Genomic DNA, 53969 nt, shown 5'->3' with positions numbered 1-53969 from the left:
GGACAGCTTAATGGTGAAGAGCCAATTAAGTCGGTTGTAGAAAAAGATTCAAAAGAATCTGAAAACATTCAAATATCTGATTTTCTACTTGGCGCTGTTATGAGTGCGTTTCAAGGTGATGCATCATCACCCGCAAAGCTCAAAGTCGCAGAAAAAATAGCAAAGCATCTTGGCTGGGACTCTCTGGGGCATGACACCAAACCGCATGAAAGAAAATTCAATATTTGGTATTTCCATGACCCAACTAAAGGCCCGAGAGAAGTTGAAACTAAAGATGTTACGTTAAAATATGCATTGCCAAAACGCACCTAACAAGGCAGTAACCCCGGTACTCCACGCTTGGCATTTTTGCCAAGATTTCATTCGGGTTAGTTTGGCGTTATACGTTCATTAAGGATTGGAAGAAAATGTCGGATTTATCTGAGATTATTAATTTGTATGGTGGTATACCTGCGATAGTGGCTACTTTAAATATTGCCGCATATACAGTCTATTTGATGTACAAAAAAAATGAATTACAAAAACAAAAAGACATCGAAGTTAACGATATTAAAGTTAAGTTGGATAAGACACTTTCTAAAATTGCTCATGTTGATCAAAGTCGTTTTGATAAAGAGTTTCAAATTTATCAAGAAATTTGGGAGTCACTTACCCACCTAAATATGGAAGCAGAAAAGCTTAAATATATTTTAAAGTTTGGTGATAATCAGGAAGAAAAAGATGAGAAGATTTTAGAATTTTTCAACTCGAACCTTTTAACGTCATCAGTTATTCATAAACATACGCCTTTTTATCCTGAAGAAATACACTCTATTACCACTAATATTCTTTCTGAACTCCAAAATTATGCAGAGAATGTTTCAAGGATTAGAGAAGATGAAAGTGAAAAGCTATTAAGTTGGGCATCTGATCATAATCGTGTATATGCGAAACAGCATTACAATGAATTAGAAAAAGCAATAAAAAAGCGATTAGACACATTGTCTACTGCTGCCAAGAACATATAATAAGTTAATCATATGGACACTATGGATAAAAGGCGCGGGGTGAATTAGCGATACTTTTCCATCTAAGCTAATCGTGCTTAGGAAAATGCTTCAATACGTTGTAGGTACAATCATTGACCCGCTGCTACATGCTAGCGATTCATCTGCGTTGTGCTGTGCAAGCTTCTAAATCATGGATAATTTAGTAGAGCCTATAGGGATATATTTACGGCGACTTGCGAAAGCTCAATGCAGCTGAATGGCGCTTGATTGCCATATTTCCGCTTAACCTCGAATTGTTAGTTAGGCTACCTCATACCGGTCCCAAAGCGAGTTAACGACTACCATGGGCTTGCTAGCTATTCATCCGAATTATGCTGTGCAAGCTGCTAATTCATGGCGGATTTAGCAGGTCCTATAGGGATATATTCACGGTGACTTGCAAAAGCTCAAGGCAGCGGAGTTGAGCTTGATTGCTATATATCCCTAGGTACTAGCAGTATCAGCGCATATGCCGACAGCAGCTCATTGGAACCACTGATGTTCTATCTTATCAAAGCTGATCAGCCTAATAGACCTAGAGGCTTACAACACACACCATATCTTAAGCTGGCTCTGCGATGCAGTTCATACACTTCACAACCTAGCATTGGCTCGGTTCTGTTGAGCACTGCGCCAAAACGCTCATGGTAGTCTTCATTGATTTGTTTGGCACTGATTAGCGGTACTTCAATACTGACATCTACACGACCTTTACGGATCAAAGCAGGATCTAGACTCTTAAGATGGTTTGTGGTCATGACGACAAGACAGTCTTCAAGAGGAATAACGCCGTCTAGCGCGTTAAGTACGCCAGCTAAGGTCAGTGGTGGATTATCAACGTTACTCTCTGCAGCGCGTGATACTGTAGCTTTTACACAATCACAGTCTTCGATTAATAACATAGCTCCAGGCGGTATCTTTCTAATCGCCTTATGAACAGTGACATCGTTTACAGTAGAAAGATTAAGTATGTATAGATCGCGATCATACTCAACGGCTAAGGCTCTCGCTATACCCGTCTTACCTGTACCGGTTTGCCCATGTAACAGCAGGGTTAGCTTACTGACAACCGATTTATCTCTACTGGCAAAGTCACCAACTTCACGCTGTAACTCCTGCTTAAAGCCGCTATCTAACACGAGTTCTTTAAAACCCGATGATCTTAATGTGCCATAGCGACACCACTCAGCTTCCTCGAAAATATTAACTTTCGGTGCAGTAGATATATCTCCACGAGCACCTTCTAAAAAGCTATATAGTTTATCTTTCGACCACCAAGGTACAGCTACCGTAATCGTATCGTAAGCCACAGTGCTCGCTACCTTAGACCGAGTAGCCAGCATGAAGCAACCATCGTATTTAAACACATGCATGCCGTAACCAATGGACTTAACACTGATAAGACCGTCGTAACTCGCACTATAGTCAAAATAGACAGCTTCAGAGATAGAGCGTGAAAACAGCGGAACGGTAGTGTTACTTATTAAAAAGGACAGCTTATTAAATATCTCTGTGCGTGCTTGCTGGCTGTCGTCGATAGTCAGCCGAATGAACAGCAGGCTGCTGACCCAGCCTAATATTTTCGAGGGGATATCTTTTAATATATAGGCCACAAGTCCGGTTAACGTTAATGTCAGTACTCCGACAATTACAGCTGTCAACAAAGGGTCACCGTTGGTGAGTGTCGTTATTTGCAGTAATAACTCGTTCATTTGGTTACTTCTCTTATAAATGCCTAATGGACGTCTTAGAGAATACTACCAACATAGTTGAGGATACTAGCAAGGTATCCTCAGTATGTGCGCTATAGCACGTGGTTAAAGCGTAATGTATGGGGGGAGTAAGCTTTTATCGAGTGCTGGATAATTGTACTCTCTAACGGAGTATCGAAACGACTGTGACCATTGAAAGCAGGGTGAAAGATGACGAAGTTATCAAGTAATTTAACGACAGGTATGGATACCAAACAGGCCGTTAATAAGGGGTTTTTTGTTGAGATTATTTGGCCGGCTGTGCCAAATACAGAATGTGGTATTCGCTCAAGTTGGTGCTTTTTTGAACTATTTATTAAGTAAAAAAAAGCGCTCCATTCGGAGCGCCAATCACAAACAACTTGTTAATTGCTTACTTTGAAACACTAGGCCTCTAAGCACTATCCATCTATACGTTAGTCTTCAAGATAGTTAAGGATCCCCATGGCGGCGTCACGGCCTTCGGCAATGGCGGTAACCACAAGATCTGAACCGCGAACCATATCGCCGCCGGCAAACACTTTAGGGTTGCTGGTTTGGAATGGGTTGTCGGCAACCTTTGGCGCTTTGACTAAACCCCAGTCATTGAGCTCAATGTTGTAATCGCCTAACCATTTTGCTGGGCTTGGCTGGAAACCAAAGGCGATAATAATCGCGTCGGCGTCCAATACTTGCTCGCTGCCAGCAATAGGCTGTGGACGACGGCGACCGCTATCATCGGCTTCGGCTAACTCTGTTTCGATACACTCGATACCAACGACTTTGCCGTCAACCGTTTTGATCTCACTGGGTTGGCGGTTAAACAGAAACTCAACCCCTTCTTCGCGGGCATTTTGTACTTCGCGGCGTGAACCGGGCATGTTCTCTTCGTCACGGCGATATGCACAAGTGACTTGAGTGGCGCCTTGACGTACGGCGGTACGAACACAATCCATGGCGGTATCACCACCACCTAGAACCACTACACGCTTTCCTTCAAGGCTTAGGTATGGATTATCAACACATTCGGTGCCCATCACATTGTGGGTATTACCGATAAGGTAAGGCAGCGCTTGATGTACACCTGTCGCATCTTCGCCAACGAGGTTGGCTTTCATCGCGGTGTAGGTGCCCATGCCTAAAAAGACTGCGTCGTAGTTTTCTATTAGCTCTTTAAAGTCGACATCTTTGCCAACCGTAACGCCAAGCTTAAATTCTATCCCCATGCCCTCGAGCACGTTGCGGCGAATTTGCATCACCTCTTTGTCGAGCTTAAATGATGGAATACCGTAGGTCAGCAGGCCACCAATCTGTACGTTCTTGTCATAAACAACAGCCTGAACACCGTTGCGAGCCAAGATATCGGCGCAGCCAAGACCTGCAGGTCCAGCGCCAATAATTGCCACTCGCTCTTTGCGGGCGGTCACTTTTGACATGTCAGGACGCCAGCCTTGGGATATGGCGGTATCGGTGATGTACTTTTCGACGTTACCAATAGTGACCGCACCAAACTCTTCGTTAAGGGTACAAGCCCCTTCACAGAGTCTATCTTGTGGGCAAACTCGGCCACAGATCTCAGGCAGAGTATTGGTCTCGTGGACTAGGTCCGCCGCTTCCATAATGCGGCCCTGTTTGGCGAGTTGCAGCCAGTTAGGGATGTAGTTATGCAGTGGACACTTCCACTCACAATATGGGTTACCGCAGTCTAAACAGCGGTCTGCTTGCTCTTTTACCTGTGGTTGGGCAAAGGACTGGTAAATTTCAATAAACTGCGTAGCACGCTGTTTGGCTGCGTGTTTAGTTGGGTCTTTGCGCCCAACTTCAATAAACTGGAAATCATTGCTCATTATTCATTACCCCGCTCTGACTGCTAGTGCAGGTTCTGGTTGCGCTAACTTTAATAGATCGTCAACTGCAACATTCTTAGGCTTCACCAAAATGAAGCAATCTAGCCAGTTTTCGAAATCATTTAAGATCATCTTGGCATGTTCGCTGTTGGTCTCTTTAACATGCTGCTCAATCAATTCACGCAGATGTTGCTGTTGAATTGGCGATTGTACTTTGTGAGTGTCGACCATCTCAGTGTTAACGCGGCGGTTAAAGTGACCAAATTGATCGAAGATATAGGCAAAGCCACCGGTCATACCTGCGCCGAAGTTAACCCCTGTTTGACCAAGTACCACTACGATGCCGCCGGTCATGTATTCACAGCCGTTATCACCTAGGCCTTCTACGACAGCAATTGCGCCGGAGTTACGCACAGCGAAACGTTCGCCTGCTTGACCCGATGCAAACAACTTACCGCCAGATGCACCGTACAAACAGGTGTTACCTAAAATGGTTGAACGTTCGGTTTTGAAGGGGCTGCCCAGTGGCGGATAAACTGAAATCTTACCGCCTGACATACCCTTACCGACGTAATCGTTGGCATCACCGCAAAGCATCAGCTCAAGACCAGGAGCGTTCCACACGCCGAAGCTTTGACCTGCACTGCCATTAAACTTAAGCGTAACAGGAGCTTTAGCGCCGTCGCGTCCTACATGAGTGGCAATATAACCAGACAAGCTGGCACCTACTGAACGGTCAGTATTGTTAATATTAAATATTTCACAAATAGGTACGCCTGCGAGTACCGCTTCTTTACAGTCTTCAACTAGGCGTTGATTGAGCACGCCTTGATCTGATGGCGGATTAGTCTCGCGCCAAGTGACTGCAGAGGTTGCAGGTACTTCAGGTTTATACAGAATTGGCGCTAAATCGAGTGCTTGCTGTTTAGCGGTTTCGCCATCAATCGCGCTTAACCAATCGCTACGGCCAACAAGTTGCTCAAATTCGGTGACACCAAGATCAGCCATGTATTCACGGATCTCTTGCGCGACAAACTCGAAGTAAGTCATCACTCGCTCTGGTAGACCGTGGTAGTGCTCATTACGCAGTTGTTTATTTTGGGTTGCGACACCAGTAGCACAGTTGTTTAGGTGACAGATACGCAGGTATTTACAACCTAGTGCAATCATCGGCACAGTACCGAAACCAAAGCTTTCGGCGCCAAGTAGCGCGGCTTTAATCACATCTTTACCGGTTTTTAAGCCGCCATCGACTTGCAGGCGGATCTTATGGCGCAGGCCATTGGCAACCAGAGATTGATGCACTTCAGCTAAACCTAACTCCCATGGGCTACCAGCATACTTAACTGAGGTAATTGGGCTTGCGCCTGTACCGCCGTCATAGCCTGAAATGGTGATCATATCGGCGTAGGCTTTAGCAACACCGGTAGCAATGGTACCGACACCAGGCTCTGATACCAGCTTGACTGAAATCAGCGCCTTAGGGTTAATCTGTTTTAAGTCGAAAATTAGCTGAGCTAAATCTTCGATTGAGTAAATATCATGGTGCGGCGGCGGTGAAATAAGTGTGACACCTGGGCGAGCATTACGCAGCGCGGCAATCTCAACGCTCACTTTATCACCTGGAAGTTGTCCACCTTCGCCAGGTTTCGCACCTTGCGCCACTTTAATTTGCAGTACTTCGGCATTGACCAAGTAATGCGCGGTGACGCCAAAGCGACCTGAGGCTATCTGCTTAATCGCTGAGTTACCTTCGGTGTTAAAACGGCGTGGATCTTCTCCGCCTTCACCTGAGTTTGAGCGGCCGCCTAAACGGTTCATGGCTACAGCGAGTGCTTCGTGCGCTTCAGGGCTTAATGCACCAATACTCATGGCTGCGCTGTCAAAGCGAGTGTAAAGGGTTTTAGCGGCTTCAACGTCTTTAACATCGATAGCAGATAAGTCACCTTCGACCTTAATTAAATCACGCAGGGTCGCAATAGGGCGGTCATCAACCAACTCTGTAAAGCGTTTGTAGTTTACGTAGTCTTGATCACGCAGGCTGGCTTGCAAAGTGTTAACCACATCAGGGTTAAAGCAGTGGTATTCGCCACCTTCAACGTACTTAAGGAGTCCACCTTGGGAAAGCTGTTGATGCGCTCTAAAGGCATTCTTATGTAACAACTGCTGATCTTTCTCTATCAGCTCAAAATTAGCCCCCTGAATGCGACTAATCACGCCGTTAAAGCAAAGGTCAACCACTTCGTCAGCTAAACCTACGGCTTCAAACTGCTGACTACAACGGTAAGATGCCACGGTACTAATGCCCATTTTAGACATGATCTTACGCAGGCCTTTATCGATACCTTGACGGAAGTTAAGCATCAAGTCGCGGGTGTTCTCTACGCCGTTGCGCTGGGCAAGATCTGAAATGCACTCATACACCAAGTAGGGGTAGATGGCGGTCGCGCCAAAGCCAAGTAGCACCGCAAAATGGTGCGGATCTCTTGCCGAGGCCGTTTCTACAATAATGTTGGTGTCGCAGCGCAGGCTCTTAGTGACCAAAATCTGTTGTACTGCGCCCACGGCCATTGCCGCTGGAATAACCTGTTTAGATTTAGCGGTAGCTCGGTCTGACAGAATAAGTAACGTTGTACCTGTTCGTGCTAGACGCTCCGCTTCGTCACAAATACGCTTAACAGCGGCTTCAAGCCCCTCTTCTAAGTCGTAGTTTAGGTCGACAGTGTTCGCGCGATAGTAGGTGCTATCCAATGCCATTAGCTGATTAAAATCGCTAAAGAGTAGCACTGGTGAGTTGAACATCACGCGGTATGCATGACCGGTTGTTTCGTTAAATAGGTTTTGCTCACGACCGGCACAGGTGGTTAGTGACATCACGTGTTTTTCACGCAATGGATCGATAGGCGGGTTGGTGACTTGAGCAAACTTTTGGCGGAAGTAGTCATAGATGGTGCGTGACTTTTTAGACAGCACTGCCATTGGCGTATCGTCGCCCATTGAGCCTGTAGCTTCTTCACCTTTTTGCGCCAGTACCCAAATGACCTGTTCTAACTCTTCACGTGAATAGCCAAAATGCTTTTGGTACTGCAACAGTTGATCATCGTTAAACTCGCGTTTGCCTTGATCGTTAGGACCGAAGTCTTCCGCTGGTTTTAATATCTTGCTGTTTTTAGCCATCCACTCTTTGTATGGGTGGCGGCGTTTTAGATCGTTATCGATTTCAAACGACGAGTATAGCTGACCGTTTAAGGTATCAAGTACGAGTAGTTCACCGGGGCCAACGCGACCTTTTTCTATCACTTCATCGGGAGCGTAGTCCCATATACCGACTTCTGAGGCGAGCGTTAAAATGCGATCTTTAGTGATCACATATCGTGATGGACGCAGGCCGTTACGATCAACGGCACAAGCAGCGTGACGACCATTGGTCATTACGATGCCTGCAGGGCCGTCCCAAGGTTCCATGTGCATGGAGTTGAAATCGTAAAACGCTTTAAGCTCGGGATCCATCTCTGGATTACTTTGCCATGCTGGTGGAATAAGCAAACGCATGGCTCGGTAAAGGTCCATACCGCCAGCCAACAGCATCTCTAACATATTGTCGAGTGATGATGAGTCAGAACCGGTTTCATTGACGAAAGGCGCAGCTTGTTGCAAGTCAGGTAACAGCGGTGCATGAAACTTATAAGCACGAGCTTTAGCCCATTGTCGGTTACCGGTAATGGTGTTGATCTCACCGTTATGGGCTAAATATCTAAACGGTTGTGCCAACGGCCACTTAGGTGAGGTGTTGGTTGAGAAACGCTGGTGGAATAAGCAGATAGCACTTTGTAGACGAATATCTGCCAGATCGCTATAAAAAGCGGGCAGGTCAGCGGGCATCATCAAGCCTTTATAGACGATAACTTGTCCTGATAGGCTGGCAATATAGAAATCTTTGTCATGACTTAGCTGCTGCTCTACACGGCGTCTTGCCATATATAAGCGGCGCTCAAGATCTTTTTCGCGCCAACCAATAGGCGCATTAATTAAGACTTGTACAATTTGAGGTTGGCTCGCCTTGCCAATAGGACCTAGTACGTTGGCATTAACGGGCACATCACGCCAGCCAGCGACACTTAAGGTCTCTTTTTGTAACTCTTGCTCTAGCAGGTGCTTGGTTTGTGATGCTAGCTCTTCATCTTGGCTAAGAAAAAGCATACCGACAGCAAAACGACGACTTAAGTGCCAGTCATTTTCAGCTGCAATAGCTTTAAAAAATTCAGTCGGTAGTTGCATTAATAATCCGCAACCATCACCTGTGCGTCCATCTGCGGCAATACCACCACGGTGTTTCATGCGGTCCAATCCGTGAATCGCGGTACGTACTATACGGTGACTCGCTTCACCGTCCATTTGAGCTATAAGCCCAAACCCACAATTGTCCCGTTCAAAACTTGGATGATATAAGCTCATTGGTATACTCCTAACCTCAACTGACTACAACACGGGAGATAACGCAAAAATATTCTATAGATATTCACCCGAATCAATCAAATTAACCTTAAGTGTGCTAAAGGTCAAACCAATTTATTGCATAACATTTAAGCATTGCTAGCTAATTCATACGCTTGTATTACTAGGTTTACCTTTACGTAAACTGTAAAATGTTGCCTATAACCTTATGAATAAAAAGAATTTTAAATTACACGTCTGAAGTCGTTTACCAATTTGTAACAAGTGCAGTGATTATTGTCGATTTCAAGAAAGTGATTTTTATTGCAAATACAGTGAAATGATAGTCACTTTCATTGTTGACTACTTATGCAGAAGCGACTGTTACTTATCAAATAATGTTTACCAGATAAAGATGACAGCGAAATTACCGTTATTTGAGCTAGCGCTAATAAATGATTTAAAGAAATGAATAGAATGGCGCAAATTCTTTGGTGGGGTGATTGGCTTTGGGCTTGGATAGTTATGTAAAGACGTTCGGCAGTGTGTGTAAACAGCAGTATGGGGAACGGATCCGTAAGCTGACGATAGATGCTAAGTTTACCTGTCCAAATCGAGATGGCACCCTAGGTAAAGGTGGTTGCACTTATTGTAACGTTGCATCCTTTAGCCACGAACATAAAACTGAACTGTCAATTCAAGATCAGTTAACCCAAGGCCGTGAGCGATTATCGACTAAGCCGTCTAAATACATCGCCTACTTTCAGGCGTATACCAGTACTTATGACGAATACCTTGTATTAAAGCAGAAGTATGATGAAGCGATTCAAGATACCGACATCGTTGGTCTGTGTGTGGGCACTCGGCCAGATTGTGTGCCTGATGAAGTGATTGAACTGTTGGCACAATATCAGCAGCAGGGGCTCGATGTTTGGCTAGAGCTCGGGTTGCAGACCGCGAACAATAAAACACTGAAGAAGATCAATCGTGGTCATGATTTTGAAGTCTATGCGGATACAGTCAAGCGTGCTCGTGAGCGCGGCATTAAAGTCTGCACTCATTTAATATTGGGGTTGCCGGGTGAAGGGCACACTGATTACCTAGCGACACTTCATAAGGTACTGGATGCGGGTGTGGATGGATTAAAGCTACATCCTTTACATATTGTAGAGGGCAGCACCATGGCAAAAGCATGGCGTAACAACAAGATGGACTTGTTAGCGATAGAAGATTATGCCTTTAGTGTTGGTGAGCTAATACGTCACACTCCTGAGGATATAATTTTCCATCGGGTCACCGCTTATGCGAAGAAGCCGATGTTACTGGCTCCTGATTGGTGTGCGTTTCGTTGGGATGGTTTAGTCGCTATTGTTGATGATCTAGCCGCAAAAGGTGGTCAAGGTCACTATTTGAAAACGAACCTTAGTTAAGTGGCGTAAGCAACTTGTGATGCAGTTGGATCTGCACTAGCAAAAATCTCGACATATCGTATAGAGTGATATTTTTTGATTAACGAAAAGTTAAGATAAGGTTAAATTAGCAATGAATTTAACTACATATGACACTAGTTGTTGCACCTAGCATTTTAGCGGGTATTATGTGGTAAAATCGTCTTTTTATTACACGGCAATCATTTTGAGAGGTGCCTAAATGGCAACAGCTGAATTAGAATCAATTTTGGATCTTAATACACTGGAGCAGTACTGCAGTGCAATTGGCGCAGGTACGCTACTTAAAAGTGTCGTATTGTTTGAACAGCTAATGCCTGAATATGTAGGTAACTTAGTTAACGCATATGAAGCAAACGATAAAGATACACTTTGTAGTGAAGCTCATAAATTCAAGGGAGCAGCTGGGTCAGTAGGCCTAAAGCGCATCCAACAGTTTGCGCAACTTCTTCAACATGGCGAAGAAGCTGCTTGGGCTAATGAGCATTCAACTTGGCTAAATGAAATTGTTAACTATGGCTCTAGCGATCTACAAGAGTTAAAGCAATATCTTGAATCTAAAGCATAAGTTCTAATCTAAATATTGAAATAGCGCTGTTTAGTTCACTAAACAGCGCTATTTTTTTGCCTGCTTATCTATCGACCTCTATATAAAGTGTCCTTAATCATTGAGTCGCCATTACTTTATTGCGACTGTTTGCGCCGCCTCACACTCTGCTAGATATTTTCAAGGATGCCTTAAGTAATCTATGGTAAGGTTAAATTGAACTATCCGATAAATAATGTCATTGGTAATCTGCTTTATGAAACATCTTCCGAGTTTAAAAAACCTGTTTTATTTGGTTAATTTACATCAAGAACAAAATTTTAATCGCGCTGCTAAAATCTGTCATGTCAGCCAATCAACGCTTTCTAGTGGTATTCAAAACCTCGAAGAGCAATTAGGTCACCAGCTGATTGAACGCGACCACAAATCTTTTATTTTCACCGCAATTGGTGAAGAGGTGGTGTTACGTTCACGCAAATTACTCACTGATGTGGACGATTTGGTGGAACTGGTTAAGCACCAAGGTGAGCCTATGACGGGCGAAATCCGCTTGGGTTGTATTCCAACTATCGCGCCTTTTCTTCTCAGTCGAGTGGTTCAGCATTGCAAAGAGGTCTATCCAAATCTCACGCTGTTCTTGAAAGAGGACACTACGGATAGGTTGGTGGATGCGCTTGGTAAAGGCGAACTGGACCTGTTGTTATTAGCCTTACCTGTTGATACTAGCGGTTACCACAGTATGAAAGTGGGCATCGACCCGTTCAAAATGGTGGTGCATGAAGATCTTAGCGATGCGATTCATGAGCCCATTGATTATCAGGATCTGCCTGACGAAAGTATCTTTTTACTTCAGGCTGAACACTGTATTACTGGTCATGCTATCAGCGCTTGTCAGTTAGGAGAAAGTACCAAGATTAATCCATTTGCAGCAACGAGTCTGCATACCTTGGTGCAGATGGTTAACTGCAAATTAGGAACCACATTTCTGCCACAAATGGCGATAGATGCAGGGATCTTAAACAATACTGAGCTAACAACTATGGCGCCTCCAGGCGATACGCCATATCGAGATATAGGTCTTGTTTGGCGTCAGACCTCGAGCCGCATTCTGACATTTAGAACGCTAGGCTTAGAGATCCAAAAGCTGCTCGAGCAAGATAAATAGTGGGTTGAATATAAATAATGTAAAAAAGGCCGATACTGTGTATCGGCCTTTTTTACATTTAGGGTTTTTAAAACTCTATGATGGAGCTTTAGGGGTAACGCCAAATACTTCGATTGAGTGCTGTTTTCCCTTTAGCTTGATAGGTCCAAGGCTATTTAGGTTATAGCGCGTATCGGCAAAGTCGAGTCGAGACTTTAAAGAGCCAGAGATCAACATTCTTTGCCCGAGTGGGTTACATTGATCTTGCAGTCTGGCTAAGGTATTGAGTACATCGCTAAAGAAACTAATCTCTTGTTTTTGTACGCCGACAACTGCTGCTACGACTTGGCCACAATGAGCTGCCGCCTTAAATTTAGGCACAAAACCATACTGCTCTTCAAAATACAGCCGTTGCCAGCTTAGCTGCTGTGAGAAGTCATGATAAATATTAAAGCAACGATCTTGTTTGATGCCATCTTTTAACGGCCAGTGTATGAGCACGGCATCGCCCATATAGCGATAGATCTCAGCTTCGTTGTTGGTCACGGTATCTGCCAATAAACTAAAACTATCTTGGATCAAGCGGCTGAAGCGATAATCACCTAAAGACTCTGCATGTGTGGTCGAGGCTACCATATCAAGGTAGAGAAATAAGCGCTGCTCATAGCGTGGTTTATGATACTTACCAAGACCAATGTTAAATAAAACCCGTGGCCCGACGAGTAGTGCCATTTGCTCGATAAATGCTAGGCCCACTCTTACAACAACTAAATACACTATTAACGCTTGGAATGCTGGGCTATACAAGATATGCGCTGTTAGCATTTGCCTTAAGGTTGTCATGTGGTTTTCAATGGCCCACATATTTAGGTACTGCGTGATATACGCGAGGGTCGTTGCCCCAAGTAGAAGAAATAAACCTTTAAATATAACCGAAAATATATAGGGCAGGCGGTTAATCGCGCTGAAGTCAGCAATGAGATTAGACATCCAATGCAGGCTGCCAAAAATAATTCCCATGTAAATTGAAAGCGTCGCTAAATCAGCGGAACCAATGGCCCACTGTGGAAGTTCTGGAGTCTGCGCGTATCTGAAAAATACGAATGCCGCCATGGCTACAGTCCAAGCGAAAATAGCGAAGGCTAACTTCTTCGCTTGTATACGTGCTCTCACGGTTTAAGGGGTATCCAACTACTACTTTTTTACGATGGGCTAGTTTATAGAAAATCACCTTACTATATCCAGTAGTATTTGTGATCTAAGTCAAATGAATGCGAGTTTTGGAGCGAAATTTACTCAAAGTAGCCCAGAAAGGATCTTTTGGGTAAATTGAGTCTTCAAATAAAAACCACGAGGGTTAGTTTGAGACTGTGCGCCATTGTGATCAATACTCTGGGTCAGCACTTGGCTATTGGCTGCTTTAGGTCGTAACTGCAACACCTCACCATGACGGGCGGTAATGCTTTCGACTTTGCCGATAGCAATTAGCTCCATGATCTCTTCCCAGTCTTGCTTTAATAGTGCAGCCTCTTCGAGGGAAGGACGCCATAAAACGGGAGAGCCTATTTGGCGCTCAGTCAATGGGATCTCTCTAGCACCTTGTACGGGGATCCAAAGCACTTGCTGTAATTTGTGGCAAACAACACTGTTTTCCCAAGTTAAACCGAGAATGTTAGTCAATGGAGCGACGGTAACATAGGTCGTTTCGAGGACCTTGCCAACTTGGTTTACTGGAATGGTTTTTAACTCTACGCCTAAATGAATAAAATCAGGTTCTGGTTTTGAACCCGCAAGGGCACCTAGTTCAAGTTCTATTAATTGCCCAACCCAGCCTTTATGGCGTTTTAGATCTTTTGGGATCTCTACTTGATGGTAGTTTGCCAATTGTCCGAGTGTTAGTCCTGCCATGGCTTCAGCACGAGACATGAGCTCTTCGAGAGTATCTGGAGGTAATGTTGATTTTTTCATAGCGAAGATTTTACTTAAGTTTTACCATTTGGCAAATGTGGTTAAAATTTAACCGTTGGTTTTTGCTTGGCGACTATAGCTCTTCGGCAGACTGTAACGTAATGAAAATAAACGGTAAAATGGTTTTACCTATTACGGCTTCATGTAAGTTGTTCAACTTACACCTATAGTTTCCCTGTTTTTCCAACATAGTTATCCACAGATTTACTGGATAACTTCTATTTATCTCGCGACTACTGCAATGAATGTGATCTGTCAATGCTATTTGGTGGCGATTATTTGCTTTTTTTTGGCACTATATACTTGCACTTGTGAATAACATCATTATCAAACCTTGTAAGTTTTACAATTTAAATTGGCTGGTTAAATTGTGGGCTATTATGGCTGATAGCTAGTTTTATGTTAACTTAAAAATATATAAGTTACTGTTTTTAGGTTGTTAATTTACTTTTTTTAATCTGTGCTTTGAATTTGATATTGACGCTGATATTGACGATTTGGAGAGTTTTATTGAGTTTCCAACAGAGATATCCACAGATTCTGTGGATATGATCGCGTTTATAATAATGTACCTGTTGATAAAGTTCAGCTTTTGTTTGATTTATCCAACGAATATGCGAAACAGAGATTTGCTGCGGCGCAAGCTTTATGAAACAATCAATTCATTAATATTTAATAGTTTGGAGTCCATGTGATTGATAGTGACGGCTTTCGCGCAAATGTGGGCATCATTATCTGTAATCGCTCTGGGCAGGTTATGTGGGCTAGAAGATTTGGCCAACATTCCTGGCAATTTCCTCAAGGTGGCGTTGACGAAGGTGAGTCAGCGGAAGAAGCCATGTATCGTGAGTTATACGAAGAAGTAGGATTAAGGCCAGAACACGTGCAAATCCTCGCATCAACACGGTCTTGGCTACGATATAGGTTACCAAAGCGATTGATCAGACAAGATAGTAAACCCGTTTGTATTGGACAAAAACAGAAATGGTTTTTGTTGCAGTTAAAAAGTAGTGAGAACGCCATAGATCTCAATGCGTGTGGTCATCCTGAGTTTGATGATTGGCGCTGGGTCAGCTATTGGTATCCAGTGAGACAGGTGGTTTCATTTAAACGAGATGTCTACCGTAAAGTAATGAAAGAGTTTGCGCCGACAACGTTGCCTTTACAGGTAAAAGAGTCAAACCATAAGAGAAGAGGAATGCGCAGAAATTAGTTAAGAGAGGTTTGCGTTAGTGCTAAAAACACTTAGGGACATCACACAAGTTGTTGCTTCAGCTCGCGATCTTGAATACGCACTGGAGCAACTGGTCACGCAAACAAAACAAGCTATGGCGACAGAGTGTTGCTCTGTCTATGTTTTAGAAGAGCAGCAACTTATCCTATCTGCGACTGATGGATTGGAACCGAGCGCTGTTAATCGAGTTAAATTACCACTGACTCAAGGGTTGGTAGGCTTAGTCGCCCAGCGCGAAGAAGCCGTCAACCTTGCTGATGCATCATCTCATCCGCGTTTTAAGTTAATCCCTGAAGTGTCTGAAGAAGCCTATAATGCGTTTCTCGCCGTGCCTATTGTTTACCAAAAAACAGTGATTGGTGTCATCGTTGTACAGCAAACACGCGCTCGACAATTCAGTGAAGGCGAGGAAGCTTTTTTAATGACCTTGGCTGCACAGCTCGCCATGGCAATTAAAGGTCTTAAGCGTCGCGCACTTGTTAATCACAGCGCGCTGCAGCCCCTTTATTACGAAGGTAAATCGGCATCTAAAGGTATTGCCATCGCTAAAGCATTATTGCTTGGCGGCCAGCTTTCTTTTGCGTTAGAAGAGCGTAAAAGTGCCTGTATGACCCAAGAGGAAGTTCGTCTTAAATTGGCGATGAATCGCTGTAAGGATACTTTAGGTAACTTATCGCAGCGTTTTGATAGGGAAAAAGATGAAGAAGCAGCTTCTATCTTTAGCGCACTATTGTTGTTGCTTGAAAAAGCGAGCTTAGGTGGAGAGTACATTAAGGAAGTGCGTTTAGGTTGGAGTGCTGAAACGGCAGTATGTAGAGTCTCTAAACGTTATATCGCTCATTTTAATGATATGGAAGATCTCTATTTAAAAGAGCGTGCGAGTGATATTAAAGATGTTGGTTTGCGTGTCTTAAGGCAGCTTATTGAACCTGAAAAGATGTTCTTAGAGCCTGAAACGCCGGTTATTTTGATTGTGCGAGAAGCGAGTACAACCTTACTTGCAGAGTTTCCGAGGCAGAAGCTTGCAGGGATTGTGACTGAGCTTGGCGGGGTAAATTCTCATGCCGCTATTTTGGCGCGGGCACTAGGTGTTCCAGCAATAATAGGGGTTAATGGTATTTTGAATGCCAACCTTGATAAGCGCCAAGTGGTTATTAACGCTAATCGAGGCCAACTGTTAGTCGAACCTTCGTCGACTATTTTAGCTGAATATAGAAGCCTAATCGCGGCTGAAAAAGCCTTACAACGCCGCTACGCTGCCGAGTTGCCTTTGTCGACGGTGACGCTTGATGGCCATCGAGTTTATCTTTATATCAATAGTGGCTTAATCAGTAGCATCGACTCGGACACTGGTTGTGATTCAGATGGTATCGGATTGTATCGCACCGAGATCCTGTTTATGTTGAAACAATGCTTCCCTGGAGAGGCTGAGCAATTAGAGGTTTACCGCAAGGTACTAAATGCTGCGAAAGGTAAACCTGTTGTGATGCGCACCTTAGATGTGGGCGGCGACAAGCCGCTCGATTATTTTCCGATTGTTGAAGATAACCCCTTTCTTGGTTGGCGCGGAATTCGGCTGAGCCTAGATCATCCCGAACTTTTTTTAGTGCAGTTACGAGCCATGTTACAAGCGGCTAGGGATAGCGACCAACTGCACGTTTTATTACCGATGGTCAGTAATTTAGAAGAGATCGATCTGTCGCTAGTCTATTTAGAACAAGCCCACCAAGAGCTAACGGCTGAACTTGGCAGAGCAATCTCTATGCCTAAAGTCGGCATCATGATAGAAGTTCCTGTACTGCTATATCAGTTAGATGAAGTTGCCAAGCGGGTCGATTTTGTCTCTGTAGGTTCAAACGACCTCACTCAATATCTGCTGGCTGTTGATCGTAACAATCCGAGCGTCAATGCTCTTTTTGATAGCTTTCACCCAGGTGTGCTAAGAGCGCTTAAATTCGCTATTGAGCGCTGTGACGCTAACCAATTACCTATAAGTGTATGTGGTGAATTCGCAGGCGAACCAGCCGGAGCACTATTACTCGTGGCGATGGGCTATAACCAGCTCAGCATGAACCAAGCGAGCTTATCGCGGATTAACTACCTACTTAGACGCGTATCAAAGCATGAGTTGAGTGCGTTACTGGTTGATGTACTTAAGCTGAGCTCTGGTGAAGAGGTAAAAGCACTGGTGGCTGAATATTGCCAGGAACGGGGCTTAATGGCGTTGCTTAACTAATTTGATAGTCGCTAATTCGCATTAAATCAATTAGCTATTTTCTAACTCTGTCGATTGCTTTAAGCTTTGGGCAATAACAGACAAAATTAAAGGTGTTGGCGTGGAAACTTGGCTGGTTGTTTTTAGCATATGTCTGGTGCTTGGTGCTGTTATTGGTTTTATGGCGGGATTATTAGGCATTGGCGGCGGACTCATTGCGGTGCCCGCGCTATTACATATCTTGCCTAGTGTTGGTATTCCAGCAGAGCATTTACCTCATGTAGCCATTGCAACGTCACTCGCCGCTATTATTCTTACCTCTTTATCTTCTGCACGTGCTCATAACAAGCGTGAAAACATTCCGTGGGAGCTTTTTAGATCCATGTTGCCGGGGTTTGTATTGGGAGCTATTTGCTCAGGCTTTATCTCTGAGCTGATTGAAGCCAGCTTTTTACAGCAGATTTTTGCGGTGTTTGTCATCTTAATGGCCATTCAAATGGCTTTTCCATTTCGTCCTAACAGTAATCGTTCAATGCCTAGCACCGTGAGTTTATTTTTTGCGGCTGTCATCATTGCTATTATTGCGGGCTTGATGGGGATTGGCGGTGGTGTATTGCTTATACCGTTTCTTACTTGGTGTGGATTACAGATGCGTTATGCGATTGGTTTCTCATCAGCGACAGGTTTGCTGATCGCGCTATTTGGTAGTATTGGATATACGTTGGCTGGGTGGAATGTTGCCACGTTACCTGAAGGTACCATCGGCTTTATTTATTTACCTGCATTGGTGGGGATTGCTACCACATCTATACTCATTGCGCCGTTAGGTGCCAAGGCCGCGACGAACTGGCCTACGGCTAAGTTGAAAAAAATATTTGCAGTGTTCCTCGCCTTTGTTGGTTTGAAGCTGGTATTAACATAAAGCTGCAACAACAATAGAGTCATTTTTTTATCATCCTTAAACTGATATCGATACGGTTTAAGTTTTTAATTTTTATAGGTAATAGTAATGAAACAGTATTTAGAACTTTGTCAAAGGATCATTGATGAAGGCACATGGGTTGAGAATAGTCGTACCGGTAAACGCTGCTTGACTGTGATTAATGCTGACTTGGTTTACCACGTAGATAAAAATGAGTTTCCGCTGATCACGACCCGTAAAAGCTTCTGGAAAGCTGCGATTGCTGAAATGCTTGGCTATATCCGCGGTTACGATAACGCTGCTGACTTTCGTAAAATCGGTGCCAAGACATGGGATGCCAATGCAAACGACAACCAAGCTTGGCTGAATAATACGCATCGTAAGGGCGCTGATGATATGGGGCGGGTTTATGGTGTACAGGGCCGTGGTTGGAGTAAGCCTGACGGTGGAACGGTTGACCAATTGCGTAAAATTGTCGATAACCTTTCTAAAGGGATTGATGATAGAGGCGAGATCTTAAGCTTTTATAACCCGGGTGAATTTCATATGGGGTGCCTAAGACCTTGTATGCATACTCATAATTTTTCGTTGTTGGGCGATACTTTACATCTGACTAGTTTCCAGCGATCTTGTGATGTGCCGTTAGGCCTGAACTTTAATCAAGTGCAGGTTTTTACCTTACTAGCTTTAATCGCGCAGATAACTGGTCACAAAGCAGGAACTGCTTATCATAAGATTGTAAATGCCCACATTTATGAAGATCAGCTTGAGCTGATGCAAAACGTGCAATTAAAACGCAGTCCATTTCCATCGCCGCAGTTATCTATTAACCCAGACATCAAGTCGTTAGAAGATTTGGAAACTTGGGTAACAATGGATGACTTTGAAGTGACAGGTTATGAGCATCATGAAGGGATCCGTTACCCTTTCTCAGTGTAAATAGCGCTATTACTGACTCGCTTTGGTCGAAATATTCGAGGCGAGTCTATTTTTAAAAATGCATAGTTAGTCACATATTGCAGCTTGCTTTTGCATGTAAGCAGTCAACTAGGTTATTTTTTAGTTCAAAAAGATAGCTTCACCGCCAATTCTGCGCCATTTAGCTGCACTTGATTCTTTATGTTCGTTTTTGATTGATATTTAGTCATCTCAAGTCCATACTGAATACCTCGGATATTCCGATGTTTAACACTGAAGCAAACGATTATTCAGCTTGAGAGTAATCGGCTACACTCGTTACATTGAGATTTTATGGAGCGTAATATGGAACGGGCAATTAGGAATTTTCTAAGCCAAGAATCAGCAGGTGGCATTCTATTGATGATTGCTGTTGTGCTAGCAATGATTTTAGCGAACTCACCTTTATCAGGAATGTATCAAGGTTTTCTTGAGACTGAGATGCAGGTGCGTGTCGGTAGTTTAGATATTGATAAAACATTGATCCACTGGATTAATGATGGACTAATGGCGCTGTTCTTCATGCTTATTGGTCTAGAAGTTAAACGAGAGCTTTTAGAAGGTGCATTATCAAGTAGAGCACAAGCCTCTTTGCCTACCTTTGCTGCGATTGGCGGCATGTTGTTCCCGGCCGGAGTATATCTACTATTTAACTATTCCGATCCGATAACCCAAGTGGGCTGGGCAATCCCTGCTGCTACGGATATTGCATTTGCTTTAGGTATTATGGCATTACTGGGTAGCCGTGTGCCAGTTGCGTTAAAAGTCTTCTTACTTGCGTTAGCCATTATTGATGATTTGGGCGTCGTGGTGATTATCGCGCTATTTTATAGTACTGATTTATCGACGATTAGCTTGGTGGTTGCCGCTGCGGCAATTGTCGGTTTGATAGGGCTGAATCGAAAAGGTGTTACCGCCCTCGGCCCTTATGGTGTACTCGGTCTAATCCTATGGATTGCCGTGCTTAAGTCTGGCGTGCATGCAACGTTAGCGGGTGTGATTATCGCTTTCTGTATACCGTTACGTGCTAAAGATGGTTCATCGCCATCTGAGAGCTTAGAGCATAGCTTGCATCCTTGGAGCACATTTATCATTTTGCCTATTTTTGCCTTTGCAAACGCAGGTGTTGATTTAAGCGGCATGAGCTTAAGTTCATTGTTATCGCCAGTACCGTTGGGCATTGCGTTAGGTCTTCTAGTCGGTAAGCCATTGGGTATTATGTTATTTAGCTTCATAGCTGTGAAACTTAAGCTTGCTGTATTGCCAGATGGTGTGGGTTGGAAGCAGATTATCCCTGTCTCTGTAATGTGTGGTATCGGTTTCACCATGTCGATGTTTATCTCTTCATTAGCATTTGTGGGAGAAGGTGCGATGTATGGTGACTATGCTCGACTAGGGATCTTGTTAGGCTCAATTGCATCAGCGGTGATTGGTTACTTCTGGTTGTCTAAAGTATTGCCTGAAAAAGGAGAGAAAGCATGAGAATTGCACTAATAGCGTTGGTACTGGGTTTAGGTTTTACTGCGACCGCTTCCGCTTCACAGATTGAAGCGTGTAACTTAGATATCAATGATGCACATTGTCAGAACTATCTAGAAGGTATTGTTGATGGCGCGCTTATGTATAAAGGGGCCGCAGTTGGCGAGCGTTTAGAGTCTAATGATTATGAGTCTCGAGCGTTGAAGTATCGAGGTGGCAAGCGCTTCCAAGAAGCGAATCGTACCTTCTGTCAGAACCGAATTCCTGACCGTGATGCACTGGTATCTGGCTTGGCGGAGGCGTTTAAAGTAGGCAAAATCGAAACCACTGATGACCTTACTACCGCAATGTTCAGTCTAATGGATTGTCAGCGTCTGAAGTAATTTCCTTAAGGGCTAGCACTGGTGCTAGCCCTTTTTATATCAACAACGGCACTTTTAGATGGCAAACCTTAATTATAATCACCTCTATTATTTTTGGATGATCCAAAAAAAAGGCTCAGTGGCTAAAGCGGCTGAGGCGTTATGCTTAACGCCGCAAACCGTGACCGGCCAGATTCGAGTGCTGGAAGGGAGTCTAAAGGGAAGTTTATTCAAGCGTGTTGGCCGGTCTCTTGAGCCTACAGAGCTGGGTGAATTAGTATTTCGGTACGCAGACAAGATGTTTAGCCTAAGCTATGAAATGCTTGATCTGCTTAACTACCAAAAAGATGAAAATATTCTGTTTGAGGTGGGTATTGCTGCAGCACTTTCAAAGGCACTCACTAGCCGCGTGTTATTGTCTGTAGTCCCAAGTGATGGTTCGATGCATTTGGCATGCTATGAGGCAACTCATGAAAGCTTAATGGAGCGACTTCGTGGGCATAAGTTAGATATGATTTTGTCTGACTGTGCCGGTGAAAGCCTCAAGTATCCTGAGATCTTATCTAAACAACTGGGAGAGAGTGGTATTGCTTTCTTCTCGTCAGAAACTTACTCAAAGCCATTTCCTGAGTGCTTAGAGCAAGGAAAGTTACTGATCCCCAGTCGAGGGACATCGTTAGGGCAACAGTTGGTTCGTTGGTTTGACGAGAAAAACCTCAATATCAGTATTCTTGGTGAGTTTGATGACGCAGCGATGATGAAGTCATTTGGTTTTTTTAAGCAGGGGATATTTGTAGCACCGTCTATTTATAAGCAAGATATCTTAGACCGTGGAATGATGTTGCTTGGGGAAACGACCGAGGTTAAAGAGGTTTATCATGTGATGTTTGCTGAACGCATGATCCAGCATCCTGCGGTAAAGCGCCTATTGAATACTGACTTTTCTGAACTCTTTGCCGGTAATGATGTAAAAGTTAAGCAGCTATAATCACATGTTTTGCTAGTAAAGCTCATTTGGGTATACACTAGCGCCACTGTAAAAGATTGGAGTAATAAACTTGTCGGAATCAATGCCAGAACCCATGAAAATCGCAAGAGTAAGGTGGGCTTGTCGTCGAGGCATGTTAGAGCTTGATGTGTTGTTTCAGCCTTTTGTTGAAAAACATTATGAAGCGATGTCGAACACTGACAAAGCGGTTTTTGTTAAGCTGCTTGAATGTGAAGACCCTGAATTGTTTGCTTGGTTTATGGGGCATGAAGTCTGTAAAAATCCTCAATTTGCAGAGATGATAATAAGAGTTCGTGGCCGCCCAGCAGCATAGTTTTAGTCTCTATAGCTCTTTCGGTCAACGGCTTTCGTTGGCCGTTGTGGCTGCCATCTGTTTAACTTCCTTTTTGATCTGGCCTTATTCCGAATCATTAGTCTACCTGGTTAGTAAAGCGCTCATCTTTGCACTATGTTGTGGTTTTTTCGCTTGGCAGTTTTGGCAGCTTAGATATTGGTCTCGTCAGTTCATACTCTCTGCAGATGGCAATGTGCGGTTAAATCAGCAGTGCTTTGTGATCAAGGGAAGGCCGATAGTGACACCTTTTGCGGTAGTTTTTGATATTCAGAGTGGCAGTGAGGAAAAAAGGCTGGTGGTTTGGGCGGACATGTTAAACGACACAAATTACCGTCATCTGTGTCGTTTACTGCTGCTATCTTATCGAAATAGGCTTCACTCAGACAGTTAAAACCAATTACTTAGGTTGTAATATTGTCGGCTTAGGTGATGCTTCTTTCTCAGGGTGATCAATGTTGTAATGCAGCCCGCGACTCTCTTTTCGCTCCATTGCACAGCGAATAATGAGCTCTGCGACTTGCACCAAATTACGTAGCTCTAGCAGGTTATTACTGACTCTAAAGTTACTGTAATATTCTTGGATCTCTTGCTGTAACATCACGCAGCGTCTTAAAGCACGCTCTAAACGTTTATCAGAACGAACAATGCCAACATAATCCCACATAAATAGGCGTAATTCGTGCCAGTTATGGGCGATTACTACCTCTTCATCTGAGTTTGAAACTTGGCTTTCATCCCAAGCTGGCAATGTTCCTGGCATGGGGATTTTACCGAGTTGGCTTTCAATATCTTCTGCAGCAGCTCTAGCAAATACTAAACACTCTAGCAGTGAATTACTGGCTAAACGGTTCGCGCCATGAAGTCCGGTGTATGCAACTTCGCCAATAGCGTACAAGCCATTGAGGTCGGTTTGTCCATGCAGGTCCGTCATGACTCCGCCGCAAGTATAGTGGGCAGCTGGTACGACAGGGATTGGGTCGGTGGTGATATCAATACCGAACTCTAAACAGCGTTTATGAATGGTAGGGAAATGCTTAATGATGAAATCTGCAGGTTTGTGAGTGATATCCAAATAGACACAATCAGAACCTAAACGCTTCATCTCATAATCAATTGCTCTAGCGACGATATCACGAGGTGCCAATTCTGCTCTGTCATCAAACTCTGGCATAAAACGGCTGCCATCAGGGCGACGCAAAAATGCACCTTCTCCCCTGAGTGCTTCGGTCAGCAAAAAGTTACGTGCATCAGCATGATATAGGCAGGTTGGGTGGAATTGATTAAACTCCATATTGGCAACCCGGCAGCCAGAACGCCAAGCCATGGCGATGCCGTCACCTGAAGCAACATCTGGATTGGATGTGTATTGATAAACTTTTGAGCTACCGCCTGTTGCTAACGCTACAAAGCGTGCTTTTACTGTTTCGACTTGCTCTAAATCTCGATTCCAGACATAGGCACCTTGTACACGGTTACCTGGTCTGTCTAACTTACGAGTCGTAATCAGGTCGATAGCATTGTAACGTTCAAGGACTCGGATATTTGGGTGGCGGCTGGCTCGCTCTTGCAGGGTAACTTGTACCTCTTTACCCGTTGCATCCGCAGCGTGCAGTATCCGGCGATGACTATGACCACCTTCACGTGTTAAGTGATAAGGCGCATCTTCAACGCTGCCATCCGCGGTTTCTTCTTTGTCGAAAGCAACGCCGCAATCAATCAGCCATTGCATCGATGCTCGAGCATTTTCGGCAGTAAACTTGACCACAGGCTCGTCACAAAGCCCTGCTCCAGCGACTAATGTATCGGCGACATGGGACTCAATTGTGTCCTCTTCGTCGAAAACTGAGGCTATACCACCCTGAGCGTAATAGGTTGAACCCTCGCTTAAAGGACCTTTGGAAAGTAAAATAACTTTTGATTTTTCAGCGAGATGCAGTGCAAGGGTTAGCCCCGCAGCACCACTACCAATAACCAAAATATCAGATTGGTGTTCAACTACTTGTTTCATCAGGTATCATAGAGTCATCTGGGAATTCGGACTATGTTAAACCAAGATGCTGTTTATGGATACTTATCAAGCTGGCATATTGCTTGTTGGATCTATTTTCGCTTTAAATATTGTGCAGTGCTATTGGCAAACACTGCGGTCCCTAAGCCTGCTTTTATCGTGAAATACAATGCGATGAAACAGGATGATTCAGAGGTTTTTTGTTCTGATTAATTCAACGAGCAAAAAATTGGCGCAGATGAACAGCGTTTTGGTGTGTTATATAAGTATGTTTTCAGGTGATCAGCTTTGCAAAGTTTGTCTCCCCAAAAAAGAAAATGACATATTTGCACATTTTTATAGAACTTTTTTGAAACTCGCTAGTCTACATAAGTGAATATGATTCGAGCGGCTGAGAAATCAGTATTAGATTTAGGAGTAGTCGGCTCGGATGAGTGGACAAATAAGTGATCAACAATTAGTTGAGCGCGTACAGCGTGGCGATAAGAACGCTTTTAACCTTTTAGTGCAAAAATATCAAAACAAGGTCGCGAATCTGATATCGCGTTATGTACGAAATCAGGCCGACGTTGCAGATGTGTCGCAAGAAGCTTTTATAAAAGCATATCGAGCGTTACCGAACTTTAGGGGCGAAAGTGCGTTTTACACGTGGTTGTATCGCATTGCAGTTAATACTGCAAAGAATCATCTGGTCGCACAAGGGCGTAGAGCGCCCGCTAATGATGTCGATGCTGAAGAAGCTGAATACTATGATGGCAGCGATGCGTTAAAGGAGTTTGCATCTCCGGAGCGACTCGTTTTGTCAGAAGAGATTCAAAAGGTCGTTTTCGACACTTTAGACACATTGCCAGAAGAATTGAAGATGGCAATCTCACTAAGAGAACTTGATGGTATGAGTTACGAAGAGATTGCTAATGTCATGGATTGCCCCGTCGGAACTGTAAGATCACGGATCTTCAGAGCACGTGAGGCGATTGATAAAAAGCTTAAGCCGTTGCTAGAACGCTAGCACCCTTGAACAAAGATAGGTGAACAATGGATAAATTAGGTCAGGAATGGGTATCTGCAGCTGTCGATGGTGAACTCGACGAGCAAACGTTAGCTGAGTTAGCAGCTGACGCAGATTCACATGAGCAGTGGCGTGATTATCATATGATTGGTGATGCAATGCGCGGTGAATTACCGCAGACAGTATCTATCGATCTTAGTGCCAGCATCATGGCTGCGATTGATGAAGAGCCTGCGATTATAGCTCCTAAGCAAACCACTGTTAAAGCAGCCACAAAGCCTACTTCAAGTAAAGTTGTGCCACTGTTTAAGCAATTTGGTCAGTATGCTATTGCAGCAACCGTCGCTATGGTTGCCGTGGTTGGTGTACAAAATTATAACCAAGAGACTTTGCTAGACAACTCTCCTTTACCCGTTTTGAACACTAGACCACTTATTGGTAGTGCATCACCGGTAAGCTTGCAGACTGGCGCAGTACAGCAAAATCAGAGCTATACTAACGAACAAGTCGTTGATCAGCGTCGTCGTATTAACTCCTACATTCAAGATCATATGTTACAACAAAGATTGAATAATGGTGTGGTTATAGAGGACAATAGAGAGGTAGATACAATACCTGTCAATCAGTAACAAGGAGTTAGCTTGCGTCTAATCCTACTGGCTATTCTAGCCATGAGTTTTCCTGCGATGGCGCGGGAAGACATGCCCGCCAAAGCTTGGCTTGAAAATATGAGCCAAGCACTGCGCGAACAAGAATTCAAAATATCCCTAATACAAATTCAAGCCGATCATATTCGTCCTTTGGTTTATATCCATGGCAAGGTTCAAGATCAAGAGGTGGCATTTCTAGAGCACCTTAATGGGCCGCCTAAGAATGCGGTTCGAGTTGGTAATACGGTGACCTTTATTGAGCATGACCAACCGGCTTACAGCGTTCACGCAAAACGTATTCAAGGGGTTATTCCTGCAGCCTTCGCTGATGATATCTCTAACCTAGAAGCTGGCTACAAGTTTGTTTTAGGTGGCCGAAGCAGAATAGCAGGACGCCCGGGGCAGTTGGTCCGCATCATTCCAAATGATGATAATCGATATGGTTACCAAGTTTGGCTTGATATGGATACCTTTTTGCCGCTGCGATTCGACATGATTAATAACGATAAGCAATTATTAGAGCAGCTTATGGTGGTCGAATTATTAGTTTTAGAAGAGGTACCCTCTATACTGAAAGAGGCGCATAAGCAGGAATGGCCTGCAGTAATGGCACAATCTGAACGCGCTGTTGGTGAAGATTGGAAGTTTGGCTGGTTACCTGAAGGTTTTAAGGTGCTGGTAAAAGACCAGCATCGATTAATCGGTAGTAAAGAAGCTGTAGAGTACATTGCGATTAGCGATGGCCTTGCGAGCATCTCTGTCTATGTCGCTAAAGCAGGAGACGCGCCGCTTCCAGATGAACTGGTTACCCGTAATGGTTTATCGCTTGCGACAGAACGTGTAGGAAATGCCGAGGTTGTTGCTGTAGGTAAAGTACCTGCGGAAACGTTAAGCCGCATAGCTCAAAGCATTATGTTGCAGTAATAAGGTTTAATACCATGATGGAAGAGGTTGCCAAAGTTGTTGCTAACAGCAACTCTGGCTGGGTCGTTGTAGAAGTAGAGATGAAGAGTGCTTGTAATCACTGTGACAGTAGTGATTCTTGCGGTACCTCTGCCGTTGCTAAAGCCTTTTCATCAAAGGTTCAGCGTTTTTCTATTCAAACTGAACGTGCTTTTGCAACTGGAGAACGCCTGAAGCTCGGTCTTCCTGAAAGCGTTATTTTAAAAGCCGCTATGTTGGTTTATATCCTGCCTCTAGCTGGTTTTTTCATCGGTGCTTATAGTGGTAATTTATTAGCTGTAGGCCTAGATGTGAATCAAGACTTGTTGTCGATTGCCTTTGCGTTAGTTGGTGGTGTCGCTTCTTGGGCGTTAGGAAAGAAATTTGCTAAAGCGTTAGAAGAAAATGCACAACCAATCATTATAAAATCTCTTGGTAAGCCCATAGATATAGCGCAGTAACCGTAGATACTTGGCCTCTGGCATAACTTTCCAATTCAAAAGCATGATAAAAATTGGTATTAAAGCCGCAATCGGGTACAATTCTGCACCTTAAAAATTCTTTTCAACTTCGAGTTAAGTCATCCCAGCATAATGAAGCATATTAGAAACTTTTCAATTATTGCCCATATTGACCACGGCAAATCAACACTCTCAGATCGCCTTATTCATGAATGCGGTGGCTTAACCGATCGCGAAATGGCCGCGCAGGTTCTCGACTCAATGGACATTGAGCGTGAGCGTGGTATTACGATTAAAGCGCAAAGTGTTACTTTGGACTATAAAGCTAATGATGGTGAGACTTACCAACTTAACTTTATTGATACGCCTGGTCACGTCGATTTTTCCTATGAAGTATCACGTTCTTTAGCGGCTTGTGAAGGTGCGCTATTGGTGGTTGACGCGGGCCAAGGTGTCGAAGCGCAAACCCTAGCAAACTGTTATACCGCTCTTGAGATGGACATGGATGTTGTTCCTGTTCTGAACAAAATCGATCTGCCGCAGGCTGATCCTGATCGTGTTGCTGAAGAGATTGAAGATATTGTAGGCATTGAAGCGGCAGATGCTGTACGTTGCTCGGCCAAAACTGGTGTCGGCATTAAAGATGTGCTTGAAGTTATTGTTGAGCAAATTCCATCACCTGAAGGTGATGAAGAAGGGCCGCTGCAGGCGCTAATTATTGACTCTTGGTTTGATAGCTACTTAGGCGTTGTATCTTTAGTGCGTATCAAAAATGGCGTACTAAAGAAGGGCGACAAATTTAAAGTTATGTCTACAGGTCAGGCTCATACTGCTGACCGTGTGGGGATCTTTACCCCGAAACAAACTGATACTCCAGAGTTAAAAACTGGCGAAGTGGGTTTTGTTATCGCGGGTATTAAAGAGATCCACGGCGCACCAGTAGGTGATACGCTGACTCATGCAAAGCATGGCGCACTTGAGCCATTACCAGGTTTTAAGAAAGTGAAACCACAGGTCTACGCGGGTTTATTCCCTATTTCGACTGATGATTACGAAAGCTTCCGTGATGCGCTTAACAAGCTGAGCTTGAATGATGCTTCATTGTTTTTCGAGCCAGAAACATCATCTGCACTTGGTTTTGGTTTCCGTATTGGCTTCTTGGGTCTGCTCCATATGGAGATCATTCAAGAGCGTCTAGAGCGTGAATATAACCTAGAGCTTATTACTACAGCACCTACCGTTGTGTATGAAATCGTCCAGACCAGTGGCGAGACTATTTATGTCGATAACCCATCGGATCTACCTGCGGTTAATAACATCGAAGAGATGCGTGAGCCGATTGTAGAGACTAATATTCTGGTACCAAAAGAATACTTAGGTAACGTTATTACCCTGTGTGTTGAAAAACGTGGTGTACAAACTAACCTGGTTTACCATGGTAACCAAGTCGCATTGACTTACGAATTGCCAATGGCTGAAGTGGTCATGGACTTCTTTGATCGTCTAAAATCAACCAGTCGTGGTTATGCATCGTTAGAGTATAACTTTATCCGCTTTGAACCTGCTGACATGGTACGCCTTGATATTCTTATTAACGGTGACAGAGTCGATGCGTTGGCGATGATCATACATAAAGGATTGATCCGTACTAAAGGTCTAGCACTTGTGAATAAGATGAAAGAGCTTATTCCACGTCAGATGTTTGATATTGCAGTTCAAGCCGCAGTCGGTAGCCAGGTTATTGCGCGCTCATCGATTAAGGCGATGCGTAAAGACGTAACTGCTAAGTGTTACGGCGGTGATGTATCTCGAAAGAAGAAGTTACTGCAGAAGCAAAAAGACGGCAAGAAACGCATGAAGCAAGTGGGTAACGTTGAAGTTCCACAAGAAGCGTTCTTAGCAGTGTTGAAGCTTAACGATTAAGTTAATTCGTTAAGATTTGTTAATATATCGCTAGACTTTGCGCCGCAGTTTGCGGCGCTTTCATTACTGGCGTATAACCATAGGGACATCGGCATTTTAGCCGTTACCCAATTATGTTTGGCAGGAGTTAATTAATAATGGCAGCCTATTTTTCGCTAATTTTAGTTTTGGTTACCTTAGGCAGTGGCCTTGTTTGGATGGCAGATGCGCTGGTATTCGCCCCTAAGCGTCGTGAGAAGTTGGCAATGGCTCAAGCGGCTGAAGCTGGGTTAAGTGAAGAGAATGTTGAAGTGATACTGCGCGAGTCTGCGTTTGTCGAAACTTCAAAGTCTATCTTTCCTGTTATCGCATTTGTGCTTATTTTGCGCTCTTTTATTTATGAGCCTTTTCAAATCCCATCAGGTTCTATGATGCCAACATTGCTCGTTGGTGATTTTATCCTGGTAGAAAAGTTTAGCTACGGGATTAAAGATCCTGTTTGGCGCACGACATTAAAAGAAACCGGTAAACCTGAGCGTGGCGATGTGGCAGTCTTTAAATACCCAGAAAACCCGCAGATTGACTATATCAAGCGTATTGTAGGTTTGCCGGGCGACCGTATTGTATACCGCAATAAGCAGCTTTATATCCAAGCTGCTTGTGCTGAAGGACAGAGTCCTTGCCCAGAGCTAAAAACGGTTGAAAGAGTATCTGTTAACCGTGGCGAGTTTTCGCAAGACGGTACGCCGTTGCTACGTTTTAAAGAGCAAATTGGTGATGTGACTCATGACATCTTAATCAATCCATCACGACCAGATATGATCAACTACTATCACCGCCAAGAGAACGTGCCGTTGACCGAGTTTATCGTGCCAGAAGGTCAATACTTTGCAATGGGTGATAATCGCGATAACAGTACCGATAGCCGCTTTTGGGGCTTTGTGCCTGAGCATAACCTCGTCGGTAAAGCGGTTGCGATTTGGATAAGCTTTGAGTTTGACAGAAAACCGGCTGACTTTTTGCCAGCTTGGATCCCAACAGGGGTGCGTTTTAACCGTGTAGGCGGAATTGTGTAATATGGAACCGATTAAAAATATCCCTAGGCTATGTCGTACATTAGGCTACGAGTTTGCTGAGCAAGCATTATTAGATCAGGCGCTAACACATAGAAGTGCCTCTAATAAGCATAATGAGCGACTCGAGTTTTTGGGTGACTCAATCTTGTCTATTGTAATTTCTGACGCGCTATACCATCAGTTTCCGAAGGCGACTGAAGGTGATTTGAGCCGAATGCGTGCCACATTGGTTTGTGGGAAAATGTTGGCTGAGATAGCCATTGAGTTCAAGCTGGGAGATTATCTAAAGCTTGGGCCTGGTGAATTAAAAAGCGGTGGTTTTAGACGAGAGTCTATATTGGCGGATGCGGTAGAAGCCATCATTGGCGCTATCTACCTTGATTCAGATATCGAGAAATGCCGCAAATTGGTACTCAACTGGTATGCATCGCGCTTGCGAGTGATTGAGCCTATTAACCAGAAAGATCCAAAGACGTTACTTCAAGAGCATTTGCAAAAGTTTAGAAAACCGCTGCCAATCTATAAAGTCGTCCATACTGAAGGGGATGCCCATGAGCAAACCTTCACCGTTGAATGTGTTGTAGAAGACTTGAGACAAGCCGTTGTCGGGGTTGCTAGTTCACGCAGAAAAGCAGAGCAAAGTGCAGCCGCTCAAGTGTTGGAGTTAATTAAGAAATGAGTAACGAAAAAGATTTACCTGAGAGCAATGAACCGAGTCTAGACGACTTACTCGCGCAGATGAATAACCCTTCATCAGCCGTTAAGTACGCGGTAACTTATTGCGGTATGGTGGCGATTGTTGGCCGACCAAACGTCGGTAAATCAACCCTGCTTAACAAATTGTTAGGCCAGAAAATCAGTATTACCTCTAAAAAACCACAGACGACTCGTCACCGTATTATGGGCATACATACTGACGGTCCACGTCAGGTGGTGTTTATCGATACGCCAGGCCTTCACATGGAAGAGAAGCGTGCGATTAACCGATTGATGAACCGTGCCGCTGCTAGTTCATTGGCAGAAGTCAGCTTGGTGATATTTGTGGTTGACGGCATGAACTGGACTGCTGATGACGAAATGGTACTGCGCAAGTTGCAGAGCCGTGATGATGGTCGTAAAACGGTTCTAGCTATCAACAAAGTCGATAACATCAAGGATAAAGAAGCGCTATTTCCCTATCTTGAAGAGTTATCGAAAAAGTTTGAATTTGATGAGATCTTGCCTATCTCTGCAACTCAGGGCACCAATGTTCAACGGATTTTAGATATGTCCGTTGAATCGGTACCTGAGTCACCACATTTCTTCCCTGAAGATTATGTCACTGACCGTTCGCAGAAGTTTATGGCATCAGAAATCGTGCGTGAAAAATTAATGCGCTTTTTGGGCGATGAGCTTCCATACGATTGTACTGTTGAAATTGAGCAGTTCAAGATGATGGAAAATGGCGTCTATCAGATCAATGCGTTAGTACTCGTTGAGCGTGAAACGCAAAAACGCATGGTGATTGGTAATAAGGGAGAGCGCATCAAAAAGATAAGCTCTGCCGCTCGTGTTGATATGGAAGTCTTATTTGATAACAAGATTTTCTTAGAGATGTGGGTAAAGGTTAAATCGGGCTGGGCCGATGATGAGCGTGCACTGCGTAGTTTAGGTTACGGCGAAGAGTAACGATTACGCTCATATCGCTTAATAATGCCTCTTTTTAGCAATAGAAAGGGGCATTTTTGTAAGCGGTTTAAGCTGCTGTATTGGCTATTTGAGCTGCATTGGTATTAGCACTCAATTGGTTTTATGATAGTTACTGTTATTTTTATCAATTTACTAAGCGGAATTAAATAATCATGGAGCGTGGCTACGTTCTTCATACCCGACCCTTTCGTGAATCAAGTGTGCTGGTCAATCTGTTGGTTGATGGCAAAGGGCGCGTTGATGCAGTTGCTCGTCTCGGCAGCAGTAAGAACTCTATTCGCAGTATTGTACAGCCATTTCAGCCGCTCATTTTTCAGCTGCAAGGCAAATCAGATCTTAAGAACTTAAAGCAAGTTGAGGCTGCAAGCCCTGCAGTGCCGCTAACCGGTAATTGCTTGTATTCAGGTCTGTACCTTAACGAACTGCTTATTCGCTGCTTAACTGTACAGCACAGCGCTGAGGAGTTGTTTTTTAACTATCATCAGACGTTGATTGCAATGGCAAAGGAATTTAATCAAAGTCAGTTACGCTATTTTGAGCTGGCGTTGCTACAAGAGTTAGGGACCATGCCGTCGCTAGAGTTTGATCCGTCTGGTGCTGAAATGACGGCCAGCGGCTTTTATCGACTGGAGCTTGAGCATGGTTTTATGCCGGTTATTGCAACGCAATACAATCAGCACAAATTCTTCACCGGCGAGATGCTATTCGCACTTAAAAAACAGGCGCTGGCGGCTGAGCATCTTGTCGAGGCGAAGAAGCTAATGCGGCAACTCTTAGCACCAACATTGGGTGATAAGCCGCTGCACTCGCGTAGTTTGTTTATTAAGAAGAACGCCAGTTCTGCTAAAGTGACGCCAAGAAGCTAACTGAGTTTCACTCAAATAATTCAACGGTATATAGCTGCTCACTCGCTGGCTATACGCTAAATCTCACAGTACAATAGCGGTTTTATAATTTCGTTTAATCAAGGAATACACATGAGCCGGATCCTACTGGGCGTTAACATTGACCACATTGCGACTCTACGCCAAGCTCGCGGAACTAATTATCCCGATCCTGTTCATGCTGCTGCTGTTGCCGAACATGCTGGCGCTGAGGGTATTACCATTCATCTGCGTGAAGATCGTCGCCATATTATCGATAGAGACGTGTATACCTTAGCTAAAACGCTTAAGACACGGATGAACTTTGAGATGGCCGTCACCGAAGAGATGCTTGATATTGCTTGCGAGATTAAGCCTGCTTATGTGTGTTTAGTGCCAGAGAAGCGTGAAGAGCTTACTACTGAAGGTGGTCTTGATGTTGCTGGTCAGCAAGATAAGATTGCAGCCGCTGTAACACGCTTAACCAACGAGGGTATTAAGGTCTCTTTGTTTATCGACGCTGATAAAACACAAATTGATGCTGCCGTAACCGTTGGAGCGCCAGTGATAGAGATCCATACTGGTTGCTATGCAGATGCCGAAACTGATGCTGAAGCTACAGCTGAACTTAACCGTATTAGCACCATGGCGACATATGCTCATGGGAAAGGCCTCGTTGTGAATGCTGGCCACGGTCTGCATTACCATAACGTCAAGCCAATCGCTGCTATTCCTGAGCTGTATGAGCTCAATATTGGCCACGCGATTATCGCCCGCGCCGCGATTGACGGTTTAGCGACAGCGGTACGTGATATGAAACAGTTGATGGTCGAAGGTCGCCGAGGCGAGTAAGCCGCTTGTCAATGTGATTTAAACAGCCGAGCATGGCACTAAGTTATGCTCGGCTTTTGTTTAGTTAAAAAAGGTAATTTATGATTGTTGGTTTGGGTACGGATATTGTCGAGATTGCGCGCATAGAAACTCGAGTTCCTGTGGCTGGCGAGAAGGAGCTACAAACTAATCGTTTGGCTAAAAGAGTGTTAACGCCGTCAGAGCTTGATATTTTTATCAAATCTTCCAATCCTGGTCGTTACTTGGCTAAGCGCTTTGCGGCCAAAGAAGCTGCAGCAAAAGCGCTGGGTACTGGTATTGGCCGCGGTGTGTCATTTCAACATATCGAGATCAGCAATGATGATAATGGAGCACCAAAGATTACTTTTACCGATGGCGCTGCACAAAGGTTAGTGTTGCTCGGCGGTAAGAGCGGTCATGTTTCGATTGCAGATGAAAAACACTACGCTACCGCTACGGTTATTCTTGAAAGCTAGCACTATGAGTTTACATCGGGGCAAAGTAATTAATTTGCGCGTTATGTAAGTGGATTGCAGTGAGCAATTGTTTTAACCATCATCAAACTGTTCAAGAAAGGTCTTAGACGGCATAAAGTATAGGCAACCCGTTTTAGCATCTACGAAGTCTAATAGACGATCATAATTGCCGTATTCATCGGCATGGATCATTTGACTGAGGGACGTTTCAATAATGGTCGGCGTAGCTGCAAAGCCTATAAACATGGTGCCATGTTCCATGGCGTTCCCATAAGGACGATTCTGCCTGAGCATTTTGACTTCCAAACCCTCGACTTCAACTTTACTTTTAGCGTTGTGTGCCCATACAGGCTTTTCTTCGTCGGTTAGTTCGACATTATCCATTTTGGTACGACCAATTACTTGCTCTTGGTATTCTGTGGTCTGTTTGTCCCAGTCTAGCTGCTTGTCAACATAACGTTGAACGTGCAAATAGCTACCGCCTTGATGAAGATCGTTATCTTCTGCTACCAGCACAGCCATGGCGCGTTCTGCACCATTAGGGTTTTCAGTACCATCGACAAAATCAATCATGTCTCGATTATCTAGATACTTGTAGCCTTGGATATCCTCGACGAGTGAGGCTAATTCACTAAAGCTCTTCATTATGTACTTAGCGGCCTGAAAGTTTAGATCGATACGTTCTGACTTAATCATGATAAATACATCACCGGCAGTGGCAGGGAATAGCCGATCACCATCACTCATCTCTTTGAAGGGGTGAAGTTCTGCAGGGGTTGGATAGGAAGGAAATAGTTGTGACCATGCATTGGCTGAGAAACCTATCGAAATATTGAGCCCTGCGGTTAAGTCCTTTTGGTTAATTGATTTTTCAATACCACTTACTGCAGCGATGAAATCGCTAATGGCTTGTTGGTTTATTTGTTGGGTAGTGATGCTGGTTGAGTCTTGTTTGAGGCAAAAAGTGAGATACTCTACGTGTGTCGACGGGTTAGATAAAACGCCTGACTGAGCGCGTTGGCATAGCTGGGTCATATCAAGTATTCCTATAGGACGGTGACAAATAGTAAGGTTGCTTTACTCAGTGTAGAACAATCATTTTGAATGTTAAAACTTCATTTACGACTTAATCAACTCTGATGTTCGAAATCATGTTTTGTGAGTTTTCATTGCGAGCTTCAAGTCAAATGGCGAGTAAGGGGACTGCATTGAATATTTACTCTATTAATCGGTGATAAAATCCATTAGGTTAAGGATAAGTTAAATAACAACTATAATTAGACTGATATAAACATGGAGATATTCCGATGAAATCCGCCGTAGAGCAGCTGTCGACCTATAAAAGTGTGCACTTAAACCCGAGCAATATAAAAACTCATTTCTTTGGCGTGCCGCTGATCATCTGGTCGGCATTTGTAGGCTTCAATCTTATCCCAATCAACTTTGCTGTATTTGATGACCCTGTCATTAGTTTTAACGTGGCGACTGTTTTTGCAGTAGTGGTATTGGGGTATTACTTTATGTTGCATGCAAAATTAGCGTTCGGTCTAACCTTGTTCATTATTCCAGTGCTTTATACCTCTAGCATTGTTGCTCAATATGCTGGTGCCGGCTACCTTGCGATAGCTACTTTTGTTATTGGCTGGGTCATTCAGTTTATCGGTCATAAATATGAAAAGGCAAAACCAGCTTTTGTGGATGACTTGAATCAGTTATTGATCGGCCCGTTCTTTTTGATGGCAGAAGTGTATTTTAAGCTTGGTTTTGAAAAAGAGCTGTTAGCTGAGATTACGCCAATCGCACGCGATAAGCGCCGAGCGCTAGAAGCTGCGAAGAAAGCCAAATAAATGATAATAAAAAACGCTAACCAATTGGTTAGCGTTTTTTATTTAAGCTCTAGGTTGCGCATAGTGTTGAGGCAATACTCGTACCGTTTTCACCATGTTATCGCCTAGCTCTATGACCTCAATGGGGTAGCCTGCAATTCGCATACTGGTTTTGACCGTTGGGATCTCTTCAAGATGTTCCAATATTAAGCCGTTAAGGGTCTTAGGGCCATCAATTGGAAACTGCCAGTCCATCTCTTTATTAAGCTCTCGAATGTTGATGCTTGCTTCAATCAGGAAGCTACCATCTTGTTGTTCGTTAATATCTTCGCTTGGAGTTGTGATCATCGAGGTCGTATAATCGCCGACAATCTCTTCGAGAATATCTTCAAGGGTGACTAAGCCCTGAATATCGCCGTACTCATCAACCACTAGACCAATGCGTTCTTTATTTTGCTGGAAGTTACTCAACTGCACATTCAGTGGCGTGCCTTCAGGGATGAAGTAAAGCTCCTTTACTGCACGTAGAAGCGAAGACTTACTAAATTGTCCTTTAGATTGCAGACGCAGTGCATCGCGCAGGTGAACAAAACCAACTGCGTCATCAACAGTATCGCGGTATAGCAGCACCCGAGTGTGAGGACTTTGAATCACCTGTTTATTAATACTCTTAAACTCGTCATTGATATTAATGGCGTAAAGTTCAGAGCGAGGCACCATCACATCTTCAACAGTGACCTTTTCCAAATCCATAATTGACAGCAGCATCTCTTGGTGACGTCTCGGTATCAATGCTCCTGCTTCGTGTACTACGGTGCGCAACTCTTCTTGGCTTAGTGCATCTGAGGTTTTTGTCGAGCGGATACCAACCATTCGCAGCACAGCAGAAGTAATAAGATTGACCGCTTTTACAAATGGAAGCAGTACTATCAGCAGTAAACGTAAAATGTGGCTAGACGGAAATGCGATACGCTCCGGGTGCAGCGCGGCAAAGGTTTTAGGCGTCACTTCGGCGAAAACCAATACTACCATGGTCAATACACCGGTAGAGATCGCAATCCCCACGTCACCAAATAAGCGCAGGCCGATAATGGTGGCTATGGAGGAGGCGAGGATATTGACCAAGTTGTTACCGATCAGGATAAGTCCAATCAATCTATCAGGACGCTCAAGTAGTTTTGTCGCGCGAATAGCGCCTTTATGGCCGCTTGATGCCAAATGACGTAAACGGTATCTATTTAGGCTCATCATGGCTGTTTCAGACCCTGAGAAATAGGCTGAAAGTAGAATCAAGACGAACAGAACAGATAATAGTACGCCAGTGGATATTTCGTCCAAAAGTTGGAGCTCCGCTGTGGATTAATTAAAACCGTAAAAAATTAGTAATTACAGATATTTCGAAAACATGTCAAGTTTGGCTCAATACTGAATCAATTGAGCCAACTGACGAGAGTGGGATTAGCCGAGGATTAACTCTTTAACAATACGGGCACCGAAGTAGGCAAGTGATAGTAAAACTCCGCCAGTCAAGGTGTATGCAACGGCTGTTCTAATCTTACAACCGACCCAATATTGCTGCGCTAGCATACCTATATACACACACCATGCAAGGATAGACAAAATCGCTTTGTGGCCTTTACCCTCTTCGAACATGTCATCAAGGAATATGAAGCCCGTAGCCAGTGCTAAACTTAATAGGATGACACCGACAATCACTAAGTGATAAAGCTGCTTCTCAACCGTCATTAATGGCGGCATTGCTGACGTCATAATCAGCTTTTTGTTTTTTAGTCGATGTTGAATGATGGCTAATTGGATAGCATAAAGCGCTGCAATCATTAAGGCACTGTATGCCATTAGTGACAATACAACATGTACTAATACGTCTGGGTGGATCTCAAAGTGAGTGATGTATTCTGGTGGAACAAGCCATAAAAGGGCGACGGAGATCACCGAGCAGGCATAAACCACAGGTACCACGACGATAACCTTGAGACGAAACAGCAATATGGTAAAGCTGAAGGTGATAATCCAGTTCACCAAAGAGATGACATTGGTCAGGCTAAAGTTTTGCCCATCACCAGTAAATACCGCTTGTGAAAGGGCGGCTGCATGCAACACAACACCTATAGCTGCAACGCCTGCAACTAATTTCCTGTTTGGTCCATCTGCGTGAAAAAGGCGAGTCGCGACGAGAACCAAAGCAATACTGTAAAAAAACATGGCTGAAGCTGAAAAAATAACCATTGAGTATTAACCTATTGTTGTGAGCTAATTGTTGTATTAGCTTGTTGGCCCTAACCAAAAGTCAAAGCAGACTAAACGCTATCTATATTAACTTGATTCAATCATAAGTTAAATTACTGAATCACAAATCGTAACCCACTAAGTTTCTATTCTAAAGTTCTAGGATTTGAATCACAGAAACTCAGGGGTTAGATTAACATGAGCTTGGGTTATTTGGGCAGTGACATTGGTTGCAAAAATAGGCTGAATCTATGTCTTAGGTCAGTTTTTTCATAAAATGTCGTCGATAGGGCTGCTGTAAGGCAAGTTACTTGGCTCATTGAGTAGCATAATATCTGGGCATCGCTATAATACTGCCCATCAATATCAATTTAAAACGGTAAAGAACTGGATAATGTTTGAGAACTTAACTGACAGATTGTCACGTACGCTGAAGAATATCAGTGGCCGTGGTCGCTTAACGGAAGAAAACGTTAAGGAAACTTTGCGCGAAGTTCGTATGGCCCTGCTTGAGGCTGATGTCGCTTTACCGGTTGTGCGCGAATTTGTTAATAGCGTAAAAGAGCGTGCTGTCGGACAAGAGGTTTCTAAAAGCCTAAGTCCAGGACAAGCGTTTATTAAGATTGTCCAGAGTGAGCTAGAAAATGCGATGGGCGAAGCCAACGAGGCTTTGGATCTATCAGCTCAACCTCCGGCAGTGATTATGATGGCCGGCCTGCAAGGTGCGGGTAAAACCACCAGTGTCGCTAAACTGTCCAAGTTTTTGCGAGAGCGAGAAAAGAAATCGGTATTGGTTGTCAGTGCTGACGTATATCGTCCTGCCGCAATCAAGCAGCTAGAAACTTTAGCTGAAGAAGTTGAAGTAGAATTCTTCCCATCTGATGTCAGCCAAAAGCCGGTTGATATTGCAAAAGCTGCGATTGCACATGCCAAGCTTAAATTCATTGATGTAGTGATTGTCGATACGGCAGGTCGCTTACACGTTGATGAAGCGATGATGGATGAAATTAAAGACCTTCACGCGACAGTAAACCCTGTTGAGACACTGTTCGTGGTTGATGCCATGACAGGTCAAGATGCTGCTAACACTGCTAAAGCCTTTAATGAAGCGCTGCCACTAACGGGTGTTGTACTGACGAAAGTGGATGGTGATGCTCGCGGTGGTGCAGCATTATCGATTCGTAATATTACGGGTAAGCCGATTAAGTTCTTGGGTGTAGGTGAGAAAACCGATGCGCTTGAAGCTTTCCACCCAGACCGTATTGCTTCACGTATTCTTGGTATGGGCGATGTATTATCGCTTATTGAAGAAGTCGAGCGCGGCGTTGACCAAGAAAAGGCGATGAAACTTGCCTCTAAGGTCAAAAAGGGCGGTAGTTTCGACTTAGAAGATTTCCGAGAGCAGCTGCAGCAGATGAAGAACATGGGCGGCATGATGAACATGATTGAGAAGCTGCCTGGTGTTGGTCAATTGCCACCTGAAGCACTTGCTCAAGTTCAAGACGGTAAGATGACCGGACAAATGGAAGCCATTATCAACTCAATGACTCCCGGTGAGCGTCAACGCCCAGACATTATTAAGGGATCACGTAAGCGTCGTATTGCTACGGGGTCAGGTACACAAATTCAAGATGTAAACCGTTTGCTTAAACAGTTTACTCAAATGCAGAAGATGATGAAGAAAATGTCATCTAAAGGCGGCATGAAAAAGATGATGCGTGGTATGAGTGGTATGTTACCACCTGGTATGAAAATGCCGGGCCGCTAGTCTATTATTAATCGTCCTGTACAAAATTTTACAGGCTAGGATGAGTTTTCATTCTAGCCTGTAAATCGTTTTTGGCGTAATAAACGTCGATTACGGTTGCATTCGCCGGTCAGTCAGGTAAAATCTGCCGGCTTTCTATCTGGGGCTCTCCGCGAACACGGAGTTTCAGTTTTTATTTTTGCTTGATAAAAAGCAAATCATTAGAGGATACAAAACGCATGGTTACCATTCGTTTAGCTCGTGGCGGCGCAAAAAAGCGTCCATTTTATAACATCGTTGTTGCTGACAGCCGTAACGCCCGTGACGGTCGTTTCATCGAGCGCGTTGGCTTTTTTAACCCATTAGCTCGTGGCCAAGAAGAAGCATTACGCTTAGATCTTGACCGTGTTGAGCACTGGGTTTCTAACGGTGCTGCTACATCTGACCGTGTAGCAAAATTGATCAAAGACGCTCGTAAAGCAGCTGCTTAATAGCGTTAAGGTATAGATTGATGAGCAGTAAACAAGAACCCGTCGTACTTGGGAAATTAGGTTCAAGTCACGGCATTAAAGGTTGGTTGAAGATCACTACCTATACCGATTCTGTTGAAGGTATTTTTGATTATTCTCCTTGGTTGTTAAAAGAGCAAGGCGAATGGCGTGAGGTTAAAGTCCTCCAGTGGCGCATGCAAGGTAAAGCGGTAGTCGCTTGTCTTGAAGGCGTAGAAACACGGGATCAGGCTCAGGCACTTACAAATTGTGAGATTGCCGTTACCCCTGAACAGATGGAAGTTTTACCAGAAGATGAATTCTACTGGCGAGATCTTATCGGATGTGAAGTGGTGAATACCAAAGGCTATAACATGGGTAAAGTTCAGGAGATCGTGGAAACAGGATCAAATGATGTACTCCTTGTTAAAGCTAACGCAAAAGATGGCTTTGGCAAAGTGGAACGAATGATCCCCTTTGTTACCGAACAGTTCATCCAAAAGGTGGATTTGACGGCAAAACAGATTTTAGTGGATTGGGATCCGGACTTTTAAGTCGAGGTAGAGCAGATGTGGTTAGGGGTAGTAACCCTGTTTCCGGAGATGTTTCGTGCCGTAACAGACTTTGGTGTAACGGGTCGTGCAGTTAGTAAAGGATTACTAGAGATGCAAACGTGGAATCCTCGTGATTTCACCCATGATAAACATAAGACAGTGGATGACCGCCCATACGGTGGTGGCCCTGGCATGTTAATGATGGTGCAACCTCTACGTGATGCCATCCATGCAGCGAAAGCTGCAGCTGGAAAAGAGGCAAAGGTGATCTACCTTTCTCCTCAAGGCCGTAAGCTGACACAGCAAGGCGTTGAAGAGTTAGCAAAATCATCCAGTTTGGTTTTAGTGTGTGGTCGATACGAAGGTGTTGATGAACGGATTATTCAAACTGAAGTGGACGAAGAGTGGTCAATTGGAGATTACGTGCTTTCGGGCGGTGAACTTCCAGCGATGACTTTGATTGATTCAGTATCGAGACTTGTTCCTGGCGTGCTAGGAAAAAAGGCTTCGGCAGAGCAGGATTCCTTCTCTGACGGTTTACTGGATTGCCCCCACTATACGCGTCCTGAAAGTATGGATGGGCTGGATGTTCCAGCCGTGTTACTAAGTGGCAACCACGAACATATTAGACGCTGGCGTTTGCAACAAAGTCTCGGAAGAACTTTGTTAAGACGACCAGAATTACTTGAAAATCTAGCTCTGACTGGCGAACAAGAGAAGCTTCTAGCTGAATTTGTAGACGACATCAAACATGATGTTTAGTCGAAGCGCAGTTATTACTAGTATGGAGTTTATTTAATGAATAACATCATCAAAATGCTCAACGAAGAGCAAATGAAAACCGACGTACCTGAATTTGGTGCCGGTGATACACTAGTTGTTAAAGTACGTGTTGTAGAAGGCGGTAAAGAGCGTCTACAGGCGTTCGAAGGCGTTGTAATCGCTAAGCGTAATCGCGGCGTTCACTCTGCATTCACAGTACGTAAAATCTCTAATGGTGAAGGTGTTGAGCGTGCGTTCCAGACTCACAGCCCAATCATCTCTAGCATCGAAGTTAAGCGTCGCGGCCGTGTTCGTCGTGCTAAGCTTTACTACCTACGTGAGCGTTCAGGTAAGTCTGCACGTATCCGTGAGAAGCTTTCAACTAAGTAATTACTTTTAGTAATAATTAGTTTGGCTAAAAAAAGATGCAGTGTTCGCACGAGAAACCGCCTATATGGCGGTTTTTTGTTGGCCGCGATTTATGAACCTTCGTTTTTCCTATTCTAAATACTCATATGCAATGCATTGGTTCAGAGACTCAGATCTCATCGAAGCGCTAAACCAACACCAATAATTTTCACTATTTAAATTTGCAGCTTGATCTTAGGCTTGCTCGCTGGCATAGTGCTCTTAAGGTGTAATGGTGTAGCAGTACGGCGTTACGATTAATTAGTTTAGCTAACGGTTAACTCTGCAAATTGGTTTGCAACAGTAGAAGACTTAAATCAGGTGATGAGCATGCAGCAAGATACAATTAACAACGTACATATTAGTTCAGAGAAAGTGTTGGTGACTCCAGAGGAGCTAAAGCGTGCTTTGCCATTATCTGCTCATGCTAGTCAATATGTGATTAATGCGCGTAAAACCGTATCCGACATCGTCCACAAACGAGATAATCGAGTGTTGGTGATCTCTGGACCTTGTTCAATCCATGATATTGATGCCGCTAAAGAGTACGCGCTTAAACTTAAAAAACTGCATGATGAGTTGGGTGACCAGTTCTACGTGCTGATGCGAGTGTACTTTGAGAAGCCACGCACCACTGTAGGTTGGAAGGGGATGATCAACGATCCAGATATGGATGAGTCATTTGATGTTGATAAAGGCTTACGTAAAGCTCGTGAATTAATGATTTGGCTTGCTGAACTTGAGCTACCAGTTGCTACTGAAGCACTTGACCCTATTAGCCCACAGTACATGTCTGAATTGATCACGTGGTCGGCAATTGGCGCTCGTACGACAGAGTCACAAACTCATCGCGAGATGGCATCGGGTCTATCGATGCCGGTTGGCTTTAAAAATGGTACAGATGGCAAACTAGGGGTAGCAATAAACGCTTTAGAATCAGCTGCTAGCAGCCACCGCTTTATGGGGATTAACCAAAAAGGACAAGTTGCACTGCTGCAAACCGCTGGCAATCCAGACGGGCATGTGATTTTACGTGGCGGTAAAGCGCCAAATTACGACGCAGCGAGTGTCGCTGAGTGTGAGCAGCAGTTACATGCAGCCAATTTGAATGCACGCTTGATTGTTGATTGTAGTCACGGTAACTCTTCAAAAGATCACAATAAGCAGACGCCAGTATGTGAAGATGTATTCAATCAAATTCTTAACGGCAACCAGTCGATTATTGGTGTGATGCTTGAAAGCCACCTTAATGCGGGCAAGCAGAGTAGTGATTTACCGGTTAGTGAACTCGCTTATGGCGTGTCTGTTACCGATGCATGTATCGATTGGCAGACAACCGATACATTATTGCGCAGTGGAGCAGCAGACTTAGCTTCAGTATTACCAACAAGGTTTGATATGCTGAAAGTAGCAAACGGCTGATGGAAGAGAGAGTAATGAACGAGAAGACCACTGCAGAGCTTGAAAACCTAAGGGGCTTGATTGATGGCGTTGACCAGCAATTACTGCACTTACTCAGAAAACGTTTAGATTTAGTGGCGCAAGTAGGCGCTGTTAAGCACGGTGCAGGGCTTCCTATTTATGCGCCACAGCGCGAAGCGAAGATGTTAGCTAAAAGGCGCGCAGAAGCAAAAGCGATGGACGTTGCGCCGCAGCTCATTGAAGATATTTTACGTCGTTTAATGCGCGAGTCTTACCTTAATGAAAAGGATGTTGGCTTCAAGCAAGTTAAAGCTGATTTAGGACACGTGGTCATTGTGGGTGGTGAAGGTAAGCTTGGCGGGCTATTTTCGCAGATGCTTACTTTATCTGGATATGAAGTTAAGTCGTTAGATAAAGATGATTGGCTCAATAGCCAGACTATTTTTGACGGCGCTGGTCTGGTTATTGTTACCGTGCCTATCAATATTACCTGTGAATTGATTGCCACTAAGCTGACGCAACTGCCAAGCAACTGTATTCTTGCGGACTTAACCTCGATTAAGAGTGCGCCGGTTGAAGCTATGTTAGCGGCGCATAGTGGACCCGTTTTGGGGTTACACCCTATGTTTGGTCCTGATGTGGGTAGCCTTGCAAAGCAGGTTGTTGTGGTTTGTCATGGTCGCGGTGAATCTGAATACCAATGGCTTATCGAGCAGATAAAAATTTGGGGTGCACGCATTGTTGAGGCAGAGCCCGAAAAACATGATAAAGCGATGCAGCTGGTGCAAGCGATGCGCCATTTCTCTTCATTTGTTTATGGGCTTAACCTTTATAAAGAGGAAGCTGATATTGAGTCGCTGTTGCAGTTTAGCTCACCTATTTATCGTTTAGAATTGGCGATGGTAGGGCGCTTGTTTGCCCAGAGCCCAGAGCTATATGCTGACATCATCTTTGCTCAAGAGGAGAGTCTAGTTGCTATCAGTGATTACCTTGATAATTACTCGCAGGCATTACAGATCTTAAAATCCGGTAATCGAGAGGCTTTTGTTAAGCAGTTCGAAGAGGTTGCACAGTGGTTTGGTGATTTTGCACCGCAGTTCCAACGTGAAAGCCGCGCAATGCTGCAATCTGTGAATGACATGAAAACTGGTTAGTCAGGTTTTAGTTTTTAGTGAGAGATAAAAGGAGCTGCGGCTCCTTTTTTGTTTCGATGTTAAAACAGTCAATTATTGCCGATAACAAATCATTCTTATACTCACCATCTAAATGCGCTTTGATAACTTAGACGTTGAAACAAACTCGCTCGGGAGTAAATAGTGTCAAAATATGATGCTGATACCAACTTCTATTCGCGCTAAAGCTAGTGGGAATGAGAGGCGTTATCAGACCCGTTCTTATCTATATCAGTTAACAAGTCAATATCGGTCAATTTGTATAATTTAGCCGTCACTTAAAGTGATCTCTTTCATAGTTTTAGTCTTTGTCTATAAAAAGTGCTTTTGCAATTTTTCAATCGGCGTACACTTCTCTCAAAAGATGCAAATTAAATGCATGTATCGCGTATTAGGAGTAAGTGTAGTGTTTTGTATTCAATGTGAGCAAACAATTAGAACGCCTGCGGGCAATGGCTGTAGTTACACTCAAGGCATGTGTGGTAAGTCGTCTGATACATCAGACCTACAAGATCTTCTTATTTACATTCTTCAAGGTGTATCAGCATACGCTGTACGTGCACGTGAAGTCGGTGTTATTGATCACGAGATTGACACTTTTGTGCCAAAGGCATTCTTTGCGACGCTAACCAACGTTAACTTCGATGATGACCGTATTATTGAATACACAGCGCAAGCAAATACTTTCCGTAGCCGTTTACAAACAGCTTATGAAGCAAAATGTGCTGAGCTTAATGTTGAAGCAAAAGCACCAACAGCGACAATGCAACTAGTATTGGGTACAACTAAGCCAGAGATGCTAACACAAGCTCTTCAAGCTGCACCTAACCGTGGTAAAGATGAAGTTCATGAAGACATCATGGGTTTACGTTTACTTTGCTTATATGGCCTTAAGGGCGCAGCAGCTTACATGGAGCATGCTCGCGTTCTTGATCAAACTAACGATGAAGTTGCTGGTGAATTCCATGAAATCATGGCTTTCCTTGGTGAAGATTCTGTTGATGGTGACAAGCTGTTTGAAACCGCAATGCAAATCGGTCAGCTAAACTACCGTGTCATGGCGATGCTTGATGAAGGCGAGACTCACGCATTTGGTCACCCAGAACCAACTCAAGTGAACACCAAATCTGTAAAAGGTAAAGCGATTTTAGTGTCTGGTCACGACATGAAAGATCTAGAGCTTATCTTGCAACAAACTGAAGGCAAAGGCATCAACGTATTCACTCACGGTGAAATGTTACCAGCACTTGCTTACCCAGAATTGAAAAAATACCCGCACCTTGTAGGTAACTACGGTAGTGCATGGCAGAACCAACAGAAAGAGTTCGCCACATTCCCTGGTGCTGTGGTAATGACTTCTAACTGTATTATCGACCCTAATGTGGGCGATTATTCAGACCGAATCTTCACTCGTAGTATTGTTGGCTGGCCTGGTGTTAGTCACATCATCGGTGATGATTTCAGTGCTGTTATCGCTAAAGCTGAGGCTTTAGAAGGTTTTGCTTATGATGAGATCCCCCATCTAATCACTATAGGCTTCGCTCGTAACGCACTTATGGCAGCGGCACCAACCGTGATTGATAATGTGAAAAGCGGTGCTATTAAGCATTTCTTCTTGGTTGGTGGTTGTGACGGTGATAAAGAGGAGCGTGGCTACTTCACTGATATAGCCACTCAAGCACCTGATGATTCGCTAATCCTGACTTTAGGTTGTGGTAAGTACAAGTTCAACAAACTTGAGTTTGGTGATATCAACGGTATCCCACGTTTACTGGACATTGGTCAGTGTAACGATGCTTACTCAGCAATTCAGCTTGCTATTGCTCTTTCAGAAGCATTTGAATGTGACATCAATGAGCTTCCTTTGACCTTGGTGTTGTCTTGGTTTGAGCAAAAAGCGATTGTGGTATTGCTTACGTTATTGTCTCTTGGAGTGAAGAACATTCTTACTGGCCCAACGGCGCCTGCGTTCCTAACTGCAAACTTAGCTAACGTATTAGAAGAGAAGTTTGGGCTGCGCACTACAACCACTGTAGAAGCGGATCTTAATCGCATTCTAAACGTGGCGTAACTGCCCGTTTAGTCGGTGATGAGTTAGTAAAAATGGCCACTCGTATGTGGCCATTTTTATATCAGTAATATTGACTAGGTTAAAGTGATATGACTAATAGTAAGAATATGCAAACGAATGCGCCTTTTACCGCTGAAAAATGGCAGACCGGCGAACATCAATTGATTTGTGTGGAAAAATGGCATGAAACTCATGATGTTATCAGTTTTCGTTTCCAAGGTGTCAAACCGGTAAAGTTTCACTTCAAACCGGGGCAGTTTCTTACATTATTACTAGAGATAAATGGTGAGAAAATCGGCCGCAGTTACACCATTAGCTCATCACCATCTCGTCCATTTTCTATCGTATTGACCGTCAAGCAGATCGAAGGTGGCAAAGTTTCTAACTATCTTGCTAACAGTCTTGAGGTTGGTCATGTAGTACGAGCGTTAGGGCCAGATGGTGCATTTAACCTGATCGATATCGAAGCTGAAAAGTATCTATTTTTGAGCGCTGGTTGCGGGATCACGCCGATGTACTCGATGTCTAGATGGTTAGCTGATACGCAAATTAGTCCTGATATCTCTTTTTTACATAGTGCGAAGTCAACTGAAGATCTGATTTTTAAGCAATCGCTTGAGCAGATGGCTGATCGCAGTGACCAATTTAAGCTTAACTATCTGTTAGAGGCTCTAGATAATGGGCCATGTGCTTATGTCGATGCTGAAGCCGGACGATTATCAGCAGACAATTTGCAGCGCCTTGTTGCGGATTTTCAGAGTCGCACTGTATTTGTGTGTGGACCAGAGCCTTATATGGTGGCAGTCAAAGCACTACTTGAATCATTAAACTTTAATATGGCGCAGTTTAATCAAGAAAGCTTTGGCTCGTTTAAAGGCGATCTTGGTGAGCTTGCAGCGGCAAAAGAGGTTACTGCTAGTGATGAAGTGAGCGGTTTTATGCTGCAAATTGGTGATAGAACCCGGGCTCTTTCTAGTGAACAAACTGTGCTTGATGGTGTTGAGGCCGAAGGCCTGCCTATTATTGCTGCATGCCGTTCAGGCGTCTGCGGAGCATGCAAATGTAAGGTTGTAGAGGGTGAAACTGAATCAACTAGCCAAATGTCATTGACTGCAGATGAGATAGCACAAGGCTACGTATTAGCTTGTTCAACTAAGTTGAAATCTAACGTCACGCTAGAACTTTAAGCCATGCTCTGTAAAGAATGTTAAGTAATTCCAAATAAATCAGTAGTGAAAGTTGCGAAACTCACAATGAGAAAGTAAGGTTAAAGACAGGCCGTGATGTAATATATGCCTGTCTTTTCTTTTTGGTGGAGTGGAATATGGTATCAACAACACATACTGAAGCTTTACCTATAGAAGACAAAAGTCTGGCTCATATGCTCTATGGATTAATGGCCTGCTTCCCAATTTTGTTACTTCCCGCCGTATTAAGTTTATTTATTAACTTAAACCAACGTTCAAATACACTAAGCTCTATGCTTGCATCCCACCTTAGGTGGCAACGATGGTCTATTCTCAGTATGTTGCTGGTTATGGCTGTCGGCTACTTAAGTAATCAGCCTTGGCTTAGCGCAACGCTCTATGTTGCTGCTTCAGTTTGGTTTAGTGGCCGTATATTTAAAGGCTGGTTGAGCCTCATTGAAGGCCGTTGTATATAACTCCATCTATCTCTTGGCCTTAACTAATGAGTACTGCCCGTGACCAGTTATGAAATCCTCTGTCTGCTATCTGCGCTTTCTTTAGTTATTTCACTAATATCTTCCCGCTTACACCGATGGCAAGAAACCATTACCATTACTGCATTAGCTTTATTGTTGAGCTTACTCATCTTAACCGCAGGAAAGATCTTTGGGGTATCAGTTTATTCAAGTTTAGTGACAGACCTTGAACAGCTTGACTTTAAAGCTTTGTTGCTTAACGGAATGTTGGGTTTTTTGCTGTTCGCTGGGGCACTGCAAATAAAACTGCAGGTACTTAAAAAGCAACGCTGGGAGATATTCATTCTAGCCTTTGTGGGTACGCTTATCTCGACGGCTGTTATTGGCGGTGTACTTTACTGGGTTTCTAGCTTTTTAGGCTTACCACTTCAACTTAGCTACTGCTTATTGTTTGGGGCACTTATATCTCCAACCGATCCGATAGCGGTGCTGGCTATCATCAAGCAACTTGGTGCGCCTGAAGATATTGCTACTCAAGTTGAAGGCGAGTCATTGTTTAATGATGGTATAGGGTTAGTGATTTTTGTTGCAATCTCACAGGTCGCATTTTCCACTGAGCCATTGACGGTCACGGGTATTGCAGGTCTATTTTTACAAGAAGCGGTCGGTGGCGTCTTTTATGGTGCTATTCTCGCCGCTGGCTTACATTTTATGCTGGGCTTCTCTGAAGATAAAACCCAGTATCTGTTGATGACTCTATTGCTGCCCACTGCTGGTTATGTGGTGGCAGATATGATTGATGTTTCAGGGCCTTTAGCCATGGTGACCGCTGGAATTATCGCTGGTAATTTAAGTATTCCTAAACTGCTAAAAAAGAACGAGTGCGTAACGCTAGAGAGTTTTTGGGGGCTGATTGAATCATTCTTTAACTCACTGCTGTTCTTGCTACTAGGCCTACTGTTACTGCTTATTGATTTCGATGCTGAACTTTGGTGGTTTATGTTGCTATCAGTTCCGATTGTGCTGCTAGGCCGTTCAGTGAGTGTTTACTTGCCATATTTAGCTTTTCGCCGAGTAAAACACTACAACTCTTTTGCTGAAAAAATTCTTGTTTGGGGTGGGCTGAGAGGTGGCTTAGCTTTAGCTATGGCGATGAGTTTACCTACAGGCGTGATGTTGGCAGCAGGGGGGAATATTGATTTGAGGGAGCTGTTGATGGTGATGACCTACGCTGTGGTAGTGTTTTCCATCTTGGTTCAAGGTACAACGATTCCTCGTCTCATTGATAAGAGCAATGCCGAAGATAAAGGCACGATGTAACACATAATAACGGCCGTGAGCGTAAGTGCTCACGGCCGTTATTATTAACGATTTTTAGCGGTATAGATTGTTGAGTAGATCGTTAAGTAGCTTTTGTTGCTCCTCGCTATTACCTGCCTGTTCAACGCTGGCGATATTGACGACTATGCCATCGCCGCCAAGCTGCTTAATCGCTGTGCTAAATCCTGCTAGCTGCTCAGTTTCTACCGCGTAGCTAGGGTTGACGAGTACAGGCAGGTGGCTCGCCGTTTTAAGCTGTACCAACGCCGCTAAATCTAATGACGGCTTTCCTGAATTATTCAGCGTACTTACCCCTGACTCACATAGCGCCAATTGCTGATTACCTTGACTCAGTATCACTTCAGCAGCATCTAACAAGTCATCGACGCTCGCCATGATATTGCGCTCTATTATGACTGGCAGTAACAGTGAGCCTAACTGAGTGAGTATTGCTTGGTTATACATTTGAGTGCCAGATAATATAATCGCATCAGCTATCTGAGCGGTTACAGCTAAATCTGTTTCATGCTCAACCATTAAAATACACACGAGTCCAAACTGATCTAAGGTCTTCTTAAATTGAGAGAGTGATACAAGCAGTTCACTTTGTTGGTTCAAACCTTGAATCACTACCGCTTGGAATCCAGCTTCTTTTAATGCTTTTGCACGTTGCTCGAATTCAGTCGTTTCAAAAGGCAAATGCAATTGAGCAATGGCAGCCAAATGATTGTTACCTATGTTGAGTTGGCCGCAAACAATCTCTGTTGCTTGGTTTTTATAGTTTTTGCTATAGCGTTTCTCTTTGGTTGATGCAGTGCTCGGTACAGTACTTACTTTTGATGTACTAGGCTCAATCATCAATTGGCTATTGGTCAGCTGTGTAGGGTTAACCGTTTCACATGGGTAACACCCCAATACTTTGATAAAGCGCGTCGTTCTTTCTAATTCCTTTAATGCAGCCTGCATCGGCTCACTCGAGAGGTTAGCGTCAATGTCCAAATAGAACATCTCTTCCCATGGGGTACCGGGAATTGGGCGTGACTCGAGTTTACTCATATTTAGATTTCTAGCCTTTAGCACGAGTAAGGCTTCGACCAAGGCTCCGGGCTTTTGTCCTGTTGCCATAATGAGGGTGCACTTGGCAGGTAACTGTTCAGGAACATCAACGGCTTTACGAGCGACAACTATAAAGCGACTTTGATTAATTTTTTGATTGGCTAAGCCACTTTCGATAGCCTCAAGTTGATATAAAGCGCCGCCCTCACTGCTGCCGATAGCTGCTACGCTATTGTCTTGTGCATTACAGACCATATCCATTGCTTCAGCACTACTAGAGCAATACTCTAGCTTGAAGTCACCATGTTGACTTAGATAACGACTGCACTGACTAATAGGTTGTGGGTGAGCATAAACGGTCTTTACATCATTGATGTTGGTTCCGTTTTTCGCTAGCAGGCAATGCCCAACTTCAATGGTGGTTTCGCCGACAATGGCTAAACTTGTGTGCTGCAGTACATCGTATACTTCGTTGATTGAACCTGAAGAGGTGTTTTCAATAGGAAGAAAGCCATAATCTGCATGGCCTGATTCAACCGCTTGCACTATCTCATCAAAACTCTGGCAGCCTAAATCTTGCATTTCAACTTGGCGTCTGTCGCAGTAGCGACTTGCCGCTAAATAGGAGTATGAGCCTCTAGCACCGAGATAAGCGACACAATACTGTTGCTGTTGAGTTTGTGGGTTCGCGCGGCCATGTAAGTAGGCTTGCTGGTTTAGTACTGAATCTTCAATAATGCTTTGATAAAGCGAGATAACATAATGCGCATCTAATCCTTGTTCGCGGCCTTGTTTAACGAGGCGAGCTAGCAGTTCTTTTTCGCGGATCGTATCGCGTATAGGTCTAACATCCACTTCTTTACTACGAGCAACATCTAAACTTAACTCTCGGCGTTTAGCCAATAGAGCTAAAAGATCATTGTCGAGAGTGGTTATCTGCTCTCGAGTGTGGTTTAAAGGTTGTGGTTTGCTCATTAGTGCCTCTACATCTTGTTTAGCGCGCTTAGAATTAAAAAAGCCTCCCGTGTGGGAGGCTTTGGAATTTTCACTTTCGTTTTTACACCGAAATTCCGCCTCCGAGGGTGGGGGGCATAAAAAAGAAAGTAAAAAACGCAGTTTGGATTTTGTTCATGGATTTAAACTAAAGCGGAGTCGGTTTACTGTCAATCAAAACTTGGGCTATTTGAAAATTTTGTATGAAAAAGCGCACCAGGAGTGCGCTTTTGGACAAAAGTTAATAATGAAATCAAGCTGCGTATTCCTCCTCTATGTTGTCGTCAAAGCCGTCATCAATGGCATCATCTTCTCTTTTAAGTGTTGCATGACGTTGGCTTTCTGGTTTGTGTGTTAGGCGATTTAGCTGTTTCTCCAGCTTTTGTCCCATTGCATTGATTGCTGCATATAGGTCTTCATGTTTCGCCTGGGCAAATAACTTGGCACTTGGAATGCCGACAGAAGCTTCAATCTTAAAACCTTGTTTCTCCTGTAGTATGATTACGTGTGGATTAATAAGCTGCACATCGTGTCGTGCTAATTTGGCTAATCTTGCTTCAATACGTTCGCGGATAGATTCAGTAACTTCGAAGTGCTTGCTAGTAATCTTTATCATATGTCGAACCTTTTGTTGTTTCCTTGAATTCAGACTAACAATCTCACTAACGAAAGTCGTGATCTAAATCACGTTTTGCACTGTCTTTTAAATCGTTCGCTTTTTATTTGATCACTTAGACAAATATAGTCAATAACTGGCAAAATTTCCTTGAAAAGCCTGAGGAACAGGTTCATATTTGAATGGATAAGAACTCGCTCAATTAGCTTTTTTTCAAAAATTCTCTGCATAAATAACCCCATAGCTCTTACCCTCAGCTCAATATATAATGCTCACAAAAGACCAATTAATTTGTGAGAACGAACATTCATGGCGCAAAACACTGTCAAAGTTAAAGTATGGGACATTCCAACAAGACTCTTTCACTGGGGGATGTTGTGTTTGCTTGGTGGTTTATGGTGGACAGCTGAGTCTGGAGAGATGGAGTGGCACCAACTACTGGCTTACAGTTTAATGATTTTGCTTGCCATGCGATTGCTTTGGGGCTTTATAGGCAGTGATACAGCACGGTTTAGCCATTTCGTTCGTTCTCCTAAAACGGTATTTAACTATCTTAAGCAAACCAAGCAGCATGGGATTTCTGCGAGTGTTGGGCATAATCCGATTGGTGGTTATATGGTTGTGGCTTTGATCTCGCTTGTTAGCTTGCAGCTAATGAGTGGACTATTCGCAACTGATGAGATTTTTACCGAGGGACCACTATATAGCAGTGTGAGTAACGAAACTGCTGTTTGGTTAACTTGGCTGCACAAAAAGAACTTTGACCTGATTTTGATATTAGCTGCCATCCATATTTTGGCTGTCGGTGTGCATATGGTTAAAGGTGACAAAATTATAATGGCGATGTTTAGTGGCTATAAACGCCTGCCAGAAGTTCAAGCGCCGTCTTTAGCATTTGCATCCGTATTAAAAGCAATTGCTATCGTGCTGGTGGTAGGGGCGTTGGTATTGAACTACTTGATGTTACCGGTTATCGATATGTTGTAGGTGATTTTTTATAGTAAACAGTGAAATGATAGAGCCAGCCTAGTTTAGGCT

The 53969-nt window shown here is 43.8% G+C and carries 49 protein-coding genes, 1 pseudogene and 1 other annotated feature; of the genes and pseudogenes, 39 read left to right on the top strand and 11 right to left on the bottom strand.

From position 1 onward, the window contains the following. Nucleotides 1–312, top strand: a pseudogene (locus K5R16_RS17480) (hypothetical protein); the annotation flags it as partial. 95 nt (nucleotides 313–407) lie between these two features. Further along, nucleotides 408–1007, top strand: coding sequence for a hypothetical protein (locus K5R16_RS17475; RefSeq protein WP_220739033.1), 600 nt, complete (start codon nucleotides 408–410; stop codon nucleotides 1005–1007). Nucleotides 1008–1549: 542 nt separating this feature from the next. Here the strand turns inward: K5R16_RS17475 and K5R16_RS17470 are convergent. Further along, nucleotides 1550–2740, bottom strand: coding sequence for an AAA family ATPase (locus tag K5R16_RS17470; RefSeq protein ID WP_220739031.1), 1191 nt, complete (start codon nucleotides 2738–2740; stop codon nucleotides 1550–1552). A 210-nt stretch (nucleotides 2741–2950) separates the two neighbouring features. On the opposite strand from K5R16_RS17470, the gene K5R16_RS17465 reads away from it, so the two are divergent. Then, nucleotides 2951–3103 (top strand): hypothetical protein, encoded by a 153-nt coding sequence (locus K5R16_RS17465; protein WP_220739029.1) that lies wholly within the window; start codon nucleotides 2951–2953, stop codon nucleotides 3101–3103. A gap of 92 nt (nucleotides 3104–3195) precedes the next feature. Here the strand turns inward: K5R16_RS17465 and K5R16_RS17460 are convergent, their stop codons facing one another. Continuing rightward, a complete protein-coding gene (locus K5R16_RS17460) occupies nucleotides 3196–4605 on the bottom strand; it encodes an FAD-dependent oxidoreductase (protein WP_220739027.1) in 1410 nt (469 codons plus the stop codon). 6 nt (nucleotides 4606–4611) lie between these two features. Beyond that, nucleotides 4612–9060 (bottom strand): glutamate synthase large subunit, encoded by a 4449-nt coding sequence (gene gltB, locus K5R16_RS17455; RefSeq protein ID WP_220739024.1) that lies wholly within the window; start codon nucleotides 9058–9060, stop codon nucleotides 4612–4614. A gap of 488 nt (nucleotides 9061–9548) precedes the next feature. On the opposite strand from gltB, the gene K5R16_RS17450 reads away from it, so the two are divergent. The 3 genes from K5R16_RS17450 (at nucleotide 9549) to oxyR (ending at nucleotide 12199) form a co-directional block, all read left to right on the top strand. Then, nucleotides 9549–10469 (top strand): TIGR01212 family radical SAM protein, encoded by a 921-nt coding sequence (locus K5R16_RS17450; protein ID WP_220739036.1) that lies wholly within the window; start codon nucleotides 9549–9551, stop codon nucleotides 10467–10469. Between the two features lie 220 nt (nucleotides 10470–10689). Continuing rightward, nucleotides 10690–11055, top strand: a complete 366-nt coding sequence (locus K5R16_RS17445) for an Hpt domain-containing protein (protein ID WP_220739023.1) — start codon at nucleotides 10690–10692, stop codon at nucleotides 11053–11055. 235 nt (nucleotides 11056–11290) lie between these two features. Next, a complete protein-coding gene (oxyR, locus tag K5R16_RS17440; protein ID WP_220739021.1) occupies nucleotides 11291–12199 on the top strand; it encodes a hydrogen peroxide-inducible genes transcriptional activator OxyR in 909 nt (302 codons plus the stop codon). A gap of 75 nt (nucleotides 12200–12274) precedes the next feature. Here the strand turns inward: oxyR and K5R16_RS17435 are convergent, their stop codons facing one another. Together K5R16_RS17435 and mutH are read right to left on the bottom strand one after the other, a co-directional pair. After that, nucleotides 12275–13351 carry an adenylate/guanylate cyclase domain-containing protein gene (locus tag K5R16_RS17435; RefSeq protein ID WP_220739019.1) on the bottom strand — a complete coding sequence of 359 codons (1077 nt, stop codon included), beginning with the start codon at nucleotides 13349–13351 and terminating at the stop codon, nucleotides 12275–12277. 123 nt (nucleotides 13352–13474) lie between these two features. Then, nucleotides 13475–14146 (bottom strand): DNA mismatch repair endonuclease MutH, encoded by a 672-nt coding sequence (mutH, locus tag K5R16_RS17430; protein ID WP_220739017.1) that lies wholly within the window; start codon nucleotides 14144–14146, stop codon nucleotides 13475–13477. 691 nt (nucleotides 14147–14837) lie between these two features. On the opposite strand from mutH, the gene rppH reads away from it, so the two are divergent. The 9 genes from rppH (at nucleotide 14838) to K5R16_RS17385 (ending at nucleotide 23049) form a co-directional block, all read left to right on the top strand. Beyond that, nucleotides 14838–15359, top strand: coding sequence for an RNA pyrophosphohydrolase (gene rppH, locus K5R16_RS17425; protein ID WP_020913819.1), 522 nt, complete (start codon nucleotides 14838–14840; stop codon nucleotides 15357–15359). A gap of 19 nt (nucleotides 15360–15378) precedes the next feature. After that, complete coding sequence (ptsP, locus tag K5R16_RS17420) at nucleotides 15379–17616, top strand: phosphoenolpyruvate--protein phosphotransferase (protein ID WP_220739015.1); 2238 nt, start codon at nucleotides 15379–15381, stop codon at nucleotides 17614–17616. A 100-nt stretch (nucleotides 17617–17716) separates the two neighbouring features. Beyond that, complete coding sequence (locus K5R16_RS17415; RefSeq protein WP_220739013.1) at nucleotides 17717–18517, top strand: sulfite exporter TauE/SafE family protein; 801 nt, start codon at nucleotides 17717–17719, stop codon at nucleotides 18515–18517. Between the two features lie 87 nt (nucleotides 18518–18604). Continuing rightward, a complete protein-coding gene (locus K5R16_RS17410; protein WP_220739011.1) occupies nucleotides 18605–19456 on the top strand; it encodes a thymidylate synthase in 852 nt (283 codons plus the stop codon). A gap of 324 nt (nucleotides 19457–19780) precedes the next feature. Then, nucleotides 19781–20956 carry a Na+/H+ antiporter NhaA gene (gene nhaA, locus K5R16_RS17405; RefSeq protein ID WP_220739009.1) on the top strand — a complete coding sequence of 392 codons (1176 nt, stop codon included), beginning with the start codon at nucleotides 19781–19783 and terminating at the stop codon, nucleotides 20954–20956. Further along, on the top strand, nucleotides 20953–21336 hold the full coding sequence (locus K5R16_RS17400) for a hypothetical protein (protein WP_220739007.1): 384 nt from the start codon (nucleotides 20953–20955) through the stop codon (nucleotides 21334–21336). Before nhaA ends, K5R16_RS17400 begins: the two co-directional genes overlap by 4 nt. 58 nt (nucleotides 21337–21394) lie before the next feature. Then, a complete protein-coding gene (nhaR, locus tag K5R16_RS17395; RefSeq protein ID WP_220739005.1) occupies nucleotides 21395–22303 on the top strand; it encodes a transcriptional activator NhaR in 909 nt (302 codons plus the stop codon). A gap of 82 nt (nucleotides 22304–22385) precedes the next feature. Next, the gene (locus K5R16_RS17390) at nucleotides 22386–22637 is read left to right on the top strand and encodes a succinate dehydrogenase assembly factor 2 (protein ID WP_374758404.1); all 252 of its coding nucleotides are present in this window, start codon (nucleotides 22386–22388) and stop codon (nucleotides 22635–22637) included. Next, nucleotides 22618–23049 carry a protein YgfX gene (locus K5R16_RS17385; protein WP_220739003.1) on the top strand — a complete coding sequence of 144 codons (432 nt, stop codon included), beginning with the start codon at nucleotides 22618–22620 and terminating at the stop codon, nucleotides 23047–23049. The genes K5R16_RS17390 and K5R16_RS17385 overlap by 20 nt, the downstream gene beginning before the upstream one ends. A gap of 6 nt (nucleotides 23050–23055) precedes the next feature. Here the strand turns inward: K5R16_RS17385 and nadB are convergent, their stop codons facing one another. After that, nucleotides 23056–24666, bottom strand: coding sequence for an L-aspartate oxidase (gene nadB, locus K5R16_RS17380; RefSeq protein WP_220739001.1), 1611 nt, complete (start codon nucleotides 24664–24666; stop codon nucleotides 23056–23058). A 430-nt stretch (nucleotides 24667–25096) separates the two neighbouring features. On the opposite strand from nadB, the gene rpoE reads away from it, so the two are divergent. The 11 genes from rpoE to acpS all read left to right on the top strand — a co-directional run bounded on the left by rpoE (nucleotide 25097) and on the right by acpS (nucleotide 34586). Continuing rightward, nucleotides 25097–25675, top strand: coding sequence for an RNA polymerase sigma factor RpoE (gene rpoE / locus K5R16_RS17375; RefSeq protein ID WP_012154289.1), 579 nt, complete (start codon nucleotides 25097–25099; stop codon nucleotides 25673–25675). A 26-nt stretch (nucleotides 25676–25701) separates the two neighbouring features. Further along, nucleotides 25702–26304 carry a sigma-E factor negative regulatory protein gene (locus K5R16_RS17370; RefSeq protein WP_220738999.1) on the top strand — a complete coding sequence of 201 codons (603 nt, stop codon included), beginning with the start codon at nucleotides 25702–25704 and terminating at the stop codon, nucleotides 26302–26304. Between the two features lie 12 nt (nucleotides 26305–26316). Further along, entirely contained in the window at nucleotides 26317–27249 is a 933-nt protein-coding gene (locus K5R16_RS17365; protein ID WP_220738997.1) for a MucB/RseB C-terminal domain-containing protein, read from the top strand. Between the two features lie 14 nt (nucleotides 27250–27263). Beyond that, the gene (locus tag K5R16_RS17360) at nucleotides 27264–27728 is read left to right on the top strand and encodes a SoxR reducing system RseC family protein (protein WP_220738994.1); all 465 of its coding nucleotides are present in this window, start codon (nucleotides 27264–27266) and stop codon (nucleotides 27726–27728) included. A gap of 132 nt (nucleotides 27729–27860) precedes the next feature. Then, nucleotides 27861–29651: a translation elongation factor 4 gene (lepA, locus tag K5R16_RS17355; protein WP_220738992.1), complete on the top strand. Its 1791-nt coding sequence runs from the start codon at nucleotides 27861–27863 to the stop codon at nucleotides 29649–29651. 137 nt (nucleotides 29652–29788) lie between these two features. After that, the gene (gene lepB, locus K5R16_RS17350) at nucleotides 29789–30706 is read left to right on the top strand and encodes a signal peptidase I (protein ID WP_220738990.1); all 918 of its coding nucleotides are present in this window, start codon (nucleotides 29789–29791) and stop codon (nucleotides 30704–30706) included. A gap of 1 nt (nucleotide 30707) precedes the next feature. Next, nucleotides 30708–31385 (top strand): ribonuclease III, encoded by a 678-nt coding sequence (gene rnc, locus K5R16_RS17345; protein WP_020913805.1) that lies wholly within the window; start codon nucleotides 30708–30710, stop codon nucleotides 31383–31385. After that, nucleotides 31382–32374, top strand: a complete 993-nt coding sequence (gene era, locus K5R16_RS17340) for a GTPase Era (protein ID WP_220738988.1) — start codon at nucleotides 31382–31384, stop codon at nucleotides 32372–32374. The genes rnc and era overlap by 4 nt, the downstream gene beginning before the upstream one ends. A 173-nt stretch (nucleotides 32375–32547) precedes the next feature. Next, nucleotides 32548–33261, top strand: coding sequence for a DNA repair protein RecO (gene recO / locus K5R16_RS17335; protein ID WP_220738986.1), 714 nt, complete (start codon nucleotides 32548–32550; stop codon nucleotides 33259–33261). Nucleotides 33262–33372: 111 nt separating this feature from the next. Further along, nucleotides 33373–34110 carry a pyridoxine 5'-phosphate synthase gene (gene pdxJ / locus K5R16_RS17330; protein ID WP_220738984.1) on the top strand — a complete coding sequence of 246 codons (738 nt, stop codon included), beginning with the start codon at nucleotides 33373–33375 and terminating at the stop codon, nucleotides 34108–34110. 80 nt (nucleotides 34111–34190) lie between these two features. Next, nucleotides 34191–34586, top strand: coding sequence for a holo-ACP synthase (gene acpS, locus K5R16_RS17325; protein ID WP_220738982.1), 396 nt, complete (start codon nucleotides 34191–34193; stop codon nucleotides 34584–34586). A gap of 72 nt (nucleotides 34587–34658) precedes the next feature. Here the strand turns inward: acpS and K5R16_RS17320 are convergent, their stop codons facing one another. Next, nucleotides 34659–35621, bottom strand: coding sequence for a Dyp-type peroxidase (locus K5R16_RS17320; RefSeq protein WP_220738981.1), 963 nt, complete (start codon nucleotides 35619–35621; stop codon nucleotides 34659–34661). 272 nt (nucleotides 35622–35893) lie between these two features. Between K5R16_RS17320 and K5R16_RS17315 the strand changes: the two genes are divergently transcribed. Further along, nucleotides 35894–36433 (top strand): DUF962 domain-containing protein, encoded by a 540-nt coding sequence (locus K5R16_RS17315; RefSeq protein WP_220738979.1) that lies wholly within the window; start codon nucleotides 35894–35896, stop codon nucleotides 36431–36433. A 42-nt stretch (nucleotides 36434–36475) separates the two neighbouring features. Here K5R16_RS17315 and K5R16_RS17310 read toward each other — a convergent pair whose 3' ends face one another. Further along, nucleotides 36476–37750 (bottom strand): HlyC/CorC family transporter, encoded by a 1275-nt coding sequence (locus K5R16_RS17310; protein ID WP_220738977.1) that lies wholly within the window; start codon nucleotides 37748–37750, stop codon nucleotides 36476–36478. Nucleotides 37751–37870: 120 nt separating this feature from the next. Further along, on the bottom strand, nucleotides 37871–38659 hold the full coding sequence (locus tag K5R16_RS17305) for an inner membrane protein YpjD (RefSeq protein WP_220738975.1): 789 nt from the start codon (nucleotides 38657–38659) through the stop codon (nucleotides 37871–37873). A gap of 394 nt (nucleotides 38660–39053) precedes the next feature. Between K5R16_RS17305 and ffh the strand changes: the two genes are divergently transcribed. From ffh to K5R16_RS17250, 11 genes are all read left to right on the top strand, one after another. Further along, nucleotides 39054–40427 (top strand): signal recognition particle protein, encoded by a 1374-nt coding sequence (gene ffh, locus K5R16_RS17300; protein ID WP_220738973.1) that lies wholly within the window; start codon nucleotides 39054–39056, stop codon nucleotides 40425–40427. 218 nt (nucleotides 40428–40645) lie between these two features. Continuing rightward, on the top strand, nucleotides 40646–40897 hold the full coding sequence (gene rpsP / locus K5R16_RS17295; RefSeq protein WP_044556030.1) for a 30S ribosomal protein S16: 252 nt from the start codon (nucleotides 40646–40648) through the stop codon (nucleotides 40895–40897). Nucleotides 40898–40917: 20 nt separating this feature from the next. Further along, nucleotides 40918–41448: a ribosome maturation factor RimM gene (gene rimM / locus K5R16_RS17290; protein ID WP_220738971.1), complete on the top strand. Its 531-nt coding sequence runs from the start codon at nucleotides 40918–40920 to the stop codon at nucleotides 41446–41448. Between the two features lie 15 nt (nucleotides 41449–41463). Further along, on the top strand, nucleotides 41464–42210 hold the full coding sequence (gene trmD, locus K5R16_RS17285; RefSeq protein WP_220738970.1) for a tRNA (guanosine(37)-N1)-methyltransferase TrmD: 747 nt from the start codon (nucleotides 41464–41466) through the stop codon (nucleotides 42208–42210). Nucleotides 42211–42246: 36 nt separating this feature from the next. Further along, on the top strand, nucleotides 42247–42600 hold the full coding sequence (gene rplS, locus K5R16_RS17280) for a 50S ribosomal protein L19 (RefSeq protein ID WP_220738968.1): 354 nt from the start codon (nucleotides 42247–42249) through the stop codon (nucleotides 42598–42600). A 348-nt stretch (nucleotides 42601–42948) separates the two neighbouring features. Then, complete coding sequence (locus tag K5R16_RS17275; RefSeq protein WP_220738967.1) at nucleotides 42949–44040, top strand: 3-deoxy-7-phosphoheptulonate synthase; 1092 nt, start codon at nucleotides 42949–42951, stop codon at nucleotides 44038–44040. A 14-nt stretch (nucleotides 44041–44054) separates the two neighbouring features. Further along, nucleotides 44055–45194 (top strand): bifunctional chorismate mutase/prephenate dehydrogenase, encoded by a 1140-nt coding sequence (tyrA, locus tag K5R16_RS17270; RefSeq protein ID WP_220738965.1) that lies wholly within the window; start codon nucleotides 44055–44057, stop codon nucleotides 45192–45194. A gap of 424 nt (nucleotides 45195–45618) precedes the next feature. After that, nucleotides 45619–47283 carry a hydroxylamine reductase gene (hcp, locus tag K5R16_RS17265; protein WP_220738964.1) on the top strand — a complete coding sequence of 555 codons (1665 nt, stop codon included), beginning with the start codon at nucleotides 45619–45621 and terminating at the stop codon, nucleotides 47281–47283. 89 nt (nucleotides 47284–47372) lie between these two features. Then, on the top strand, nucleotides 47373–48470 hold the full coding sequence (locus K5R16_RS17260) for a hybrid-cluster NAD(P)-dependent oxidoreductase (protein ID WP_220738962.1): 1098 nt from the start codon (nucleotides 47373–47375) through the stop codon (nucleotides 48468–48470). A gap of 137 nt (nucleotides 48471–48607) precedes the next feature. Further along, on the top strand, nucleotides 48608–48946 hold the full coding sequence (locus tag K5R16_RS17255; RefSeq protein ID WP_220738959.1) for a hypothetical protein: 339 nt from the start codon (nucleotides 48608–48610) through the stop codon (nucleotides 48944–48946). A 39-nt stretch (nucleotides 48947–48985) separates the two neighbouring features. Beyond that, entirely contained in the window at nucleotides 48986–50266 is a 1281-nt protein-coding gene (locus tag K5R16_RS17250) for a sodium:proton antiporter (protein ID WP_220738957.1), read from the top strand. Nucleotides 50267–50320: 54 nt separating this feature from the next. On the opposite strand, the gene pheA is transcribed toward K5R16_RS17250, so the two are convergent. Then, entirely contained in the window at nucleotides 50321–52297 is a 1977-nt protein-coding gene (gene pheA, locus K5R16_RS17245) for a prephenate dehydratase (RefSeq protein ID WP_220738955.1), read from the bottom strand. A 33-nt stretch (nucleotides 52298–52330) separates the two neighbouring features. Next, nucleotides 52331–52449, bottom strand: a sequence feature (Phe leader region). Nucleotides 52450–52568: 119 nt separating this feature from the next. Next, nucleotides 52569–52931: a ribosome hibernation-promoting factor, HPF/YfiA family gene (hpf, locus tag K5R16_RS17240; protein WP_220738953.1), complete on the bottom strand. Its 363-nt coding sequence runs from the start codon at nucleotides 52929–52931 to the stop codon at nucleotides 52569–52571. Between the two features lie 309 nt (nucleotides 52932–53240). Between hpf and K5R16_RS17235 the strand changes: the two genes are divergently transcribed. After that, complete coding sequence (locus K5R16_RS17235; protein ID WP_220738951.1) at nucleotides 53241–53918, top strand: cytochrome b/b6 domain-containing protein; 678 nt, start codon at nucleotides 53241–53243, stop codon at nucleotides 53916–53918. Nucleotides 53919–53969 lie beyond the last annotated feature (51 nt).

This window comes from Shewanella sp. c952, assembly GCF_019654975.1.
In the GTDB taxonomy this organism is placed as follows: Bacteria; Pseudomonadota; Gammaproteobacteria; order Enterobacterales; family Shewanellaceae; genus Shewanella.
This window is presented reverse-complemented; position numbering and strand designations above follow the sequence as displayed.

Excerpts from the sequence above, each read along its gene's own strand:
- trmD (WP_220738970.1), top strand. The coding sequence starts at position 41,464 with ATGTGGTTAGGGGTAGTAACCCTGTTTCCGGAGATGTTTCGTGCCGTA.
- pdxJ (WP_220738984.1), top strand. The coding sequence starts at position 33,373 with ATGAGCCGGATCCTACTGGGCGTTAACATTGACCACATTGCGACTCTA.
- acpS (WP_220738982.1), top strand. The coding sequence starts at position 34,191 with ATGATTGTTGGTTTGGGTACGGATATTGTCGAGATTGCGCGCATAGAA.
- rimM (WP_220738971.1), top strand. The coding sequence starts at position 40,918 with ATGAGCAGTAAACAAGAACCCGTCGTACTTGGGAAATTAGGTTCAAGT.
- nadB (WP_220739001.1), bottom strand. The coding sequence starts at position 24,666 with ATGAAACAAGTAGTTGAACACCAATCTGATATTTTGGTTATTGGTAGT.
- lepB (WP_220738990.1), top strand. The coding sequence starts at position 29,789 with ATGGCAGCCTATTTTTCGCTAATTTTAGTTTTGGTTACCTTAGGCAGT.
- tyrA (WP_220738965.1), top strand. The coding sequence starts at position 44,055 with ATGAACGAGAAGACCACTGCAGAGCTTGAAAACCTAAGGGGCTTGATT.
- era (WP_220738988.1), top strand. The coding sequence starts at position 31,382 with ATGAGTAACGAAAAAGATTTACCTGAGAGCAATGAACCGAGTCTAGAC.
- oxyR (WP_220739021.1), top strand. The coding sequence starts at position 11,291 with ATGAAACATCTTCCGAGTTTAAAAAACCTGTTTTATTTGGTTAATTTA.
- K5R16_RS17410 (WP_220739011.1), top strand. The coding sequence starts at position 18,605 with ATGAAACAGTATTTAGAACTTTGTCAAAGGATCATTGATGAAGGCACA.
- K5R16_RS17390 (WP_374758404.1), top strand. The coding sequence starts at position 22,386 with ATGCCAGAACCCATGAAAATCGCAAGAGTAAGGTGGGCTTGTCGTCGA.
- K5R16_RS17315 (WP_220738979.1), top strand. The coding sequence starts at position 35,894 with ATGAAATCCGCCGTAGAGCAGCTGTCGACCTATAAAAGTGTGCACTTA.
- nhaR (WP_220739005.1), top strand. The coding sequence starts at position 21,395 with ATGGCAAACCTTAATTATAATCACCTCTATTATTTTTGGATGATCCAA.
- K5R16_RS17275 (WP_220738967.1), top strand. The coding sequence starts at position 42,949 with ATGCAGCAAGATACAATTAACAACGTACATATTAGTTCAGAGAAAGTG.
- nhaA (WP_220739009.1), top strand. The coding sequence starts at position 19,781 with ATGGAACGGGCAATTAGGAATTTTCTAAGCCAAGAATCAGCAGGTGGC.
- K5R16_RS17470 (WP_220739031.1), bottom strand. The coding sequence starts at position 2,740 with ATGAACGAGTTATTACTGCAAATAACGACACTCACCAACGGTGACCCT.
- K5R16_RS17445 (WP_220739023.1), top strand. The coding sequence starts at position 10,690 with ATGGCAACAGCTGAATTAGAATCAATTTTGGATCTTAATACACTGGAG.
- K5R16_RS17255 (WP_220738959.1), top strand. The coding sequence starts at position 48,608 with ATGGTATCAACAACACATACTGAAGCTTTACCTATAGAAGACAAAAGT.
- ffh (WP_220738973.1), top strand. The coding sequence starts at position 39,054 with ATGTTTGAGAACTTAACTGACAGATTGTCACGTACGCTGAAGAATATC.
- rnc (WP_020913805.1), top strand. The coding sequence starts at position 30,708 with ATGGAACCGATTAAAAATATCCCTAGGCTATGTCGTACATTAGGCTAC.
- rpsP (WP_044556030.1), top strand. The coding sequence starts at position 40,646 with ATGGTTACCATTCGTTTAGCTCGTGGCGGCGCAAAAAAGCGTCCATTT.
- recO (WP_220738986.1), top strand. The coding sequence starts at position 32,548 with ATGGAGCGTGGCTACGTTCTTCATACCCGACCCTTTCGTGAATCAAGT.
- K5R16_RS17460 (WP_220739027.1), bottom strand. The coding sequence starts at position 4,605 with ATGAGCAATGATTTCCAGTTTATTGAAGTTGGGCGCAAAGACCCAACT.
- K5R16_RS17260 (WP_220738962.1), top strand. The coding sequence starts at position 47,373 with ATGACTAATAGTAAGAATATGCAAACGAATGCGCCTTTTACCGCTGAA.
- K5R16_RS17400 (WP_220739007.1), top strand. The coding sequence starts at position 20,953 with ATGAGAATTGCACTAATAGCGTTGGTACTGGGTTTAGGTTTTACTGCG.
- K5R16_RS17305 (WP_220738975.1), bottom strand. The coding sequence starts at position 38,659 with ATGGTTATTTTTTCAGCTTCAGCCATGTTTTTTTACAGTATTGCTTTG.
- hpf (WP_220738953.1), bottom strand. The coding sequence starts at position 52,931 with ATGATAAAGATTACTAGCAAGCACTTCGAAGTTACTGAATCTATCCGC.
- mutH (WP_220739017.1), bottom strand. The coding sequence starts at position 14,146 with ATGAAAAAATCAACATTACCTCCAGATACTCTCGAAGAGCTCATGTCT.
- K5R16_RS17360 (WP_220738994.1), top strand. The coding sequence starts at position 27,264 with ATGATGGAAGAGGTTGCCAAAGTTGTTGCTAACAGCAACTCTGGCTGG.
- K5R16_RS17235 (WP_220738951.1), top strand. The coding sequence starts at position 53,241 with ATGGCGCAAAACACTGTCAAAGTTAAAGTATGGGACATTCCAACAAGA.
- pheA (WP_220738955.1), bottom strand. The coding sequence starts at position 52,297 with ATGAGCAAACCACAACCTTTAAACCACACTCGAGAGCAGATAACCACT.
- K5R16_RS17320 (WP_220738981.1), bottom strand. The coding sequence starts at position 35,621 with ATGACCCAGCTATGCCAACGCGCTCAGTCAGGCGTTTTATCTAACCCG.
- K5R16_RS17370 (WP_220738999.1), top strand. The coding sequence starts at position 25,702 with ATGGATAAATTAGGTCAGGAATGGGTATCTGCAGCTGTCGATGGTGAA.
- rplS (WP_220738968.1), top strand. The coding sequence starts at position 42,247 with ATGAATAACATCATCAAAATGCTCAACGAAGAGCAAATGAAAACCGAC.
- K5R16_RS17475 (WP_220739033.1), top strand. The coding sequence starts at position 408 with ATGTCGGATTTATCTGAGATTATTAATTTGTATGGTGGTATACCTGCG.
- lepA (WP_220738992.1), top strand. The coding sequence starts at position 27,861 with ATGAAGCATATTAGAAACTTTTCAATTATTGCCCATATTGACCACGGC.
- rpoE (WP_012154289.1), top strand. The coding sequence starts at position 25,097 with ATGAGTGGACAAATAAGTGATCAACAATTAGTTGAGCGCGTACAGCGT.
- K5R16_RS17465 (WP_220739029.1), top strand. The coding sequence starts at position 2,951 with ATGACGAAGTTATCAAGTAATTTAACGACAGGTATGGATACCAAACAG.
- gltB (WP_220739024.1), bottom strand. The coding sequence starts at position 9,060 with ATGAGCTTATATCATCCAAGTTTTGAACGGGACAATTGTGGGTTTGGG.